The organism is Pelatocladus sp. BLCC-F211 (assembly GCF_041928655.1).
Classification (GTDB): Bacteria; Cyanobacteriota; Cyanobacteriia; order Cyanobacteriales; family Nostocaceae; genus Pelatocladus.
Genome location: NZ_JBHFLM010000078.1, coordinates 1 through 56780 on the forward strand (window position 1 = coordinate 1; position 56780 = coordinate 56780).

Genomic DNA, 56780 nt, shown 5'->3' on the forward strand with positions numbered 1-56780 from the left:
GCACGGGAGATTTGCTCGTTTCCTCCATCTCCCCTTCCCTCGCCTCCGGCATTGGTCAGGGAAGTGTCGTCAACTTGCACGCATTCTTCCCGACGCTCATGCAACGCAATTGAGCGCGGGGCTGCTGCTGCCAAAGCTCAACGCGATCGATTCAGTTATCATTACCACCTTAGTGGCTCGCTTCATTCAACTACCATACCCATTTCATAAAGCACAAGATGCGATTAAATTTATTGCTTTGCTCCTCCCCTTTACACCCTTTACCGCCTTGGTGGGGACAACAACTCAGTGTGTTGTTGGAATTTCCACCTGGGACAACTTTCAAACGATTTGGCTGGGGTGGTATATCAGCACTGTTGTCAGTATGTTAATTATTGCACCTGCATTATTAGCATTGTTTCACCATTTACGCACCCGTCAGCGTGGGAAACGAAAGTTGCTGGCAGAATTTTTTCTCGTCTTAGCACTGTTAATCGGCATTGGGTGTGCAGCCTTTGGCAGTGACAACCCAGTAGAATATATGATGGTGCTGCCGTTGCTGTGGGCTGCTTTTCGGTTAGAACAGTGGCAAACCACACTTTTAATTATTGTCATGGCAATAATTGCCATTGTTGGTACATCTAAAGGATTTGGGTCTTTTGCCAAAGACTCAGTTGGCACTTCCTTGATGCTCCTGCAATCCTTTATGAGCGCATTGACTATTGTCACATTAATTTTATCGGCGGCGAGGCTGGAAAATCGCACTTCCTCCATGCAACTAGAGCAAGCCAACAATGAGCTAGAACTTCGCGTTGAGCAGCGAACTTCTGAACTGATACAGACTCTACAAGATCTGAAAACTGCACAGGCGCAGCTGGTTCAGAAAGAAAAAATGTCAAGTTTGGGACAATTGGTGGCTGGTATAGCGCACGAAATTAATAATCCAGTCAATTTCATTCACGGCAACCTGACTCATGTACAGGAATATACTCAAGATTTATTGTCCTTTGTGGAGTTACAGCAGGAGTATAATTCTGATCCTGCTCCAGAAATTTTAACAGCTGCCGAGAAGTTAGATTTGGAGTTTTTGCAGTCAGACTTACCGAAAATGTTGTCTTCGATGAAAGTAGGTACTGAGCGCATTCGGCAAATTGTGTTGTCGCTACGCAACTTCTCGCGCATGGACGAAGCTGAATATAAAGCCGTTGATATTCACGCAGGGATCGACAGCACTCTGATGATTTTGCAACACCGCCTCAAAGCCACATCAGAACGACCAGAAATAGAGGTGATTAAAGACTATGCTACTCTGCCTTTAGTAGAGTGTTATGCTGGACAACTTAACCAGGTATTTATGAATATTCTGGTAAACGCAATTGATGCATTGGAAGAATGCAATGCCAAGCGTAGTGATCAGGAAATTCCAGATGATTCAAATCAAATTACGATTCGCACAGATATTGTTAATACTACCTGGATAGAAATAGCGATCGCTGATAACGGCATTGGTATTCCTAGCAACATTCAGCAACGCATATTTGATCCCTTCTTCACCACCAAACCAGTTGGTAAAGGAACCGGGATGGGGATGTCCATCAGTTATCAAATTGTTACGGAAAACCATAACGGTAAACTAGAGTGTCACTCAACTCCTAATGAAGGAACAGAGTTCATCATTCAGATTCCTCTCCAGCAAAAAGTTCATAGTACGGTTTAATTTGATTAACCACGCACCTGATCATAAGAATGCGATCGCTCTGTCACCAAAAAATTATTCTGTAGGGTGCGTCAGCGTTAATTTATGTTCATGATGAAATAGTAACCCAATCTGACACACCCCACATTGGTTTAGTAGTAGCGTGTATCTGTTGCAGTCAAAATTTTTGCACTTAAATATTAATAAACCGAACAATGTCCAATTATCGCCGAGCGATCGCTTCTGGAGGTACTTTCTTTTTTACTCAGGTAACTTATCAAAGAATTCCTTGGCTATGCAGCGATATTGGTCGAGAACATCTCCGCAAATCTATTAGGCGAGTTCAGCAAATTTATCCTTTCTCTATTGATGCGATCGCTCTTTTACCAGAACATATTCATTGTATCTGGACTTTACCGGACAATGATAGTAATTATGCAATCCGTTGGCGATTAATTAAAAGTTTTGTTACCTATAGCTGTGCAAAGCAATTAGGTATAACAGCAGAAATTAGTGAATCTCGCCAAAAACGCCAAGAAAGTAATTTGTGGCAAAGGCGATATTGGGAACATTTAATTAGAGATGAAAAAGATTTTGCCAACCATTGTGATTATATTCATTATAATCCCGTCAAACATGGTTTATGCCAATCTCCCAAGGAATGGCAATATTCAAGTTTTCACCGTTTTGTTAAACAAGGATTTTATTCAAAAGATTGGGGAACAGTTCAAACACCAAATATACCAGAAAATACTGGTCGAGAATAACCGATATATTGTAGGGTGCGTCAGCATAGATTTATTTGCGTGATGAAATACTATACCCAAGCTGACGCACCCTACTTGCTATACTACGGAATGATACAATCATAGTTTATTGTATCATTTAAAGTAGACGGTGTATTAATGAATTTTATTAATTCTTGAATTTGTTTCAAAGCTGTTGAATTTTGTCCAATAAGATTGTTGGTTATTGTCTGCTGTTCCAAAAGCTGTTCTTTGGTAGATTCTAGTTCCTGTTGGAGCTTGAGTAAATGTAATTCAAAAACTTGATATTTAGAAATACTATAATTTGCTTCCACATTCAAATCTGGAATAGAAGTCAAGTTCTGGTTTATTTTCCTCCACTGTTGTTTGATTTTATTGATTTCAATGCTTCGGTCAATCCCAAATTTTAATTCTATAAACTTATGAGCAGCAATAGCTTCAATAAATCCTTTACGTAATTCTTCTAAAGAATCTTCTTGCATAGTTTATCATTTTATTGAAATTCATTTAAGTTTAAAATTAAGCTAGCTTTCTGGCATCAGTAATTATATCAAAACTCGTTAAATACGAGTAGACATGATAGCTTCAGATTCCCCAGGAGCGAGCAAATTTGCGATCGCATCCGCAGTCTAACGGAGTGAATTGTTTGCCAGTTGGGTGGCTCTGCATGACATTATTTCTTTATTACATTTAACTTCGCTTATAAACTAACTCCATCTTCAACTTCTCAATCTCCAACTTCAACCTTTCATTCTCCATCTTCAAATTCGCATTCTCTTCCCTAATCAACTCAATCTCATTCCTCTTAGTCAACGCCTGATTAATCGCCAACTTCCGCATATCAAGTGAAAACCAACGCTGATAGGTTTGCGTGTGAACTTGTACACTATGACCCAAATTATCTGCTGCTGCTTTGATTGGTATGCCTAAAATGTGCGCTCGAATTGCCCAAGCATGACGTAAATCATAGGGCTTAAAATCCAATCCAATTTTACGAAACCACCAACTAACGCGCTGTGTTAAAGCAGTTATCTCCGCATGATTATTTTTATCTTTTTTACTAATTGCCGTTGCCAACATTTCTAAGTATTTAGGATTTCTTAAATCAAACTCTTCAATCCATTCTTTATGTAACGGTAATGCTTGTCTTTCCCCTGTTTTACAATCTTTATTTACCTTCCATGTTAAGTCTGTATTTTCTTTACTTAACCACCAATCTATATCAGGATTAATAAAAATTTCCCTTGGACGTAAACCAAACACTGCTAACATTCCATACGTCCAGCGCCAAAGTTGCCAGCTATCTTTTACATCTTGATTGACTTGATTACCTCTGGTATTTAGATAGTCTTCAAATTTATTAATTCCTGTTTTGATTTCTGCATCAGTTGGTATGTTCCGGGAATTGCGATCGGGCATTTTGGAATATTTAGACAAATCAATTTCTATATTGAATGTCTGGCAAAATGCAGATATAGCTCTGGCTGCATTATATCTAGCCCATTCTTTATCGATTTGTTCAATGGAACTGATCAAATTTTCCGCAGTTGCTAAATCCTGAGAATTAGTGTATCGCTGGGTGCGGGAAAAATAATAGAAAAAAGTATGTTCACTTTTAGTCGTACGTTTATGGGTTTTAAAATATTCTTCTGCAAATGTTTCCAGTAAATCACCTATTGTTTTAAAATCTTTCTTAATTGCTTCCTTCGCTAAATATTTATCGTTCCATTCAAAGGTTTTACGAGCAATTAACTTACCTAATTCGTAAGCTTCCTCCTCAGCTGTCTTGAGTCCATCTAGATTAGCAGGAATATTCAAACTGAGATTGTATTGCTTTTTCCCAGTCCCTCTTGTGTCCTTATCCCCCGGTTTAATTGGTAACGTCGCACGTAATTGCAGACTTCCATTCGATTCCCTAATTGTTACTTTTGTTTTTGCAGACTTCAAACGCAGATTTACCTTCTCTAATTCTTCTAGTACTTTTGCTCTCATATGCTCCCTTTGTTGCTTTGCTTGCAGACTTGAGCCAATAAAACTGCCGTCAGTAGATGACAGTAGCTCTAAGTCTGCAAAGGCTTGCTGATACTTGTCTTTATCCTGATTTTGCATCGCTGTGGTATTAGCCTATATTTAGCCTAAAAATTTATTTGTGATTAGCAAACAATGTTTATGATTAACACTGCTTACTACAAACATTAAGCTGTTAAAAGCCATTAAACCACAAAAAGGATTACTCCGGGCCTTATCACGGTTACGACGGCTTCGCCATCTTCGCTCGCGACATGGACATAGCACTCAATAGCCCAACTTGGGGATTAGTTAATACTCCTTGGAACAAGAAAGAAGCTAAAACCAAAGTTGCCTAAAAAAAAGTCTGAACTGAGGACTAGGGATTAGGGAGTGGGGATTAGGAATTAGGTTAGAATTCTTCCCCAATTCCCATTCCCCGATTCCCAATTACCAATCCCTGGTCTGCGTGTAAACACCATTACCCACCCCAGCAAGCAAAAGAGATACAAAAATGCCACAGAATCCTGACAAAATCGTAGACCATGTAGACCTATTTAAACAGCCAGAATACACCGAACTCTTCAAGAACAAGCACGAACAATTTGAAGGCGCACATTCTGACGCAGAAGTAGAACGGGTTTCTGAGTGGACAAAAGGTTGGGACTACCGTGAAAAGAACTTTGCCCGCGAAGCATTAACAGTTAACCCAGCTAAAGGTTGCCAACCAGTAGGTGCAATGTTTGCAGCCCTCGGCTTTGAAGGAACTCTTCCCTTTGTCCAAGGTTCTCAAGGTTGCGTTGCATACTTCCGTACTCACCTTAGCCGTCACTACAAAGAACCATGCTCTGCTGTTTCTTCTTCTATGACAGAAGATGCAGCCGTATTCGGTGGTTTAAATAACTTGATTGAAGGTATGAGTGTTGCTTATACACTCTACAAGCCCAAGATGATTGCTGTTTGCACCACCTGTATGGCTGAAGTTATCGGTGATGACTTGGGTGCATTTATCACCAACGCTAAGAATGCTGGTTCTATTCCCCAAGATTTTCCTGTACCTTTTGCTCACACCCCTAGCTTTGTTGGTTCCCACATCACTGGTTACGACAACATGATGAAGGGAATTCTATCTAACCTGAGTGAAGGTAAGAAGAAAGACAAAACTAACGGCAAAATCAACTTCATCCCTGGTTTTGATACCTACGTTGGTAACAACCGCGAACTCAAGCGGATGCTAGGTTTGATGGATATAGACTACACAATTCTTTCTGATACCAGCGATTACTTTGATTCACCTAATAATGGTGAATACGAAATGTACCCAGGTGGTACTAAGTTAGAAGATGCTGCCGAAGCTTGCAACGCTGAAGCTACTGTTGCTCTGCAAGCTTACACCACTCCCAAGACCCGTGAATATATTGAAAGCAAGTGGAAGCAAAAAACTAAGGTTTTGCGTCCCTTTGGTGTCAAGGGTACAGATGAATTTCTGATGACACTCTCAGAAATGACTGGTAAGCCCATTCCTCAAGAGTTAGAAATCGAACGCGGTCGCTTAGTTGACGCCATGACCGATTCCTACGCTTGGATTCATGGTAAGAAGTTTGCAATCTATGGCGAGCCAGACCTAATTATCAGTGTTGTTAGCTTCTTGTTGGAATTGGGTGCTGAACCAGTACATATTCTTTGCCACAACGGTGACGAAGTATTCAAGAAAGAACTGCAAGCTATTCTTGATGATAGTCCCTTCGGTAAGCAAGCAACTATCTGGCTTGGTAAAGACTTGTGGCATTTCCGTAGACTAATGTGTTTGCTATCAAGATAAATTGCCTGCACCCTTTCGTTTAAAATTATCCACAAACCCGATAAAGGCTATGTCAGGATCATAACAACATAGAACTAGTTGTAAAGAAATTATGAAAGAAATTATGATGGATGTTTTCTCATCTATTCCTCAATCAATCCACAGAGAAACAAACTGGAAATCTTTGCCACTAAACAATCCGCGATCGCTCAATTTTAAATCGGGAATTACCAGCAGCGCCATGAAGGAAAGCGTCATAAATGGTGCTAATAGTTGAGAACCCAGATGTTTTGCCCAAGCATCCATTTGAGCATACTGTTTTGCAACTATGTAGCCATCTGCATCACTCATCAGTCCAGCTACAGGTAAAGGAAGCACTTGGACAGTACTGTTTTCTACTACAGTAATACCTCCTTTAGCCTCAATCACCGCATTCACCGCCGCGCAGAGTTCCTCGTCAGTTGTACCAACAGCCACGATATTGTGGGAATCATGAGCCACACTAGAGGCGATCGCTCCCTGTTTGAGTCCAAAATTCTGAATTAATCCTACGGCTGGTGGAGTATTTTTGTAACGGTTGACAACGGTAATTTTGAGAACATCATGTTCTATATCTGCGATCACTTCGCCATTTTGAATATAGGCAGGTAGATGCTTTTCAGTTGTGATTAACTGTCCGTCAACTGCTGTAATCACGCGCACAGTTGAGCCGTTTTCGGGAATGCGAAAATCTGCCACTTGTTTCTCAGTTGCGAAAAATTGATTTATCGGTGTGACTGGCACAGATGCAAGTATAGCTTGTCCCGCTTTCGCTGCTAAAATCCCTTTGCAGTAGGTAGACAGTACGGTAAAGTCTTGTAAATTTTTCACCACGATGAAATCCGCAGGATCGCCAACTTGCAGTAATCCTACATTCATTTTGTAGTGCCAGACAGGATTAACACAGGCAATTTGCAACACATTCATGACATCATGACCTAATGCCACAGCACGCCGCACCAGTTCGTTGATATGCCCTTTGACTAAATCATCAGGATGCTTGTCATCACTACAAAACATGCATCGATCTGGGTAGGAATCAATCAAGTTGTGTAATGTATCAAAATTTTTGGCTGCCGAACCCTCACGAATGATAATTTTCATTCCAAATGCAAGTTTATCCAGAGCTTCCGCCAAGGTGCAGCATTCGTGGTCGGTAGTAATTTTAGCATTAGCATAGTTGCGTGCTGCCTCACCACACAATCCTGGTGCATGTCCATCAACTGGATGTCCTAATTTTTGGGCAAGCCGGATTTTTTCCATCACCTCCGTTGTGCGATTTAAAACGCCGGGAAAGTTCATCACTTCGCTGAGGTAAGAGATACCATCTTGCTCAAACAGTTCGCGAATTTCTTTGGCTGTCAATTCTGCACCTGCTGTTTCAAACTCAGTTGCAGGAACACAGGAGGGCGCACCAAACACTATTGTGAACGGTGTTTGGGCAGCATTGGCAAGCATAAAACGAATACCAGCTAACCCCAGGACATTGGCTATTTCGTGGGGATCGGAAACTGCTGCTACCGTACCATGTACCGTTGCCAGACGGGCGAATTCAGTTGGTACGAGCAGAGAACTTTCGATATGAACGTGAGCATCAATAAAACCGGGAAGAATATATTGGTCGTAGTCTTGCCCATTTTCATGTGCGATCGCTTGAATGTGTCCGTTGTTGATCAAGACTGTTCCCGGAAATATGGTTTTGTGGAGAACGTCTACGATGTTTCCAGAAATGCTAAAGCTTGCCATAACCCACCTTCCGGTACAACAACGAGTGATGAAGAGATTCTCGTCTAGCTTAAGTATAAAATGACTTTTTCATTCTCTTCCCCAACCATGTTCAAGCTCATTCAATGCGAGAACTTTTGAAAGCTGCTCTTTGATTAGAACATTGTGATTCTCGCCATCCATAATTAGCTGTCAGTTCTGCTACCGCCCCTAATTTCTCACTCACTCCGAGGAATTTTTCAATTTGTCATGTTCTTCCTGAGTAACCCGGTAGACTTCTTTGTCCATCATATGGATTTCATACACTGCTTCTTTTCCAGGAAAAAATAAAAATCCAGGTTGTTCTTCTTCGATTTCTACTATTTCCGAAACTGCATTAGGATTGATCTCAACATGAATGCCTTCTGTCGTTTTCAATTCTACAGGTTTCATGCCACCCTCCTTGCTCCCTAGCAAGCTTGATTACTAATGGTTGCTTAATTTAATGCTAGTACAGTCACAACTTACTTACTAAAATCAGCAAAAATAGTTAATCATAAATACGCTACAAGTTCAGATTTAGCCAGTAGGGAGGAAACTGGGTAAGAAATAAACAGATAAGGGGCGGGCTTTTGAGTGTTCTTTAAATAAGAAAGATTAGGCACACAATTCGCGCAGTGTAAATACTGGAATCTTCCCAGAACCCAATCTCTTTTATTTACCTGACTTTATTGTTTAATCAAACATCAACATTTATCTGTTCTATCTGTCTAGCAGCTTTCTCCCAAAGCTTTGCTGAAGTTTCATCTTGCCAATGAGTTCTCATATTTTCCGCTTTTTTGTGACATATTCGCTCTAACATTTCTAAGATTGCTGATAATGTCAATTGATCAACTAATCCTTCTAAAATCTCCATATATTCTTTTTGCATGATCTTTACCTCCTTAATGTCATCTGAATATTTTCTAATAAAACCCATGTAAATGACTTTTGTGTTCACAAATAATAGATTAAGATTTGTTGCTGATTGCTACCAATATTCTGCTAGCTTATACACGCAGTTTAGCCTATTTAGAATACTCAATTTTGAGAATTTATTTTTAATAGATGAAAAACCAAAAAATAGCACTTGCAACTATCAAAATATGTTAATATATAAGTGAGATCGCAGAGAACCTCTAACACAGATAAAATAAAGTGGCAACACCCTTACCAGAAAGCGGAGGTAAGAGTAAAGCCAAACCAGGATCTCGGAAGATGCGACTTGTGGGAGGTTCGAGTGAGGAGTCTGCGAGACGTATAAACCTAAGTTGGTTGTGGAGGAAACCTTGTATCAAATAAACTGGGATAGCTGATGGGTCTAGTTGTAAACAACTAGACCCGTCAGTTTATTTGTAGATAGGCATTCAGTGATCGCACTAAAAACCTTGAGCGATCGCATTAGATTGAAATAATCTAGATTTCCGTTACTCAGTGCATTGGTTTAGTTGACTTTTTTGATGAGGGACGTTCCTAGGGATCTCCAAAAAATAAAATGCCCAGCCGTATTAAATATATTTTGGCCAAACCCAAGGTAGAGCGCGCTTTCGCTTTGAGGGCGAAAGCGACGGCTGGGCATTTTATTTCGAGGATTGGCCCTACTACTGCAATGAGCGAATGGGTGATGGACATAAAGCCTAAAAACATTATTAGGTGCCTGAGTCCTCTGTGTTTCTAGTTTCACTCCTAGAGAACCTTCTTGTAACGAAAAATAATTTCGTGACACCAAAAACTACTAGGATAAAACCAGCAATTCCTAAAACTATCCAGAACCAGATGAGTTCTTTTCTTTTCGGAAAGTCCAAGCTTAGATCGTAATGTATTTGAGTTTGCTCTGTTACATCACCAAAGTACGATATCCCAACCGTCCACTCTTTACCTCGGCTGATAAGTTCAGGTGTTGCTGTGAATTCTACCTGAGTAGATAATCCGTCCTGGCGATCAAACGGTCTGTCTTGAGTGGATAAACTACCTGGTACTGAAGGTCCGTTCAGAACTAATGCAACTGGTTCTTGGGCTTTTGCTCTTGCCACTATGCGCCCTGGCTGGTTAACTCTGAAGGTGTACGTGTAAGTCGTGAAATTACAACCAAGTACATCTTTATAATTGCCAATATCGGAATACGTTCTATCTTGCGAAAGAGCACTAAATCGAGTTTCTCGAAGGTATTTCACAATGCCTAAGTAGAGTGATTTGCCTTCCTCTGTCATGAGGTGAGCTGGACGGCTATATCCCCATAAAGCTAAGTTTCCCTGGATCGCAATTCGCCAGTACCTGCCTTGACATCTGGTGGTTTTCGGTTCACGTCCTACCCCCTGAGCACCGAGCGCCTGACTGGAGCACTTAGTTGCAATGATTGCGGCGCTGTTGAAAAGGAACCTCCCACAATTACAATTCCAGGCTTGTAATCTAACAGTTCATCTATCTGGTTAAAGTGTAAGTATTTAAGTTGAAAATCCTTCTGAGACAACAGGTCTAGGTAAGAATTTGCGGTCAACCGATCAGAAGCAACGAAAACAACTCTGTTGGAAGGGAAAGACGGAAATAGCCTGTCTCGCAATGGAACTATCACTGTTACACGCAGTTGAGAATAAGAAACAACAATTGCTGTAATACCAGTAAGTACTGCAACAATCCACTTTAGTCCATCCGGAAGCTTGGAAAGTGTCTCGGAAAGCTTGATCCCGATGTTCTTAAGGTTATTCATAAATACGGTTCATATTCCAAAATCTTGAATCTACAGGGGAGCAACGCAAAAAAGTTGGATCGAGGTGTAATTGAGAATTAAACAGCTAAATTCTCAATAAAATTTGATTTTTTGGTTGTGATAGCACATAAAAATAGCCAATTTACGCCCCAAATTTTACTACCCAACTTTTTCAGGTTGCTCCCATCTACAGAAACTACCTTGTTACTTTGGCGATCGCATTGCATATCTGCTGTCTTATTTAGACTGTTCAATGCCACAGCTTTAATTGGCTAAAGTTTACCTTAGCAACCAGAGCCAGCATATTTTTAGTGAATATCAACTGGTAGTATCGAGAATCAGTTGGCGATTGTGCAAGCGATCGCCTTTTGATCTCCACAATGTCCACAGCGCACCCAAGCCAACAAAGATAATCATCAAGCTGAGAATATCACCGAAAACTGGTATTGCGGTGAGGATAACAAATACTACCAAGCCAATAATGAGGGATGTAAAACGTCTATTTGATACGTTTAGTCGTATTTTGTGTAACAGCCATTGTCCACCCAGAAAACTGAGGATAATCTGAGGCACATAGCTGGCAAAAATCAGAAACCCAATTACCAAGCTAAGATTAGCCAGTATTCCCAAGCCTATGGTTGGCAGGATTAAGTTTGGCAGAGTTAACGCAAATAGGGTAATCAGAATGCTGGCTGCAATTGTAATGACAATCATGATTGCCCAAATACCCAAAAAGCTGACAATACCCCAACCGAAACTAGCTAATGGTCTAGCTTGCACTGTTGCTGCCAAACTTTGAGTCCAGGTAGGTATAAACCGCAGCATTAACCATCCTATGAGTATCAATGTTAACAATTTCTGGAACTGATGAATTACAATCCAAGCGGGATTTGGTCTACCTGCCAATTCTGGAGCCAATTCTTCTTGAACCACACCACCTTTTACCTGTGCGTTTTGACTAATATTTGCTGTGGTCAGCGATTTGTATGTAAGTTTACCACCAACTTGAGCAGAATCATCCAGGGTAAGACCAATTGGAACTTGTGGAATAGCCACAGGTGTTTGGGATGCGAAAGGTCCTCGCAAAACATTGGGATCGGCGATCGCGGTTACTGTCATGTTCCCGCCAACAGTACCTCGCAAATCCAGGGAATTCATCCCACCAACAACATTCCGGTCAACTTTGCCAGCCAATAAGGCCTGAGCGCCACCAAAATATAAATTTCCCCCAACTGTACTACCTGCCTGATTTTCTAGACTTGCGCCAGCTGCCATCAGATCATCTCCCAGCCGTGCTTTGCTACCCAATTGCAATACCTGACCGGCAATGCGAGCATCATCTTTGACTGTGCCATTGATCACTATCGCTTGACCAGCAGCCATCAAATCTCCTTCGACTGTGCCATTAATTGTTATTTTCCTTCCAGCCAGCACCGCATCACCTTTGATAGTACCGTCAACAGTCAAGTTTTCGCCAGCCAAATACACGTCATCGTTGATGACCTCATTTGCATTTATTACTATTTGCTCTCGGCCTTCAGTGATCGTTGACCAGGCTGGGAAAATAGTCAACAGGATTCCTAGTAAAGCTAAAACCAAGATTAATAGGATTCTTCTAATTGTTGAAGTTCGCAAGATATTGATTATATTCATTGCTTTACCTCGCTAATTGAGGATAAACAGCAGGATAGGGTGAACAAAGGCGCTAACAAGGGTAGGTGGACGGGGGTGAGGGGTGCGCTATTCTGAGGTTAGGAGAAAATATTGAGGAATTTGTGAGGAAAATACTGCCTTGGCTACACAGATCCCCGGCTTCTTAAAGAAGTCGGGGATCTCACAAAAAACTCAAAATTTTTTCCTATAACCATATTCATCTGAGTCTAAATTATAGTTATGAGCAAGCAGGTGGATCAAAATCCACAATTTCACCTCAATCTAACTACATCGCCGCAAGTTGTCTTCCATGTGGAAAATATCACTAAGGTGTATCGCATGGGTGAGGTGGAAGTTCATGCTTTACGAGGAGTTGACCTAGACTTATATGAAGGTGAATTCGTAGTACTGCTAGGAGCATCGGGAAGCGGTAAATCAACTTTGCTGAATATTCTGGGTGGACTCGATATACCTACTAGCGGTCGTGTGTATTTTCGGGGACGTGAAATCACCCACGCTAGCGATGCAGAATTAACTCGGTTTCGTCGTCACTGTGTCGGGTTTATTTTTCAGTTTTATAATTTGATTCCCAGCCTGACAGCAAAAGAGAATGTAGCATTAGTCACGGAAGTTGCTCGTAAACCGATGCGTCCGGAAGAGGCTTTAGATTTGGTGGGATTGAGCGATCGCATCAACCATTTTCCCGCGCAGATGTCTGGTGGCGAACAACAACGGGTAGCTATTGCGCGAGCGATAGCCAAACGTCCAGAGGTGCTGTTATGCGACGAACCTACCGGGGCGCTAGATTACCAAACAGGTAAGCTGGTATTGGAAGCACTGGAACAGGTAAATCGTGAGTTGGGGACAACAACTGCGGTGATTACGCACAATGCTGGTATTGCAGGGATGGCTGACAGGGTAATTACGATGCGAAGCGGTCAAATTACCAGTGTGCAGCAAAATGAGAGTAAGGTTGCGCCTGCACAGTTGGAGTGGTAGGTGTAGTTGGGTGCGATACTCCGCAGGAGTCGCTACGCGATCGCATGAAGTATAAAAATAAAGATTAAAACGCTTTCAGCAGTCCTGCTTGTTTCAAAACAGCGTTGGCTGTATGACGTGATTTAATAGAACCATCTACTACAAAGCGACGATCTGTGATTGGACTGTACCAAATTTCATGGTCTCCTTTCCCTTGTCGTTCAAAGTAGCAGCCAGCCTCAGAAAGAATCTTTTTCAACTCAGGAGTAAACGACGCACCCATCTATGAAGCCACCTCTATCAACTCTTGTCGATGGCTAGTTAACTCAAAGCTGATAGAACCAACATAATCAGGAGGCACAATTCTGTTGAGAAAAATGAGTTCCGGAATCATTTCTCGGAGCTTTTGCGTAAGAACCTCAATTGTAGAAGCTTCTGTGACCAATCCTGGCACATCTTCGCTAGTTGCAACCCAAACTTCTGCTTCAGCATCCCAAAATGCTTGAACTTTAAATGTCATTTGTTTCATTATCAAACTGTAACGACGTTATTTTTAGTTTAAACTAAACTTCACTCGTTAATATCGTCATTTGTCATTTGTCATCTGTCATTGGTAAGAGTTTCAGTGATTTTATATTTCTTAACATAGTTATGTTTAGAACCGTAGTTTTTTGTAATTAGGGTAAATGCCTGTGAAATTTTCTGCAAATTTCGTAGGGTGCGTTAGCGATAGCGTAACGCACCATCATAGTTTTGGGGTGCGTTAGGAACGTAACACACATTACATAACTTACCATCCGAACCAAAGCTTTTATCAACTCAAACTTCAACTTACTCTACATCTCACAACTTCCTCAAATTTATCCCCTAACCTCAAGATTAAGGTGAGCGATCGCATTGGTTATGCCAATTCTCAGCACATTCAAAACATAAGAAGTGAGACGCAAATCAAAAAGGCCACAATGACGTGGGAATCTGGTTAATTAAATCCGGAGGTCTCTATGTCTGATGAAGACAACAACATCCTCAAAACCGAGGACAACATCGAAATACAAAAGCTTCTGTTAGACCAGAAGCGCCTTGAGCAAGAGAGAGAACTGAAACTAAAAGAATTAGAAATCGAGAGAAAGCAGGCAGTAAGGGGTCAGTGGACTGCGCCTATTCTCGTCGCCCTTATAGGAGGGATTATTGGCCTCCTGAGCAACTTTTGGAGCAGCTACCAAAACCGGGCCCTTGAACGGGAAAAGCAAGAAGGAACCTTAATTTTAGAGGCAATCAAAACAGGACAAACCAAACAAGCCGCAGCAAACCTAATATTTCTGGACAATGCTAAGTTAATTCACTTAACTGAAGAACAACGTAAACCACTGGTAGATGAAGCTGGTAAGAATCCTTTGCCTTCTCTACCCAAGGCTGGCGGGATAGTCTTTCAACCGTCCGTTGCTTTAACACCCGAACTTCAAAACTCTCTCGAAGCCTCATTAAACTCATTTCAAAAATATTTGCAAAATTTAGGGTACAAGTCTTCAGACAGTCAAATCAGCGTAGAGGTGCAACCTGAAGTTAAAGGAGATGCCTATTACGATGGAGCGCATAATCATATGGTCTTATCTCAAGCTGCAACAAGCGATCTAGATATCGTTTTCCGTGAATATGCACACTACATTTTATTGTCCCTCATCAAGGAACCATTCCAAAATTGGGGGCAAGCTTACAGATCAATCGAATCTGGCTTGGCGGACTATTTGCCTTGTAGCTTTGGAGGGAATCCATTGGTTGCGGAAACATTTGCTAAACAAGCTTTCAATAAAGACTATATCCGTAACCTTCAGAACGAACGCAAGTTTAGCGATCTCCCTGCGAATGCTCCTGAACAACTGCTTGGCGAAATTTGGGGTGGTGCTTTTTGGGAGATGCGTCAACAATTTGGGCAGGCGATCGCGGACAAACTCCTCTTTTTGGCTTGGACTAATCTTCAGCCAACGGAGATTCGTAACAACTCTGCTACTAATTATGTTAACAAGCTGTTAGAAATGGATCGAGATATTGAAGATGGAAAACATATCAACGACATCAGGACAATCTTTGAACGTCGGGGGCTAAAGCTGTAAGTACCCGTCTCAACTCGTCACAATCAGATAACCCATGAAAGCACTCGACAAAAAACTCATCCGTGACCTTTCACGCTTGCGTGGTCAAATCATTGCGATCGCCTATACTAACTTGAACTCCACCTATTCGCTTAAAATTAGAGTAACCCATACCTCCAGCCACAAACCCTATGAGCATCGTGATTCCTGATGATATCCTCAGAGCCGCAAATATGAGCGAGGATGAGCTAAAGGTAGAGATTGCCATCATGCTGTATGAACAGTAAAAATTGTAGGTTGGGTGAAGCGTACCGCTGACGCGGAACCCGCAGGGTAGCGTAACCCAACATTTATACTTTTAATGTACCCAAAATATCATGTTGGGTTCCGACGCAAAATAAATTATTCGTCAAACATCGATACATTTCGTGCGTCTCTACCTAACCTACATATCAACTTAAGAGGTTTGTGTATGAAAGCGCTATGCCTTGGAAGAATAGTATAATGCAATCAACCTGCATAAAGTAAAATTTATGAATGTCAAACAAAAAATAATTGAAGAGATAGAAAACGTACCAGAAGAAATCGTATGCGAGGTTCTAGATTTTTTGTTATTTTTGAAAGCCAAAGAAGATAAAGAAGATTTGGAGGATGCACAAGCTGCATTAAAAGAAGCAAAAGAAGTTGGCACGACTTCCTTGGATGAACTCAAAAGAGAGTTAGGTTTGTGAGTTACGAAGTAGAAATTGCTCCAGCAGCAAAAAGAGAAATAAAAAAATTACCCCTTGATGTTCAACAGAAAGTTGTTGCTAAATTAGAAGAACTTGCTATCGAACCTCGTCCTGATGGTGTGACCAAATTAGAAGGTTCGGATAATTTATACAGAGTCCGATTGGGAAAATATAGAATTATTTACGAAATACAGGATGGTTTGTTATTAGTTACGGTTGTCAAAGTAAAGCATCGTAAAGATGTTTATAGGTCGTGAATAATGATGACATCCTCAGAACTGCAAAGATGAGCGAAGATGAGAAAAATAATGTAGAGACGTTGCATTGCAACGTCTCTACAAGTATTTTGGGTAGCTGAAGATGGCATTATGTATTTTTCGTAAACTGGTCTCACAAGTTCCTCAAAATTTTTGCCTAACCTCAAAATAAAGGTGACAAATCCTTGACGAGACGGCAATTATCATGAAAGCACTCGACAAAAAACTCATCCGTGACCTTTCACGCTTGCGTGGTCAAATCATTGCGATCGCACTCGTTGTCGCCTGTGGAATTGCCAGTTTTGTCTCGATGTTGAGTGCTTACGAATCCCTGAAACTCTCCCAGGCTACCTATTACCAGCAATACCATTTTGCTCAAGTCTTTGCCCAACTCAAACGCGCCCCCGAATCACTGTCAGCGCAAATAAGGGAAATTCCCGGAGTAGCGCAGGTACAGACACGGGTAATCGCAGATGTCAGCCTCGACATTCCCGGACGGAATGAACCTGCGACGGGGCGGTTAATATCGATACCAGAGCGCCAAACGCCGATGCTCAATGACCTCTATATAGGTAAAGGGCGCTACATTGAACCAGGACGCAGCGATGAGGTATTAATTAGTGAGAACTTTGCCCAGGCACATAACCTAAATTTGGGTGATTCTGTGGGTGCAGTGATCAACGGACGCTGGCAAAAGTTGCGAATTGTCGGGATAGCGCTGTCGCCAGAGTATGTCTACTCCATCCAGGGAACAGGCGACATTTTCCCTGATAATAAGCGGTTTGGCGTTTTTTGGATGGGACGGAAAGCGTTGGGAACTGCTTTTAATATGGATGGGGCGTTTAATGATCTGACGCTGACGTTGATGCGGGGTGCAGTTGAGGCGGATGTGATTTTCCACCTCGACAAGCTTTTGGAAAAATATGGCGGGTTTGGGGCTTACGGACGCAAAGACCAACTTTCTAACCGTTTTCTCTCAGAAGAAATTACCCAATTACAAGGGACTGCAACTATAGTACCGTCCATTTTTCTGGGTATCGCTGCATTTTTGTTGCACATCCTACTTTCTCGGATTATCGCCACCCAACGCGACCAAATCGCCGTCCTCAAGGCTTTTGGTTACAATAACTTAAGTATTGGTTTACATTACCTCAAGTTTGTCCTAGCGATCGCATTGACAGGTGCATTCCTGGGAACAGCTTTAGGGTTGTGGTTTGGTGCGGCTGTCACCAAAAATTACACGCGGTTTTTCTCCTTTCCCCTCCTGCGTTACGAAGCGGGGATAAGTGTGGTGGCTGGTGCTATTTTTATTAGTCTTGGTGCGGCTGTCATCGGTGCATTTATGGCTGTGCAGAAAGCAGTTTCTCTCCCTCCCGCCGAAGCCATGCGTCCCGAACCACCCGCCCATTTTCGCCGCACTATCATCGAACGCTTGGGTTTTCAGTCTCTGGTTTCGCCCGTCGGTCGAATGATCCTGCGGAATTTGGAACGCAAACCAATCCAGGCTTTGCTGTCGATTGTGGGTATTTCCCTGGCGGTAGCCATATTGATTGTTGGTCGTTACTCAACCGACGCGATGCAATACATGATTGATGTGCAGTACCGCCATGTCCAACGAGAGGATGTGACGATTGTGTTTAACGAACCCCGTCCGAACCGCGCGCGTTATGAAGTCACCCATTTACCAGGTGTCTTGCGTGCCGAACCATTCCGCACCGTACCCGCAAGGTTGCGTTTTGAACACCGCACCTATCGCATTGGTTTGACAGGATTGGAAGTAGGAGGCGAACTGCGTCGGTTGGTGAATCGCAATTTACATGCGGTAAATCTACCAGAAAATGGGGTCATGCTGACGACAAAGCTAGCGGAAATTCTCGGAGTCAAACCGGGTGATGTGCTGACAGTGGAAGTTTTGGAGGGAGAAAGACCAACCCGCACTGTTGCCGTTGCAGGGCTAGTTGATGAACTCATCGGTCTGGCTGCATACATGGATATCCGGGCATTGCATCGGTTAATGCAAGAGGGAGGAACCATATCTGGAGCATATTTGGCGGCTGACTCACTGCAAATTGAGCGACTCTATGCGCTGCTAAAACGGACACCAGCAGTGAGTGGGGTATCGATACGGGAGATGGCGATCGCTCGTTTTCAAGAAACCATCGCGGGCAGCCTCAGTATTTTCACTAGTGTAATGGTAATTTTTGCTTGTGTTATTGCCTTTGGGGTGGTTTACAACGCCGCCCGTATTGCTTTATCGGAACGCAGCCGAGAACTGGCAACGCTGCGGGTTATTGGTTTCACGCAAGCCGAAATTTCGGTAATTCTTTTGGGCGAACAAGCAGTACTGACGCTGGCGGCAATTCCCTTGGGTTTTGCGATCGGATTTGGTCTTTGTGCGTTAATGTCCCTTACCTACAACTCAGAACTTTATCGCATCCCCTTAGTTGTGACTAGGGCAACTTTTGCCTTTGCGTTTGTGGTGGTGACTATAGCCGCTATTGTTTCTGGGGCAATTGTGCGCCGTCAATTGGTGAATTTGGATTTAGTTGCTGTGTTGAAAACGAGAGAGTAATGGCAATACGGTTCGGTTAGAGGTTGTTTGTGAGAATTTCAGATTTATCCGCTTCACAAGTTCCTCAACTTTTTGGTTTAACCTCAATTCATAGCCAGATCAGGATTTCTTGATCGCGATCGCATGACGTGAACGTGGTTATGAAGCTATTACCCTTACCCGATCAACCAACTCACCGCAAACCCAGCCCGGAAACTGAAACTGTGTCCAAGCGTCTGCGGAAAATCTCACCCAAGCCGTTGATTTATGTTGCGATCGCAATCGCCACCTTCGTTTTCATTGTACAGGCATTCCGTCCTGCCCCCATTGCTGTTGATACTGGGCTTGTGAGTCGGGGTGAGTTACGAGTTACAGTTAATGCCGAAGGTAAAACAAGAGTACGCGATCGCTTTACCATTTCTGCTCCCGTTGATGGTCGTCTTGCCCGCATTGAACTAGATGAAGGCGATAAAATCAAGCAAGGAGATATCGTTGCCAGAATTGACCCGCTTCCTCTCACATCTTCAGTCAAAGAAGCTTTAGGAAGACTGGCAGAATGGCAAGCACAGCGCCAAGGTGTCGCAACGCAACGACCGAAGGAAGCAAATTTAGAACAAGCACGCCAAAGAATTCAAGCAGCAATAGCGAATCAGCGACAAGCTGAAGCAAGAGTTGTACAAGCACAAGCAGCACTTGAGCAAGCACGACGGGATACCCAACGCGCTCAACAATTGCAAGCATCTGGGGTAATTCCTCGCAAAGATTGGGAACTTGCAGAACTCAATCAAACCACCAAAGTCAAAGAATTGGAAACTGCAAACCTAGCTGCAAAAGCAAGTGCAAATGAAGTTGAGGTAGCACAAGCAGCCCTAAGTGTATTGCAACAGCAAAAAAGCGACCCCGATTATCTACTCAAAGTTTACGATGCTCGTATTGCTAGCGTCGAAGCCGAACTTGCTAATTTAAAAGATGAAGCAGCTCGTACAGACATCCATTCACCCGTGAGTGGACAAGTATTGCGAGTACAAAAAAAAAGCGCCCAATATGTGACATCTGGCACTCCACTTTTAGATATTGGCAATGTCTCCAACCTGGAATTAGTCATTGATGTGCTTTCCAGCGATGCCACCAAAATTAAACCAGATGCTCAAATTTTCATCGACCAAGGAGCCGAAACCAAAGCAATTCAGGCGAAAGTTAGATATATAGAGCCTTCTGCATTTACCAAAGTTTCTGCCCTTGGCGTTGAAGAACAGCGTGTCAATGTCATTGGTGATTTTACTGATAAATCTCTCTCATTTGGTGATGCTTATCGCGTTGACGTACAGATTGTTGTCTGGGATGGGAAAAACGTATTAAAAGTACCACTGAGTTCGCTGTTTCGCTGTGGTAAATCCTGGTGTACTTTTGTGGTTAACAATGGCAAAGCTGAACGACGGCAGATTGAAATTGGGCAGCGTAGCGATTTTGAAGCTGAAATTAAACGAGGACTTCAGCAAGGGGAAGTAGTAATTCTTCATCCCAGTGAGCAAATTGATGACGGAAAGCGCGTTAGTTATCGGTAATTACTTACTACCCTGATTCAACTTCTGCAAAATCTCTTCTAATTCTTGCTGATAACGTCCATACTCAGCCCAATTGCTTTGACGCAGTGCTTCCTGTGCTTTTTGATAAGTTGCCAACGCAGATTTAGCTAAATTTGATACTTCTCCAGTGATGGGACTAGGTACTGGCTTCTGTTCCTCAACACCACCGAAAATTGCTGCTAGAGATTTTTCTAAAGTGTCTTCCATTACCACAGCTGTGTTATAGGCAACAATTACCCGTTTGAGTTCAGGTAACTCGCCCTGTTCTGCTCGCAAATATACTGGCTCAACGTAAAGTAAAGATTGCTCAATCGGAATTACTAACAAATCTCCGCGAATCACTTTAGAGCCAGCCTGACTCCATAGAGTAAACTGTTGGGAAATTTGCGGTTCTTGGTCAATTCGCGCCTCAATTTGCCGAGGGCCAAAGATGAGTTTTTGTTTGGGAAATTCGTACAACAGCAACTTACCGTACTCTTTGCTATTGGAACGCGCCGCCATCCAGGCAATCATGTTGTCTTTGTTAGCAGGGGTGAAGGGTAAAATTTGGATAAATTCTTCCTTGGCTGCTCCTGGTAAGCGCATAATCATGTAGTAAGGCTGCATGATATGTTCGTTTCCTTGATAGGTTTCGATGGGCAAGCGCCACAAGTCTTCCCGGTTGTAAAACATTTCCGGGTCGTTCATGTGGTACACAAGATATATTTGCGCCTGAATTTTAAATAGGTCTTGCGGATAACGAAAATGCGCTTTTACCTGAGATGGAATTGCAGAGTTGGGTACAAATAGGTGAGGAAAAATCTTTTGGTAGGTACGCAGTACGGGGTCAGCTTCATCGACAACAAAAAACCGCATTGTCCCATCGTAAGCATCAAGTAATACCTTAACTGAGTTGCGGATATAGTTGATATTACTGTGTAAAATCTGTTCAAGATTTCCGCCCTGGAAATTTTCGGCAGCATTCTGAGTTTGTACCACTGGCTGAGAATAAGGATAGCGATCGCTCACTGTATAAGCATCCACAATCCACTGTAATCTACCATTAATTAGCACTAAGTAGGGGTCGCGATCCAAATGCAGAAACGGTGCAACATGACTTACCCTTTCCTGAAGTAAGCGGTAGTAATGGATACGCGATTGTTGATGAAAGTAATTGGAAATTAAAATCTGAAGGCTACCCAAATCGTAAGCATAAGCTAATCTGTGCCATATTGTGGGGATTGATACGCCGCCTTTACCGTTGTAGGTAGTATAAGCATTGCCATTACCAAGGGGATAGTCAAACTCTGGGGTTTTTGTACCAGTAAAAATATAGTTATCAGTTTTTTCCCCATAATAAATTGCTGGCTGGCTCACCTGTAGATCCACGCCAGAGACAGGCGGAATATCTTTGATATACAATTCCGGTAAACCATCGGATGTGACTTGGTTAACTGGACTCATCACCAAACCGTAGCCGTGGGTATACTTCAAACGCTGGTTAACCCAAGTTTTAGCCTCTGAGGGTAATTGAGAATAAGCTAGTTCCCTTCCCGATAGCATCACCTGTTGATAATTGCCATTGAGGGTGTAGCGATCTACATCTACACTATGAAATTGGTAATAAAGCCGAATCTCTTGAATTTGCCGATAGGTACTAAGAAGCGGGCGGTAGTCCCATAAGCGAATATTGCGGATAGTTGGCTGGTTTGATTGCAAAACTTGACGGTTTAATTGGGCTACGGCTGTATAATTTTGCCGTTGCACGTCATGCAAATGATAGGCATTCTGGGTAAATTTGATGTTATTGGCGATGTAGGGCTTTTCTTTAGTTAATTCGTTGGGTTCAACGATAAATTGTTGGACAAACCAAGGGTAAATACCGTTGAGTAAAACTAAAGCTATAAAGAATAATACAATCCCCGTCATGGGTAAGGCGTAACTTCTTCGCCTCATCGAGAGAACTAATAGGACTGCTACTGATAACGCAATAATGCTTGTCACCCAGTAGGCAAACAACCGTGCGTGAACATCAGTGTAACCAGCACCAAATACAATCCCATTAGTTGAGTAAAGTAGACTGTAACGTTTTAGCCAGAAATCAACAGCAATTAATCCGGCGATTCCTGCTAACAGCAAACTTAAATGGTTTTTGACCTTACCATTCAGGGGATTTCGTCCGTTACGCCGCCTGAGTGTAAAACTACCTTTGAGGAAATAAACCAGAAAAGATACTATTAGCCCCCAGACAACAGCGAATAACAACCAGTTCCAAATAGCTTGGTAAAGCGGTAGCTGGAAGACATAAAAGCCAATATCCTGTTGAAATATCGGATCGCGATCGCTAAAATTAGTAGGATGCAGATATTTAAGAATAGTTTCCCACATTGGGGTACTGGCACTTGCTGCACCAAACCCAATCAACAAAATCAACGCTAAAGCCAGAAAATTAGCAAATTTATCGGCATAGTCTTCTACCAACGTGCTGTCTTCAAACAAGCGAAAGGAACTATGTCGGGTTTGGTGCATAGCAATCTGATAGTTTCTCCAGAGAAACAGAGTGTAGAAAACAAAGGTTACGACCCAAGCGAGAATTTGCCAGGTTAACCTTGCCCAAAATACTTCCGAAAAACCTACTGTATCAAACCACCATGCCTCAGTCAGAATATGCACCAGTGTTTTAGATAAAGATAGACCAATAATTGCAATCAGGATGATTATTAAAATGCCTCTGTGTTTCAGGTTCATATTTTTGCCTTCCCTTTAATCCATTCCTGATTGAAATGTGGTCTAAGTATTCTGTTCCTCATCCCCCGTTCCCCGTTCCCTATCTCAATAGCGAAATACCGCAGCTAATGCTGTATCATCTGGCATATCTGCCGACTCAACTGCATAGACGGTACCGCCATTTAAGATAGTCTGAGTTGCAGCGAAATCTAATAATTCCTCGTCGTTGGGTTCTGCATTCGGATGTACCTGAACCGTTTGGGTGTCTGGGTCAAAAGTACCCCACTGCTGCTGATTAAGAGCGACAATTAACTTGTCAACGCGCCCCTGACAAGCAGCCGGAATAGTTTCTGTAATTTTGCTGGAGGCTTTTCCAGTTCCCAACAGTTCTCGGTATTGATTCATCGCCTGTTGTTGCGCTTGCAAAAATAATGGTTCCACTATTTTCCAGGCTTGGGCGTGTAATTCTTCTGGTGTCAGTAGTTCTGCATTGCCTGTTATACTAGCATCTATGAGATCAGGATAAGTATTTGCCTCTCGGTAAATCGGCAAAAGATATTCCACTCCAGCCAGCACCAAGGGAGCGTGTTCCTCTTTGAGGAACTCCCGCAACGCCTCATTTACCCGATGAAAGTATAGGCTAAGGTTTTCCTTATGATCCTCATTACCAGCACCATGACCGTGAAATACCGTGACTCCACCAGGAGCGGCGTGTCGTCCACCTTTTGCCCCTGGAGTGCCTGTATGGGAAGGGGTTTGTCGTTCTGGTTCTTCAAACCGCAGTACCTCAGCTAAACTTGGCAGTATGCCAGTTAAATCAATCTCTTCAATGTGATAACGAGTGCTTTCTAATAGCCGAATCAGATTATGGCTGAGAGCTAGGACATAGAAATGCCCATCGCTATGAAATAGAGGAAATAGAGATTTAAGGTAAAAACGGTTACTTACAATTACTAATTCTGCAAAATCTATAGGTAGAGAGTAATACCGCAAAAAGTCCTGGGAGCAGAAGATTACTAAACCATTACTTTGATGTTGCCAAAATTCATACTCATCTAGCTCTGTAACTGGTTTTAGTAAGTTTTTCGCATCTTCAGAACGCCAACCATGCTCAATCAAACGTTCTTCAGCTTCTCGGATTAAATTCCTAAACCGGATTGGATTCTGTTGTGTGTTTGCTCCTGAATGGTAAGTTGGGATAAAAATTGATACACAAACTTCTCTATGTTGTTTTGCTAGTGTTTCGAGTTCCGCAATAGAGAGTAATTTCATTCGTTTGCCTCCTATGTATACAGAGAAGAATTAGAACTGAATATTGGCGTTTTTCCCAGTCTCTAATGTGACTTCTAATCCTGCTGATGTTTGTATAAAATTAGTATAAAAAGCTGCACAAAGAGATTGCATCCGATGACAAATAGCGGTTAATTCCTCGCCTTTAGCTAGATGAACCTGTGCGTAGTTTAAAATCACAGGTATCAAAAGCAACTTATACAAAACGCGATCGCTCACTTCCACTAGAAACACAAAAGACCAATCGTTACGTATAGAGAGATACTGGTAAAACCATAAGACCCTTTTGTAAACAGGTAAACTTCTCCCACTATCTTGAGGTTAAAAGGAAAATTTGAGGAACTTGTGAGGAAGTGGTTGATACTCCCTGAAATATGAGGAAAGTGTCTGCAATCAACAGTTTCAATCTTGTAGGTGATGCTTACCAATCACTCTGACAGTGCTAGCTTGAAGTCCCTTGTCACCTTCTTCTTCTGCAAAACGAACTTCGTCTCCCACTTGCAACTGCTCGAAATCACCAATGTATAGACTATTGCGATGAAAATAAACTTCGCGATCATCAGGTGTTTCGATAAATCCGTAGCCCTCATCTGGGAATAATGTGGCAATTCGTCCGTGAGGCTGCACTTGGTGAGTCTTGGTTTCCTGCCGTAGCATACTGAGATGCTCTTGCAGTTTGCGCTTGGCTGCATCAAAAGCATCACGAATTGCTACATAGATATCCTCGTGGCTTTGATGTTCAGGTGGGTCACGTTTGACAACTATTTCCCCATTTGGCACAGTGATGTCAATTCGCACCTGATAAAGCTTCCCATTACGCTGATGTCGATGTGGGGAATCAACTATGACTCGACAACTGGTAATTCGGTGATAAAAATGCTCTAACTTATCAACTAAGGAGCGAATTTTTGCTTCTACAGCTTCTGATGGTGGAATATTGTGAAAGGTGATTTGTAGTGGGATTCTCATGATTGCTCCTATTTCTCAAGTATTTCCTGTCTTGAAAATGAGTGTAGGGGTGTGGGGGTGTAGGAGGAGTTATATTTTTATGTTTGGTTGTGAAATTTTTTCATTGGGACTGACCGATGGATACTTCCGAGGAGGGTACAGCGGATAAATCCTGGGACTCAATCCAAAATCCAAAATTGTTTGACTTGATTTATAGGTTGATCAGACAAGGTGCTAAATTAAGATGCGTTTTCCCAATCACAAAGCAACTCATGCTCTTGCTTCAGTGTGAGTTGACGGAGGGGAACTTGAGGAGTACCAATATCTGTTGAATGTTCAGATAACTGTTCTTTCTTAATTTGCTTTTGTTCCTGCAATTTTGGTTTAGTGGTTGTGATGGTCATTGTACTCACATCCCATGCTAAATCTGAAAGGAAAAATCTTTACATCTGTTGATCTAAACGCCAGCAATTACAACTCAGTAGCTAAGATAATTTGAATGTTGAACTTCATTTATTAATACTCTACTTTCAATTTCTATTATTTCTCTAAAAGCTAACGTTAGCGAAGAAACGATAAAAAAATATATAAAAATAAAACTTCAGAATTCGACAGCCAGAAGTAAAAAAATAGGAAGTCATGATCAAACTTTTGACTACTTTCTCAAGATAGCCACTTAGGACTATAAAAAAGATGGAAAATGAAATAAATGAACTAATTTCGGGATGATCAAACTCTAAATCAGAAAAAAGCCTATTAGCTAATGTCTTTAATAAGTAACAGCAAATTGTTGTGCTAATAGTTCATGAATTGCGGTATCACTGATTTGGGCGAAGTTTTCATACCAGAGAGCGATCGCATACAAAGGTTCTGGTGTCATTAAACATACAACCTTATCTACCTCGCGGCGTAATTCTTGACAAGTTTTAGCAAGTCCCACAGGAACCGCAACAATAATTTGCTGAGGCTGTTGTTGCCGTACTATAGCAATGGCAGCACGCATGGTTGAGCCAGTGGCGATCCCGTCGTCTACAAGAATGATTGTGCGATCGCTAATTTTTGGTGTAGAAAGATGACCTCGATAAGCCCGCTCTCGTCGTTCTAATTCCCGTTGTTGTTTAGCAGCAACATCATCTATCGTTTTACCAGAAATCCCCAGCCAACTCACAACATCATAATTAAGTACCCTCACACCACCAGAAGCGATCGCACCCATTGCTAATTCTTTGTGTCCTGGTACAGTCAGTTTACTGACCAAACAGATATCCCACGGCAAATTCAGGACTTTGGCTACTTCAAAAGCAATAGATACACCGCCACGAACCAGCCCCAACACTAACACATCTGGACGATGAGCATAATCTGTCAGTTTGCTAGCTAATTGTTGTCCTGCTTCAGCGCGATTTCGGAATCTTGTAGCCATTTTTCATCACCTCAACTACAGGATTTGTAAGATGTTTTTCAGGCTCTTCTCTTCTGACTTGAAAATGGGTATGGGGATGTAAGGGTATAGGGATGTAGGAGGAGTCCTATATTTTCTTTCAGCTTAGGTAAAAAAGTTGAGGAAATTGTGAGGAAAGTAAAACTACTTCACAAGTTCTTCAACTTTTTCTTTTAGCATCAAGTGAGAGCCATAACAGTTGAGCTACATTGCAATTGGGCTGGAAGAATCAGAAAGGAGATGTGTTATGACTAACGTCTTGACATCCGATACAATCTTTCCTCGAATGGTGGAATTACGCAGAAATTTACACCGACATCCTGAACTAGCATTTGAGGAAAAAAAGACAGCAGCCATCGTTATAGATGAATAAAAGCGGGGATAATATTTATGAGAAGACTATTTCTACACCCTGAACGGATAGATGATGATAGTGAAAATTTTGACTATCATTTGACTAGTTGTGACAGAGTTAATACTACCTCTTCACATCCTACTGCGTGCATTTTGTTAATTGGTGGAGGAGAAGAAGATACACCTGGAGAAGAGGCCGCTACCCGATGGTTTCTTAACAATGCAGATAGGGGAGATTATTTAGTGCTTCGTTTTGGTGAAATTGGTTCACAAGCTGATTGGATCTGTAATAATTATCAAAAATTTGTCAGTTCATCTGCTGAACTTGCTATCAATCACCGAAAAGCAGCAAATAATCCCAGAGTTATCCAATATATCCGCGATGCCGAAGCCCTATTTATAGCTGGTGGCGATCAGAATAAATATGAAGATAATTGGGAAGGATCAGCCGTAGAAGAAGCAATAAATTACTTAGTTAATCACAAAAAAGTTCCCATTGGTGGAACTAGTGCCGGGATGGCGATTCTAGGAGATTATTATTATGTCCCTGCCCATGAAAGTGTGCTGAGTTCAGAAATTTTAAATAATCCTTTTCATCCTAATACAAAAGATATTTATTACAGTGATTTTATTAAAGTGCCAATTCTCAAAAATGTGATTACCGACACTCATTTAGACAGGATTGACCAAGATCATCCTGAACCCAGATATGGAAGACTTTTTGGTTTTTTAGCGAGAGTCGTGCATGAAAATAACAATCAATTTCCGTTTTTTGGTATTGGTTTAGAAGAAGGGGCGTTTGTTGCTGTTGATAACGGAGGAATTGCGAAAGTATTTGGCAATGGCAGAGGCACAGGAGAAGATGCCTATTTTCTCCAAACTAACGGTGCAGCACCAGAACAAATTCAACCTGATTTACCCTTAATTTGGAATCATAATGGACAAGCTGTGAAGGTCTATAAAATTTCTGGAGATCCAGAAGGAAGTGGACACTTTGACCTCAATAATTGGTCGAATGCTGCTGGTGGAACTTGGGAATATTGGTTTACTACTGGGGGAATGTCAGGCTTTACACGAAAACCAATTCGTTCTTAATCAGTGTGTAAGCAATCCACAGGCTGTTAGCGGTCGGTTGCTTACCCAATAATTTGTATTCAACTAATTTTTTATAATTCATTCTACCTTTGTTCGAGAATTTAATTAAATAATTCCTCACATTTTCCTCACATTTTATTTATAAGCTCAAAGTAGAGTCCATGTTCCAAACAGCAAGGTGGCAAGAGATGAGCCACTAGTGTTCATTGATCAAATTCCTCAGAGGTAAAAAATATTGGAGAGGAAGTATGCTCAACGTTGTGCGTCGCAGTCAAATTATCGGTTGGATAGCAATAGATAGCTCGACAGCTACTCGTTTTGCTGAATTGGAAGAAGTCTGGCTTGATGATTCTGGGCGTATTGCCTATTTTTCGGGCGGAGAAACTTATTTACCAGTAGAGGAAATTGCTGGGGTAGGTATGGGTGCGGTGTCAACTTATTATTTCCCAGCGCTTGATACTCCAAAAAATCTTCGTCGCTTGCATCAAACTACTGTTGAATCTACGCTAGGTGAAACTCTTGGCTGGGTGGAAGATTTTTTATTTGATTGGCAAACGGGAGAAATAGCAGCTTACATTGTAACTGGAGAAATTGCGGCTGCTTTTGGTGGACGCGCAGTGCTGTATCCCGAAGATGTCGAGAAAATTGCCACTGATAAAGTAATTATCCGCGAAGATGTTCAAGACCAACTTAAAGGTGAGTCAGAAGGACTCAAGGGTTTCTTGAGTGAGAAATCACAACAGGTACAACATCTTGTACACATGATAGACGATCGCCTACATCATCTGATTGCTCCTGAAGATAAACCAGAAGTTGTCCGTGTCAAAATCAAAGAAGTCAGCGATGAAGTAGCAGCTTCTACTAATCATCCACATCACGCCTTGCAAGAGGCTACGGAATTTTTGCAAGAGCAATGGCATAGTTTGCAACAAAGTATTTCCCGTGCGGGTAGTCGGGCAAAATCCTCTCTAGAGGCTGCCTGGAAGCAAATCACTAAATAAAGTCTTGATTATGGACAATTTCATCCTTTTTGCTGGCACAGCTAACCCTGATTTAGCTGCTGCAATTGCCCAGGAACTCAACATCCCCTTGGGTAAATCTGTGGTTGAACGGTTTCCAGATGGGGAGGTAAATGTCCGGCTTCTGGAATCGGTACGTCAAAAGGCTGTGTTTATCCTCCAATCCACAGCACCACCTGTTAACGATCACTTTGTAGAACTTTTAGCATTTGCAGATGCCTGTCGTCGGGCTGCTGCTACCCGGATTACAGCAATTATCCCTTACTTTGGCTACGCCCGTGCTGACAAACGCCACGGTAGGCGGGAGCCAATTACCGCCAGTATGGTGGCTGAGGTGTTACAGGCTGTCGGAGTTAATCATGTTGTCACACTCGATTTACACACCCCGCAAATTGAGGGTTTCTTTCGGATTCCTGTAGATAGTCTGACGGCTGTACCAATTTTTTGCGAGGCTATACACCATTACTTACCGCCTAATTTCGTTGTTGTATCACCAGACACAGGGCGCGTACAAATGGCAACTCAGTATGCCCAAAAGCTAGATAGTTCGGTAGTGGTGCTACACAAACACCGCACAAGTGGCACGGAAACTGAGGTAACTCGTGTTGTGGGGGATGTAAAGGGTTGTGCCTGCTTAATTATCGATGACATGATTTCCACTGGCGGTACTCTTGCTAAGAGCATTGAAGCACTACTCAAAGCTGAGGCACGTCCAGAAATAATTATTGCTGCTACTCACGGGTTGTTTGTCAAGGAAGCACGGGCTAAGTTAAGTCACCCCAGTATCAAGGCTATTTTTGTCACCGACACTGTAAAACCAAAAGAAACTGACTGGCAACAACTAAAAATTGTCTCAGTTGCGCCTTTAATTGCTAGTGCTATTCAACGATTTAAAGTTGATGGTTCAATGAGTGACTTGTTTTAGTAAAAAGGTATAAAAAATATGTTGCAAAGATTCCGTAATCGAACTGAAGCGGGGAAACTGTTAGCTGCTCAGTTAACAGAATATGCCAATCGTCCAGATGTTTTAGTATTAGGGCTTCCCCGTGGCGGTGTGCCTGTAGCATTTGAAGTAGCAAAGGCACTTAATGCACCATTAGATGTTTGCCTGGTACGTAAACTAGGTGTACCGGGACACAAGGAACTAGCGATGGGTGCTATTGCTACCGGAGGAATACGTGTAATTAATGAGAATGTCGTAGATTGGTTGCAGATTTCCCAACAAACTATTGATGAAGTCGCAGCAATCGAAATGCGAGAATTAGACCGTCGCAACCATATCTATCGGGGTAATCGTCCGCTACCAAAAGTCAAAAATCATACGATTATTCTTGTAGATGATGGGATTGCTACGGGTGCTACCATCCGAGCTGCGATCGCTACATTGAAACAACAACAGCCCCGTGAACTTGTGGTAGCAGTTCCAGTTTCAGGTGTATCTACCTGTAAAGAACTACAAGTAGAAGTAGATCAGGTTGTATGTGTGATCATGCCAGAGGATTTGTATGCGATCGGTATTTGGTATGAGGATTTTGAGCAAACAACCGATGCAGAAGTCTGCGAACTCTTGAAAAGGCAAAAATTATTGATAACTAATGACTGGTAAATAGAGGTTGAGTCAATGAATAGGACATTAACACAGAACCCCCAAGAACATTTGGTGTCAGTAACAGCAGGTGAAGTAAAACTAGAAGGCAATTTGGTGACTCCAGATGGTGCTAGGGGCATAGTGCTATTTGCTCATGGCAGTGGTAGCAGCCGTCACAGTCCCCGCAATCGCTATGTTGCTGAAGTTTTACAACAAGCGGGACTCGCAACTTTACTAATTGACTTGCTCACTCCTGACGAAGAAGAAATTGACTTGCGGACAAGACATTTACGCTTTGATATTGGTTTGTTGGCGTCACGGTTAGTTGGGGCTACAGATTGGCTGACACAGAATCCAGATACTCGTGACTTAAAAGTCGGTTACTTTGGCGCTAGTACAGGCGGTGGTGCAGCTCTGGTTGCAGCCGCAGAACGTCCAGAGGCGGTGCAGGCTGTCGTTTCTCGTGGTGGACGACCTGATTTAGCTGGTTCAGCGTTACCTCATGTCAAAGCAGCAACGCTACTGATTGTTGGTGGGTATGATATGCCAGTAATCGCGATGAATGAAGATGCATTAGAACAGTTGCGATCGCCAAAACGTTTAGAGATTATTCCCAAAGCAACCCATTTATTTGAAGAACCAGGCACACTTGAAGAAGTGGCGCGACTGGCGAGTGAATGGTTTACACACTATTTTGCACAAGATTAGTTGGTGTAACTGGTGAAGTCTCAATTCACTTAATAAACCCAGGGATTATACCAATAAATTATTGTTAAAATAAAATTAAAGGAAAGCTTGTGAATGACTATCACAAACAGGCTTCAATGATCGCTACAGACATAAGTTGGGAGGTTAAAGTTATGTTAGAAAATTTATCTAGAAATCCACCCCAAAAATCTAGTTCATCTGTAGAACCACTCATTCCCGATCCTTGGCAAACTCCAAATCTGAGAATTGAGACTAAATCTATTCCTGATTCTTGGCAAATACCAACAGAAACTCATCCTTTGGTTCTCCCTGGCGAAATTCCAGAAGAGAAAAAATTACCTCCAGCATTTAACCCCATCAAAGTATTGTTAGAAGATGAAGTGAAACTAAAAGTTGCTGGCGGTGGACTCAACACCCAAATGGAGCAAGCTCTAGGATTATTGTACTGGATGGAACATTAACAGCAGCAACTATCTAACCTACAAATGGCATAAGTTCAGGAGGTAGGTTGCGATCGCACTATTAGACATCTCCAGAAATTAAATATGCGTTATCCAGAAACCTTGTAGAGACGTAGCAGTGCTACGTCTCTACATTCATTTTCACCAGATGTCTATTGCATCCATTGATATGCAAGGATATTCAAAAAAATACCGTTGATCAACACAATCACCATCAATGTGATCTGATACCACTCAATCGGTCTAACAGTTAAATCCATAGCAGCATGGGTAAAATTCATCACTGTATACAACACTGTGATTCCAAAGTGGATGACTCTGTAGAGATGGAAATTGTAAAAAACTGTGGCGGTAATTACAATCATTGGTATCGCAAAAAAACCCAACATTAACCAAGGATGAGATACAGGCATTTTTCCTTTGTAGTCAGGCATAGCGACATTTTCACCATACAGAATCGGCATAAAACCTAACTGGCTATGAAAGACCATCCCAAAGAGAAAGACTGCCCAGAGGGCGATAATTTTACTCTGAATACTTAAATCCATATATCTACCTCGTAAATTTTATTTATTACCCGTTTTATACTTTTTTACGAGTATTGATTGTACTTTTATGTTTATTTTTATCAGAAATTACTTATCTAAAAACTACAAATACACATATTTTAATTTCTTCATATTTTATCAAAATTCCATCAGTAAATAAGCTGATTTTAGTATTAAAGATATCAAGCTTTATGGGGTATGATTTACCAAAATATGGCGTTTACTTATTGATGACTACTAACTAAATAATTAAGCAGTTGATTTGTGGTAAATATCTAGGACTTACGCAATAACTCTCCCAAACTCTTATTTCTACCTTTCAGGAAGCCACTGCGTGTCTACGTGTCCTTTGTGTCCTTTGTGGTACCCTTCGGGTAGACACGAAGTGGCTTCTGTTCCCTGAAAGGGTTCCCGAAGGGTAAGTAGCCGCTTGCGCGTCTACGTTTTTTCATGATTTTGCGTAAGTCCTAATATCTTCAAAAAATTCTATTGAGTTATTGGCTGTAGAGTTAAGGTTTTTTATAAAAAAAAACTTACTAATATCTAAGTAATGACTATCATTGTCTTAGAGACGATCGCTTGATTTCTTGGCAAGCAATATTCAATTTTTGTCTATACGTCCTAACTTGGCGGACTAATATAGTTATCGCAATCAAAAAGGGAGGGGCGACGCTTGATCAATCGCTTGTACGTCGTCATTGTCATGCTTTTGTTTGGGGTTATGCCCGTGGTTGGGTGCCGCCAAAACCCAACACCCACCTCTACCACCGACAAGAAGCTGCAAATTATGGTAAGCATCCCGCCACAGAAGTATTTTGTAGAGCGCATCGGTGACGGGTATGTAACAGTAAACGTGATGGTTCCCCCCGGAGCCGAACCACATACATTTGAACCGAAGCCAGAACAACTCAAATCTCTGAGCCGCGCTCAAGCCTATATGCGGATACGGATCGACTTTGAAGAAGCCTGGATGAGCAAAATCAAGGCGATAAACCCTAAAATGCTGATTGTGGACACAACACAGGGTATTCAACGGCTGCCAATGCCTTCTGACAACCAAAAACTAGGAGAAACAGTCCACGCTAACAAGGGTGAGAATCTCGATCCCCATATTTGGCTGTCGCCAAAGTTGGTGAAAATACAAGCGCAGACAATTTATAAAACGCTGGTGAAGTTGGATGTCCAACACCAGGCAGCATATCAGGCAAACCTGAATCGTTTTTTAGCAGATACTGATAGTCTGGATGCTGACATTCGTAATTCGCTCCGGGAAGTGAAGAATCGCAAGTTCATTGTCTTCCATCCTGGATGGGGATACTTTGCCCGCGATTATGGACTGGAGCAGATTCCCATAGAGGTTGGTGGACAGGAACCCAGTGCAGCCGAACTTTCAGCATTAATTACTAGGGCGAAGCAAGAGAAAATTAAGGTAGTGTTCGCTGAACCGCAGTTTAACAAGCAAGCGGCAGAGACAATCGCCAAAGAGATTGGCGGGCAAGTATTGTTGATCGACCCATTATCACCAGACTGGTTGAATAATTTGCGTCAAGTCTCCAATACTTTTGCAAAAATTCTGGCTCAGGGTGAGAGGTTCTATATGCTGGCGATCGCCATTGAAGCAGGCAATCGCGATGAAAAAATTTCACCCCCAAGCATGAAAATAGGACTTTTCCTACACCCCTATACCCTTACACCCCTACACCCACTTTCAAGCTACAAGGGAATATGCAAAACTTAGAAATACCAGAGGTGATTTCAATCCAGCATCTCTGGGCAGGTTACGACCATCAGCCAGTACTAGAGGATATTAACCTCTCTGTAAAGGAATTGGATTTCATCGGCCTCATTGGCCCCAATGGCAGTGGCAAAACAACTCTATTTAAAGTTTTGCTGGGATTGCTGCCACCCATGCACGGTGAGGTGCGAATCATGGGTATGAGCGTCAAAAAAGGGCGGCGTTATCTTGGTTATGTACCTCAGACAGTAGAATTTGATCAAGCTTTCCCCATTAGCGTCTGGGATGTAGTACTGCTGGGAAGGCTAGGAAAACGGGGACTGCTACAACGCTACACTACCAAAGACAAGGAGTATGTGGCAAAAGCGCTAACTAGTGTGGAGATGTTGCACCTGCGCGATCGCTCTTTGAGTGAGCTTTCTGGCGGACAACGCAAGCGGGTTTATATTGCCCGTGCTTTAGCAGCAGAACCGAAAATTCTGCTTTTGGATGAACCAATGGCAGGTATTGACCTCCATGTCGAAACCCATATCTACGATCTACTGAAACAACTAAATCAACAGATCACGATTCTGATGATTTCTCACGATATTGGTGCGATCGCATCCTGTGTCAAAACTGTAGGTTGCTTGAATCGGCGATTGTACTATCACGGTGAAAAACAGATAACATCGGAAATGCTACAGATAGTGTATCAGTGTCCTGTAGACTTGATTGCCCACGGTGTACCCCATCGGGTCTTCCCGCAGCATCTGATAGAGGAGATCAAGCGATGATAGAAGCGTTGCAATTCGACTTTATGCGTAATGCGCTTATAGCAGGGTTACTAGTCAGTATTGCCTGTGGCATTATTGGTACATTTGTGGTCATCAATCGTATCGTTTTTATCAGTGGCGGTATTGCTCATGCTGCCTATGGAGGAATTGGACTAGGGTATTTCTTTCGCTTTAACCCAGTTTTGGGGGCAGTTATTTTTAGCTTAATCTCAGCGTTGGGAATGGGTATTGTGCAGCGCCGAACCCGACAACGAGCCGACACGATTATTGGCGTCATCTGGGCGATTGGCATGGCGATCGGGATTATGCTTGTAGACTTAACTGAGGGCTACAAAGCAGACTTGATGAGCTATCTGTTTGGCAGTATTTTGGCTGTTTCTGCTAATGACCTAATTATCATGCTGATCCTGGACATCATTATAGTTGTGCTAGCGGCATTATTCTATAAAGAATTACTGGCGATTTCCTTCGACGAAACCTTTGCGACTGTAGCCAATGTGCCAGTAGATGCAATTTATCTCACCCTGATGTGCATGATTGCACTGACAGTGGTGATGATGATGCGGGTGGTGGGACTAATTATGGTCATTGCCTTGCTGACTATGCCAGCAGCCATTAGCGGGCAATTCGTCAAAAATATGAGAAGGATGATGATCCTAGCAAGCATCTTGGGGATGTTTTTTACTACTATTGGACTGTGGCTGTCCTATTCTCTCAACCTCTCCTCCGGTGCAACAATTATCTTGGTGGCTGGTGCTGTTTATCTCGTGAGTGGAGCTGTACGGTTATTGATGCGACGCATTCACCCTCAAGACACTAGACATATGCTACCAAAGCCATTGCCCAATCACCGATCTTTCTAGTGGTCTATGTCATTAGTTATGAGGTGTTCGTAGTGAGCGATTTATCGCTCAATTTTTCAGGACTAAAGTCCTTACTACGAACTTATACAACTCATCAAAATTAATGACACGAACCACTAGTGACAAAAGCCTCTGTTTTCTAGATATGGGGAGGAAACCGCATCAAAATTTCTTCTGAAAATCTGTTATTGAATTCCTGCGATAGATGAAGCTAAGGCAGAAAATGACAACCAGATTTGTGAAAGACTTACCAGATAGCCAATGCAAAAAGCTCGCAGCTAACAGAAGTTTTTTACCTTGCAGCTATCGTCAAAGAAGCGATAAAAATCAATTATGAAACGTGAAACCTTAGCAGAATTAGTTGCTCGAACTATAATGGAGTTTGAGAAACGTGAGGCACAGCTACAACAAGCCTTACAGGTGCAACAGCCAAAGGAGAACAAACCTAAACGCCGCAAATCTAGGGCTGCTTAATGCAAATGTAGCAATTCGACCGCAGTGACTGTGTTGCCATCTACCATGATTTTCTTCACGCATCCTTTAAGTAGAGCTTGTTGATCCTGTGGTTCTAGCCCTTGCCAATACCTATGGTTTGAAAATGCGACAACAATCCGCTCTTTGGCAATTAAATATTGTTTAGACGTATTGTTTGTCGTCGCGATCGCATCAGCAATCTGCATCCTAATATCTTCTTTAGCTTTCTCAATTGCTGGATTTGATGGTAGCGCTTCGAGAGTATTTAAAGATGCTCGAAGTGTTTTTACTTCTGGTGATTCTGTTGTTTTTTCCACCTCTTTCTCTACTAACCCAGCTAAACGTTCAGCCTCACGAACTAAATGATTAATCACTTGTGCTTCCAGTTCGTCAGAAGAAATCATTTTTCCGTTACTACAAGCCCCAGTACGATAAAAACTACATTGGTAGTGATGTCTGACAAAATTCTTTTTCTTAACCAATTTCTTACATTGGCGACTGTAAGCAGCACCACAATGGACACACTTGACTAAGTTTGCAAATGGATTGGTATATTTTTGCTCGGTCGCCCATCGGTTTTTACGGTTGTCCCTAATCATTGATTTGATGCGTTCGTGTTCCTCGCGAGTGATAATCGCTTCATCCTCGTGAGTTCCCCATGCAACTTCCCATTCATCGAATGGTTTCCTGTGTCCTTTGGAACGAACTACAGTGTTGTACAGCGTCCCCCCTGCGTAGACAGGATTTACAAGAATAGATCGCAAGCCAGAAACTGACCACTTTAACCCAGTGTGGGGATAACGCAGATTTAATGCACCGCTACGAGATTTGTTGATATTCTCTAGCACAATTTCCTCTTCCTGCTCCAGAAGGTTAATTTTAGCATCAGCACTTTTTGGCACAGCATTTGCTTGAATACCCAAAGTATCATGCAGTACTCTCGCTGTTTGGGACACCGTACCGACTGCGAAAAAAGTATCAAAGACAAATCGCATTAATTGCGATCGCGTTAACTCCCTCTTCCCTGCTATCAAACAAACACACGGACGATCATCTCGTTTGTACTTGTCATTCTCAACCACATACCCCAAAGGTGCATTCCAATGGGGTTTTTTATTGGCTTTGCGCGTATCTCGCTCTTTTTTGACTCGCATCCCCAGCATCTTCACTTCGTACTTACTAGCCGCCAATCGAACGTCAATTGTCAACTCGCCACCAATACTCGACATATCAAATGGCTCATCTAATGCACATGGTTGTATACCTTTCTTTTTCAACGCATCCATCAAACGATAAAAAGTCATTGATGAGGATGTTAAACGGTCAATCCGAATAAATAGCAGCTTGGACACTTTGCCTGGTGTAGATGCGTTGATATCCTCAATCAACTTCAGAAGCCCTTTACGCTTATCACTTGTACGACTTTCAACATCGTAATATATTTGTGTTGCTCCAGCACTACGCAACCGACGCATTTGTTTTATTAAAGCACCTTCGTCCTCATTCTGCTCATCCGTCGAAACCCTTGCGTAAGCCCAAACGTCCATACAGCATACCATAGAAGTCTTAGACTATGTTACCTGATAGAGAACGCATTAGTAGCTTGTTGTTCACTGAGCCTGTAGACTTCTTTGTTGGTAATTCCTACGGTAAGTACCTGTGGCGTGACACTAAGATCCCAATGGTACGGATTGGTTATCCAATCTTCGATCGCCACCACTTACACCGCTATTCAACCATCGGTTATCAAGGTGGTATCAACCTCCTCAACTGGGTTGTCAACACCATCCTTGATGAAATGGATCGCAACACCAACATCACCGGTGTAACCGATATTTCCTTTGACTTGATTCGTTAAGAATCTCATCAACTCGCGGCGTGCCAATGAAGTAAAAAGTTAAAAGTAAAAACTTTAAAGATGATTCTTTTAACTTTTTACTTTTTCCTTTTTACTTTTTTCTCAAAATAGAATTATGGAATCGATAAATCACACTCATGCCCATCCTAATTACCACCCGCCTAATGATCAAAAATCTGGCGGTTTTGATCTTCTACATCCATTACGTCGATTAGTAGATAGCATCCAAATCAAAAATTATCGTCTCGCTCATTTAATTTGCCAAATTATTCCTTGTTGTTGTCCTTTTCAGCGAGATATTCAGTTGTTCGGGCGTATTTTTCAGGTTCCCGCGCTATGCAAACTCAATCCTTTATATGACAATTTTGTAGGATTGCGTTTTCGGGCATTATCTTACCTCAGCGATGAATGTGGAGAAGATGTCTCGAAATATATTTGCTAGTCGTTACAAATTACTCATTATTAATACTCATTATCCATTACTAATTAGTTATCGGTCATTAGTCATTGGTAAATAACAAAAATAAATAGTAAATACAAATGACAAATGACAAATGACTAACTAACAAAATTCATCCAGCGCGAGGAAACAGATGATAATTACCCAAGGCAAAATCAACGAGCTGCTCTCTGAGCCAGGATGCGAACATAATCATCACAAAAATGGGGAAAAGAAAAATAAGTCTTGCACGCAACAAGCTCAACCGGGAGCCGCTCAAGGGGGTTGTGCCTTTGATGGTGCAATGATTGCCCTAGTACCCATCACTGATGCTGCTCATTTAGTTCACGGACCGATCGCCTGCGCTGGTAATTCCTGGGGTAGTCGTGGTAGCTTCTCTTCTGGCCCTCAACTTTACAAATTCGGCTTCACCACCGATTTGAGTGAGAATGATGTCATCTTCGGTGGTGAAAAAAAGCTCTATAAAGCCATCCTCGACATTCATAAACGCTACAACCCCGAAGCAGTTTTTGTTTACTCCACTTGTGTTACTGCTCTCATCGGTGAAGACATGGATGCAGTCTGCAAAGCCGCTACCAATAAAATCGGCATTCCGGTCATTCCCGTAAATTCACCTGGGTTTGTTGGTAGTAAAAATCTTGGCAACCGCATCGGTGGAGAAGCTTTACTAGAATACGTTGTTGGTACTGAAGAACCAGAATACACCACACCCTACGACATCAACCTCATCGGTGAATATAACATCGCTGGTGAAATGTGGAATGTATTACCGTTATTTAAAAAATTAGGTATTCGTGTTTTAGCAAAAATTACTGGTGATGCTCGCTACAAAGAAGTTTGCAGCGCCCACCGTGCCAAACTCAACGTAATGATTTGCTCCAAAGCTCTGATCAACATGGGGCGGAAAATGGAGGAACGTTACAGCATCCCCTACATCGAAGAATCTTTCTACGGTGTTGAGGACATAAACCGATGTTTACGAAATATTGCAGCGAAATTGGGCGACCCTGATTTACAAGCACGCACAGAAAAATTAATTGCCGAAGAAACCGCCGCCCTCAATGTCAAACTCGCTCCCTATCGCGATCGCCTCAAGGGCAAACGAGTTGTTCTTTATACCGGAGGTGTGAAAAGCTGGTCAATTATCTCCGCAGCTAAAGACTTGGGAATGGAAGTCGTTGCTACCAGTACCAAAAAAAGTACTGAGGAAGATAAAGCCCGCATCAAGCAATTACTTGGCAAAGACGGCATCACTCTAGAAAAAGGCAATCCCCAGGAAATTCTGCGGGTAATTAACGAAACCAACGCAGAGATGCTGATTGCTGGTGGTCGTAACCAATACACCGCCCTCAAAGCCCGAATTCCTTTCCTCGATATCAACCAAGAACGTCACCACGCCTACGCAGGTTATAGCGGCATGGTAGAAATGGCTAGGGAATTAGATGAAGCTCTCTACAGTCCTGTGTGGGAACAAGTTCGCAAACCAGCACCTTGGGAAAACGACTCAGAAACACGGGGACAAGGAGACACAGGAAAATTTTCATCCTCAACACGCCTCCCCATCTCTGTATCTTTTGAAGAGGAGGACTACTAAATGGCCAAGGTTGTCACTCCTAAAAAGCCAGTTATAGTTAATCCCCTCAAGCAAAGCCAAACTTTAGGTGCAGCCCTAGCCTTTTTGGGTTTGAAAGGGATGATACCTTTACTCCACGGTTCCCAAGGTTGTACTGCCTTTGCCAAAGTGATATTAGTGCGGCATTTCCGAGAAGCTATACCTCTTTCCACCACAGCGATGACGGAAGTCAGCACAATCTTGGGTGGTGAGGAGAATGTGGAACAAGCAATTTTGACTTTGGTGCAGAAGTCTCAGCCAGAAATTATTGGTTTGTGTACAACTGGACTAACGGAAACTAGAGGGGATGACATGGACGGGATTCTCAAGGATTTCCGCAAACGTCATCCAGAGTTGGATGAATTGCCCATTGTACTTGTCTCCTCACCGGATTTTAAAGGCGCACTGCAAGATGGATTTGCAGCAGCAGTAGAAAGTATTGTCAAAGAGGTTCCGCAACCAGGGGAACCAAAGGCGCAACAGGTGACAATTTTGATGAGTTCCGCTTTCACACCGGGGGATGTGCAACAAATCAAGGAAATTGTCAGTACTTTTGGGTTAATGCCAATTGTAGTTCCGGATCTTTCGGCTTCCTTGGATGGTCACTTGGATGATTCCTACAGTCCAATTACCGGGGGTGGCACAACTTTAGTACAATTACATAAGGTTGGTAGTTCAGTTTATACTCTAGCACTGGGTGAAAGTATGCGGGGTGCAGCCAAAATTTTAGAACAAAAATTTGGCACACCTTATGAAGTGTTTACCGAACTGACTGGATTAGAAGCGGTAGATAAATTTATGCAGTTTTTGGCGAATTTGAGTGGGACAGCAGTTCCAGAAAAATATCGCCGCCAACGTCGCCAACTGCAAGATGCGATGTTGGATACTCATTTTTACTTTGGTAGAAAAAAGGTATCTCTCGCGTTGGAACCAGATTTACTATGGTCAACGGTATACTTTTTGCAATCAATGGGTGCGGAAATTCAAGCTGCTGTCACGACAACGCGATCGCCACTTTTAGAAAAACTGGCGATCGACAGCGTCACCATCGGTGATTTTGAAGACTTTGAAAACTTAGCTGCTGGTTCGGACTTGCTGATTGGTAATTCTCACACGAATGCGATCGCCAAACGTTTAGGAATTCCCCTCTATCGCCAAGGTATCCCCATTTTTGATCGCTTAGGTAATGGTCAATTTACCAAAATAGGCTACCGAGGCACAATGGAACTCTTATTTGATCTCGGTAATCTCTTTTTACACGCAGAGGAAACGAAAGTCAGAGATAGAGATGTTCAGGGGGATTAGGAATTGTCAGTTATCAGTTATCAGTTATCAGTTATCAAAGGAAGTTGTTAACTGTTCACTGATTTCTAACCACTAACTAATAACCAACAAATGAAAATAGCCTTCACAACTAGTGACCAAGTTCATGTCAATGCTCATTTTGGTTGGGCAAAGATGATTGATGTTTATGAAGTTTCCCAAGATGGTTATCAATTTGTAGAAACTATCAAATTTAATGGAAACCTCAAAGAAGATGGTAACGAGGATAAGCTTGTTCCCAAACTTAATGCATTAAAAGAATGCACAATTGTGTATGTTGCGGCAATTGGTAGCAGTGCTGCGGCCAAATTACTGAAAACAGGTGTGACTCCAATTAAAGCACGTTCAGAGCAAGATGAAATAGCTGATACACTCAACAAATTAGTTGAAACTCTCAAAGGTAGTCCACCACCTTGGTTACGTAAAGCCTTACAGCAAACTAATCTGAATTTTGATGAATTAGAACTGGAAGAAGAAACAACTGTATGAGTGCAACAAATAGTGTTAATGGAACCGCCCCTAGTGAAGTTGTAAATTCACCTTTTTTGAAAGCGATCGTCCAACAAATTCGTGGTCAAGATAGTTACGGTGTTTTCCGCAATTGGTCAGATGAATTAATCCTCAAACCATTTGTAGTTAGCAAACAAAAGAAACGCGAAATATCTGTCGAAGGTGAGGTCGATCCAGTAACAATTGCCCGGATTATGGCATTTTATCGTGCTGTCGCTGCCCGCATTGAACAAGAAACTGGTTTATTATCTCAAGTTGTAGTTGATTTAAGCCACGAAGGTTTTGGCTGGGCGCTAGTTTTTTCTGGTCGTCTTTTGTTGGCAGTTAAAACCTTAAGAGATGCCCATCGTTTTGGTTTTGAATCGCTGGAAAAAGTAGCAGAAGAAGGCGAAAAGCTAGTTCAAAAAGGTATTGAATTGGCTCAGAAATTTCCTGAAGTTGGAAGATTGTAAATCGTCATTAGTCATTGGTAAAAGAAAATGACAAATAACAAATGACAAGTGACAAATGACAAAGGACAAATGACAAATAACAAATGACGAAGATCGAAGAACTACAAACTCAAATCAAGCGCCTCAATAGTAAAGCAGGTCAAATGAAAATGGATCTGCATGATTTGGCGGAAGGGTTGCCAACAGATTACCAAACACTTATGGATGTTGCGGCTGCGACTTATGAAATTTATCGTCAGCTGGATGAACTGAAGCAACAACTAAAAATCATGGAGCAAAGCAAATGAGTGAAGATTGGAATAAATTCCAAAAGCTTACACAAGCAGAGGAATATTTTGATTTTTTTGGTCTACCTTATGACCAAACAGTTGTCAGTGTAAATCGTCTACATATTTTGAAAAAATTCTCCCAATCTATTCAAGAAATTGATGAGAATTATACTGACCTGAGTTCAGAAGAGAGATTAAATAAATATTGTGAGGCTTTACAACAAGCTTATCAGGTTTTTCTGGAATCCACACCTCAAGAACAAAAGCTGTTCAAAGTATTTAAACAGAAGCCTAAAAATGTAGTCACGCTGACAGAAATCACTTCTGATTAGGAGGTAAAAAGTGATAGACCTAACGCCTACCGAATTAGAACGTTACAGTCGCCAAATGATGCTCCCGAATTTTGGCGAAGTAGCACAGAAGCGTCTCAAGTCAGCAACTGTTCTGGTGACAGGTGTGGGAGGATTAGGCGGTACAGCAGCGCTTTACTTAGCAGTAGCAGGCGTTGGGCGGCTGATCCTAGTCCGGGGTGGTGATCTGCGACTGGATGATATGAATCGTCAGATTTTGATGACGCACGATTGGGTTGGTCAACCAAGAGTTTTCAAAGCAAAAGAAACTCTCGAAGCCATCAATCCTGATATCCAGGTGGAAGCAGTTCATGAGTATATTACTCAGGACAATGTTGACTCCTTGGTGAAATCTGCTGATATGGCCCTAGACTGCGCCCATAATTTTACGGAGCGTGATTTGCTAAATGCTGCTTGTGTACGCTGGCGCAAACCAATGGTGGAAGCAGCAATGGACGGGATGGAGGCTTACCTGACTACAATTATTCCTGGTGTGACGCCTTGTTTATCTTGTCTATTTCCAGAGAAACCAGACTGGGATAGACGCGGGTTTTCAGTTTTAGGTGCTGTATCTGGAACTCTTGCTTGTTTGACAGCTTTGGAAGCAATCAAGCTGATCACTGGCTATAGTCAACCTTTGTTATCACAACTACTGACAATGGATTTAACCCGCATGGAATTTGCTAAACGTCGTTCTTATCGCGATCGCTGCTGTCCAGTATGCGGAAACAATGCACCTTGGAGATACTTGCAATCCAAATCCACAGTCATTAGTCATTAGACGCGATTAATCGCGTCTGTACAAGAAATTAGTCATTGGTCATTAGTCATTAGTGATTACAAAGGACAAATGACAAAGGACAAATTTTTAAAATTCAGGAGGTCTGATGACTGTTACTTTGACAGAGAAAGCAGAATTTCGTCTACGGACATTTTTAGCAGGTTCTGCTCCCGATGCCAATGGCGCCACAAAAGGTATCCGCATATCTGTTAAAGATGGTGGTTGCAGTGGTTATGAATATGCAATGGATGTCACCAGCCAGCCAAAATCAGACGATTTGGTCATCCAGCAAGGGAAGGTTACTCTTTACGTTGACCCTGAAAGTGCGCCATTACTAGAAGGAATTGTCATCGATTTTATTGATGGTGTAATGGAAGGCGGCTTTAAGTTTATCAACCCCAACGCAACAGAAACTTGTGGTTGTGGCAAATCATTTAAAACTAGTGATTGTCAATCAGCAGGTGTACCTTGCAACTAATAAATGAATGTTGCTGGTTCTTTGTTATTTGTTGTTGAGAAGCAACAAGTAACAAACAACTATCAACAAACAAATATCAACAAATTTATTTTTGAGGAGAACACAACAATGGCTACCTACCAAGTAAGATTAATCAACAAAAAAGAAGACCTCGACGCCACAATTGAAGTTGACGAAGAAACTACTATCTTAGAAGCAGCAGAAGAAAATGGTATTGAGTTACCTTTTTCTTGCCACTCTGGTTCTTGCTCTAGCTGCGTTGGTAAGGTAGTTGAAGGTGAAGTTGATCAATCTGAGCAAATCTTCTTAGATGATGAGCAGATGTCCAAAGGATTCGCATTACTTTGCGTTACCTATCCTCGCTCTAACTGCACAATCAAAACCCATCAAGAACCTTATCTTGTCTAAATCTTTCATTTTTTTCTCCCCTGTATTTTTCTTTCCTTAGCTATTCTCGAAGTCATAGCTATGACACAGCTATGACTTCTTTATTAAGAAGGAAAAATTTATACTTAATGAAGTGAACAGTTCATAACAATCATTTTTTCAAATATTTTTCTTAATTATAAGATAACGTATTTTTATAGTTATTTTCTTATTCTTTAGATTGATTTTATAAATAAATATCTATTCTTTAATTTTCTTAATTATAGATAATTGCAATTTTTATACGTACTAATTCCTCTACACTCTACCCACTAACAACCAACCACTAAGTATTAAATGTTTAACAGTTTTAGTGTCACTGGTTCTTCATTAGAATTACTAAAAATTGGAGAGCAAGGAATTATTCTGTTCTGTAACACTCAGGACGAAAAGATTCTGAATCAAGTGATATCTTTGGGTCTAGATCCGGGAATATGCTTTACGTTAGAACAAAATTTTCCTAACGTCGTTATTAAATTCAATTCAAAAAGATTAGTTATCAATAAGGAAATAGCTAGTCAAATATACGTTCGGATATTGAATCAATAATTACATGCTTGAAACTAATTAAATTATTTATTTTATTCTTAGTGTCTTTGTGTTTAAAAAATGATCTTTTTCACCACTAAGACACAAAGACACTAAGAAAATTTGATTCGGTAGGATACACCAAGATATGTACCTTTTCTCCTCAAATTAAAAATATGATTGAGAATACCGTCACACGCTACTATCACAACTTTTTACAAGTTGTTCGGAGTTACTATCAACTTACAAAACCGCGAATTATTCCTCTGCTATTGATTACTACAGCTGCTAGTATGTCGATCGCATCTGAAGGAAAATTAAATCCGATATTAATGTTAGTAACTCTGGCTGGTGGTACTTTTGCTGCTGCTAGCGCTCAAACTTTTAATTGCGTCTATGATCGCGATATCGACTATGAAATGGAGCGGACGCGCCATCGTCCTTTACCTTCTGGGCGTGTCCAGCCTACTCATGCTTTAATATTTGCGATCGCTTTAGCTTGTATTTCTTTCACTTTGCTGACAGTGTTTGTGAATTTACTCAGCGCTTTGTTAGCAATGTCTGGGATTTTATTTTATGTGGGCGTCTACACCCATTTACTCAAGCGCCACACTTCACTTAACATCGTCATTGGTGGTGCTGCTGGCGCGATTCCGATGTTGGTAGGTTGGGCTGCGGTAACAGGTACACTGAGTTGGACAGCATGGTTATTGTTTGCGATTGTCTTTTTGTGGACACCTCCTCATTTTTGGGCGTTAGCTTTGATGATTAGTGAAGATTATGCCAAGGTAGGTGTACCGATGCTGCCTGTAGTTACTGATAATATCACCGCCGCTCGGCAGATTTGGGTATATACTTTAATGCTTGTCCCTGCGACATTTTTATTGATAGATCCTCTGCAAAGAATGGGTGTGATTTATGGCTGTATAGCTTTTATTATGGGAGCTATCTTGATTAAAAAAGCCTGGACGCTTTTGCAAGATTCAGAGAATAAACAATCTGCGCGATCGCTCTTTCTTTACTCTATTCTCTATATGATGCTACTATGCGCTGCTATGGTAGTTGATAGTTTACCAATTACTCATGATTTCACTCAGATAATGATGAGATTGGTGAAGTGAATTGTGTCCTTTGTTGTTTGTTGGTAGTTGTTTGTTATTACAACCACCAACCAATAACTAACTATTTTTTAATCAACAGCAACCATGACATCTGTTGCTTTTACCACAGCATAAGCTTCTTTACCTTCAGCAAGTTGAAGACTATCTGCTGAAGATTTTGTAATGATTGCAGTTACTTCTACACCAGGTGCTAATTCTAATATAACTTCGGTGTTGACAGAGCCTGGTACAACTTTTTTTACAGTAGCTTTCAAAGTATTACGAGCGCTTATTTTCATTTTTTTGTATCTTGAATTATTTGACTCAATAATATTACTCATTTAATAAGAATATACATGTATTTCTTTAGGTTGTTTTTATGTTTAGTAATTTGTAAAATGTACAAGATAAAATATATGAATATATTCAGTTTTTTGACTAGACTCTAAATATATAAAGCCTAATTTATTGTCGGTTATTGCAACTGTAAACTGTTTACAATCTATAGTCAGAATGATCTATTACTCAGATCCCCTATTTATTAGTGAAGTCGGGGAGCTTGTCTATAAAAAAATAATTTTTAATTAATTTAGTTACCTAAGATACAGACAAAATAAGTAGAACAGCGTAGATAATTAAAGGTTTGTAGTGAGGACTTCAGTCCTTACTACGAACTAGATTCCAATAATTTTACATTACTTCACATAGTTTGTTTTTTCAAATCGTTCTACTTAATTATTTTTATAATGGTGCTACCAAGCATCGTATCAACAAAAATAATTCTAAACAAACTAGAAATTATCTACAATCATTCTTTATTAGTGAAGAGACAGGATTTTTGTAAAATCGCGCAGGCGTAATCTATCTGTACCTGCTAAATTAAAATAATTGACAAGTCCAACGCCCTCAAGTCTCGTTTCCGTAGTAAACATAGTCACTGATATTAAAGTGATCAATATTTTCAGATTTCAATAATGAGAATATTTTTAGAATTGATTATTGAGATTTAATTGCATATATCTCAGAATCTTTTTTATAGAAAAAGTGGTAAGTTACTATAAAAATAACAATTGTCATTAAAAATTTAGTTTTTTTTAATCGTTTTATTAATGAATATTACTGCAAAGTTTTATAACTGAATCCTTGCCTAATTTGCTGAGAGATATAAGATGGAAATGTAGGATAAATTGTTGCCTTAAAGCCCAATACAAGCAGTAAAAAGTGATTATCGACTTCTCTAATTAATGATTTTCTAAATTTTGGCTAAATTCTCAATTTCAGACTATTAAAGATGTATTTCAGTTATTGATGATGGGTAAATGCGTAAATCTTATTCTAAAAAATAGCCAAGTTTATTTAGAAATTAGAGAAAATAAATTGGCTAAAATTCATCCATAATCGCTTTTGACAGCAGTGACTTTCAGGAATTGCAATTGAGCCTAATTATTTAGATTTAGAACAGGCGTGTATCTTCAACACTCACGCAGCTAGGAAAGAATCACAGAATCAATTTCCTTACATCAAGGAAAAGGAGCAGAAATTATGAGAGCCAAGCATATTATGACTCAAGATGTAGCCACTATTCGCGGTTCGGCTACTGTGGCAGAAGCAGTCAAACTCATGAGGCTCAAAGAATTACGGGCGTTGATTGTAGAACCTCGTAACGATGCAGATGCATACGGGATTGTTACCGAGACTGATATTGTATCTAAGGTGGTCGCCTATGGAAAAGACCCCAAACAGGTACATGTTTATGAAATTATGAGTAAGCCTTGCATCGTTGTCAATCCCGACCTTGATGTGGAATATGTTGCACGGTTATTTGCTAATACGGGTGTTTGGCGTGCGCCTGTGATTCAAGGTGAATTACTTGGCATAATTTCTGTTACTGATATTATTACCAAGGGCGACTTCCTAGAAAAACCCAAATTAGCTTTCTTGCAAAAAGAACTCCAAAAAGCCGTATCAAATGCTCGCTCAATTTCTAGTAACTACGGTGGGGATTCTAAAAAAGCTCTAGAAGCTTGGGATTTTGTAGACGAACTCGAAGCAGAAGCATGTTTTTATGGCGCACCAAAACCAGAAAAAACAGCTAGACAACTATTCTCTAATGGACGTAATCCAGTGAATGTAGGTTAATAAGGTAAGTATGAAATTATGTAGGGTGCGTTACACTTAGTTAACGCACCCTACATATTTGAAATTTACTTGATCAATGAGCTTTCAATATAATTATATTTGAGAACTTTTATCAAAATATTTTTTATAAATTAATAGTCAAATTTTATAAATAAAATGCCCTTTTATATTTTATACGGCTGTTTAGGCGTAGATTATAGCAATAGACGAGCTAGCAGTTCGCATATAGAAGTTAGAAATTGAGAATTATTTTCTCACATTCTTGATAAATTGATTTGATATTAACTTAAAGATTGATATTTTACAAAATAATAGTATCAAAGGATTCTTTTTTTTAATAATTTCTGTTTATCATAAATCTAGCTGGAATTATACGGGAACACCAAAAAATAATTTATCCAAATTTTTCTGAATTATAGGGTGCGTCAGCACGGCGAATTCTAGATATTCAAAGGTTTTTGCACTCCTAACGCATCCTACGAATTGGATATTTTATTGTTTGGAAATCCCTAAAAGCTTGAAGTATTGCTATTTAGATAGGAAAAAACATCATCTAAGTATATTTACTACCTCAGCTTCCATCTAGATATAAACCTAAAATTAATTTTTAATTTTAACGTCAGTCAAACAAATCTCTCACTTCTATCTGATTCTGCAAAAGTCTGAGAAAGATTAATGATTAATGTGAGAAATAGGTTTGTTCAGAGGTAAATTACTATCCGTCTAACTCACGTTAATCTTAATAATTTAATTCTTAGTTATATAGTAATTACGGGAGGTTGCTATGTAACCAATATTTGTAATTTTCAAACTACAAAAATATCTATATTTTTGGTAATTTCGAGTGTAAAATCTATAAATTAATTGAGAGATAAGGAGATGAACAAGGAATTTTTCCCAAAGGATAATTTACATCCTCTTCAGTTAACTTCAGCAGATATTATATTACGTCAGCAACTAGAAAACTCTATTAGTTGTTATTTTTATAATGCTTGCGATCGCATTATTCAAAAATTATTATCTAGTTGTCGCTGGTACATTCTCAGTCACGCCAACGCTTTGACTTTAGTTGTTGAATGTCCAGACCAAATTACTAACTGGCGTGTTCTCCAACAAATTGTACCAATGGCAGCAATTTTAGGCGACATTATCAGCAGTGCCAAAATTCGCGTTTGTCCGCCTAAAAAGCAGGGATTACCTTTTGAAATGAGAGTAGATGAGTTAGCAGTTTATCGAGATAGGGCGTAATATGATTTTAGATTTTAGATTTTGGATTTTGGATTAAATCTAAAATCTCACTCTAGTCATTTTTGGGCTTGATAATAGTTAGAATTTCTGCAAAAACCAAGTCAGCAGATTTTTGAACAACAGGACTCAATTCCCAACCAAAATCAAGATTTGCCGCTTCAATTAAATAAACGATCACCTCTTGGGGAAAATCATTCTGAAAGATTTTTCTACCTGCGGCTAAAGCATTATCCCAACGAAAATCATGCAAATTATAACTGGGTTCCGGCAGGGCTTCTAGTTCTTTTCCAGGAACTTTAAACACAGCACCTGATTCGGAACCTGTTGTACTTGCATCAATAATGATTAACTGTTTACAGCCTCTTGCTTGAAACATCACTTCCATCCCAGCAGTACCACAATCGTAAACTTGCACATGAGGATGGGGATGTTCAGCAAGATATTGTTGTAGATGTTGAGCGACAATCACACCCACTCCATCATCACTACGGTTAAGATTACCGCAACCAATAATGGTTATTTGTCGTACCCTGCTGGAAGCCGCTAGCGCGTCTATGTCATTTGTCATTTGTATTTGTTGTTTTTAAAATCAGTCGGGTGCTTTAACCTAAACATAGAACAGGCAGAGCAGAAAAAATGCAAATGACAAACATCGAAATTAATACTACCCACGTCAAAGTACCTAACAACGACTTACAAATCGATGCTTACTTAGCCCAACCAGCAGTCTCTGGAACCTTTGGCGCTGTTATAGTTTTTCAAGAAATCTTTGGAGTCAACAGTAACATTAGGGATATTACCGAGCTTATAGCTAAACAAGGCTATGTAGTGCTAGCTCCTGCGATGTATCAACGCATTGCTCCCGGTTTTGAATTTGGGTTTAGCCCGGAAGATATTGGGTATAGTCCAGAAGCTTATCGACTTGGTTTAGAATACTACCAACAAGTTAAGTATCAAGAAATATTAAGCGATATTCAAGCTGCGATCGCCTATCTCAAAACTTTACCGAATGTAAAAGCTGATTGCATCGGCGCTATTGGTTTCTGTTTTGGTGGTCATGTTGCTTACATGGCTGCAACGTTAAGCGATATCAAAGCAACAGCTTCGTTCTATGGTGCTGGAATTACTACTTCTAGTTATGGTGAAGAAACTCCAACCATTAATCGCACCTCTGAAATAAAAGGTACTATTTATGCATTTTTTGGTACAAGAGATTCATTCATTTCCCAGGAAGAAAACGAGCAAATCGAGGCAGAATTCAATAAACATAAAATAAATCACCGTGTATTCCGATACGACGCAGGACACGGATTCTTCGCCGGATTCTTCAAAGACCAGTACCCATTCTTAGAACAGCACCCAAGTTACAATCCAGAAGCTGCTGCTGATGCTTGGAAACATGTTCTAGAACTTTTCCAAAACAACTTGTGATTCAAGTCAAAAAGGAGTGTGCTGATGAGTTTAACCCATGAATTTTGAGTGGGATGAACGAAAAAACGAACTTAACATTGACAAGCACGGTTTCGATTTTGCTGATGCTTATCGAGTCTTTGACTTGCCGATGGCAGTTGACCTTGATGAGCGCAACGACTATGGTGAAGATCGATGGATCGGAATTGGACTACTGGATGGACGTGTGGTGATAGTTGTTTACACTGAGCCTGATGAAGCAACAATTCGTATAATTTCTTTAAGAAAAGCACTCTCACATGAAAGGAAGCGTTATGAGCAATACCTCAAAAACCGATTGGTCTAGAATTGACGAAATGACTGACGATGAAATTGACACCTCGGATATTCCCCCTCTTACAGACGAATTCTTTTCAAAGGCAAAGTTACGAATGCCTGCATCGCCATTGGCTACAGTTGCTATTCGTGTTGATTCTGAAACTTTGGCATGGTTCCAATCAAAGGGTGAAGAAGCTGAACAGCATATGGCTGCTGCACTACGAATCTATGCAGAAGCACAAAAGAAAGCTGCTACCATGCGTCAATCAGCATAACAACTCTATATATATAGTTTTAATTCACATCAGGTGAAAATCAAGATAAAGAGAAATATTCCCTGATGTTTTTTATTTACAAACAAAATCTAGTTTATATTGTACCATTATTTTTAATAAAAATTAAATGAAAAATACTTTTATTAATCAGCAAAAAGTTTATCTTAATACATTATTAATAATAGTTCACTATTGACATTTAGTAATTATAGTTCTGATTAAAAAATACATTTTTTAGTTTTGTTTAAGAATATTATCGTTGTATGTTAATTGTTAAGTTTTGAGTCTAAAAGTTAAACTAAATTCATCCTATCCTACAACCAAGCTAATTCTTAATTAACCAGATTTCGCCGCACAGAGATTATAACCAAATCGGTTAGGTATGAATGCTGGTAATGATATTTTGAGATGCCAATATTGGAAATTGAGCTTATATGCAGTAGACATACCCAGGAGAATTTCATGCTTGAGTATCTAACGCGTTTGAACGACCATAATTTACCCTATCCAGATACAATTCATCCTATCGTTGTTCACTTTGTCATTGCAATGATTTTGTTTGCCTTCTGTTGTGATGCGATAGGTTATTTTACTCGCAACTCCCGGCTATTCGAGGTCAGCTGGTGGAATATGTGTCTTGCTACCGTCGCTATTTTTGTGGCGATCATTTTTGGTCAATTTGAAGCAGGTTTGGCAACACCTTACCATTTAGCAAAATCAGTGTTAAATATACATACTCTGATTGGCTGGTCACTTTCAGGAATTATTGCTGCAATTACAGCTTGGCGTTATGTAATTCGTACACGCAACCCCCAGAAATTACCCATTGGATATTTAGGAGTAGGACTTGTACTAGTCCTCATAGTTGGAACACAAGTATATCTAGGAGATCAACTTGTTTGGGTGTATGGACTACACACAGTACCAGTAGTTGAAGCAGTAAAGGATGGTATTTTGCGATGAACTCAGAACTAATTGACCAATTGGGAGCGCAACTAGGCGCAAACGGACTTCCTTACACCATTCCTATTCATCCCAACTTAGTCCATCTCACCTTGGGTTTGTTCATCATTGGGATTCTCTTTGATATTGTCGGTGTATTTTTCCCCCTACATCAATTCGTCTACAAATATTTAGCATTACCAGTCGAACGCGCTAACTTCTTCGATGTTGGCTGGTATAACATGCTCGCCTCAGCCTTGATTACCTTTTTGACAGTAGCAGCAGGCTTTTACGAAATCATGCTTGCAGAAGCACCCGTGGATGTCAAGAGTGCTTGGGGTATGCAAGCCATGGAAACTATGCTTTGGCATGGTGTGGGTGGTGTTGTACTCCTAGCGCTGATTGTGGGGATGACTGTATGGCGAGGATTCCAGCGCTTTATTTGGCGCAAGGACGAAGATAGACAAGTGTATCTGAGTTACCTAGCTGTCGGGATGGTCATCATGTTCGTGATGTATGTTCATGGCACATTGGGAGCGCAAATGGCTGCGGAATTCGGCATCCACAACACCGCCGATCAATTGCTCAGAATTGGTCAAGACCTCAACGCCATGATTAAGTAAGTCCTTTGGACAAAGTCAATAGTCCAGAGTTCAAAGTTAAAAGTTAAAAGTCCAATTTTAATAACTATTGACCATTGACCATTGACTACTGACCATTGACCCTTGACTTTTTACCATGAAAATCCAGAAATTACTAAAAATTCTAACCTTTGCAACGAGTGCGATCGCACTGACTACTACCAGTCTCTGGATTGGGAAACAGGCTTATTCCTGGCTTCCTCCCCAAGCAGCTGCGGAATCATTACTCGTTGATGACTTGATTAGCTTCTTGGTAACACTCGGAGCATTTATCTTCCTGGGTGTTACCGGAACCCTGATGTATTCGATAATTTTCCATCGGGCGAAAAAAGGTGAAATCATCGACGGGCCACCTATCGAAGGAAATATCACCCTCGAAGTCGTCTGGACAGCTATCCCAATTATGCTGGTGTTGTGGATTGCTGGTTACAGCTACCAAATCTACGAGCAAATGGGAATTCAAGGCCCAAATGAACACGTCCACTTCCGTATGCCGATGGGGATAGAATCAGCTTATGCAGCACCAAAGGAGGACACGGGGACACGGGGACACGGGGACACGGAGAATTTATCAAAAACACTCTCCGCGTCTAACCTAGAACCTGTAGAAAAAATCGACGTTCTTGCTAAACAATGGGCTTGGGTCTTCCACTATCCAGAAAAGAATGTCACCAGTAGCGAACTGCACTTACCTGCTAACAAAAGAGTGCGTTTAGCACTGCAATCTGAAGACGTTCTACATGGCTTATACGTACCAGCCTTTCGCCTCAAACAAGACATAGTTCCCAACCAAACTATAGACTTTGAATTCAACCCCATTCGGCTTGGTAAATATCAACTCACTGATTCCCAATACAGTGGTACATACTTTGCAACTATGCAAGCCGATGTTGTAGTTGAATCACCAGAAGATTATCACCAGTGGCTGACCAAAGCTGCAACCCGCAAGCTTTCCCCAGCCAAAAATCAAGCAGCTTCTGAATATGCTCAAGCAGATGGCTGGACAACTGTCGCCCCTGCTGAACCTCCTCTGGTTAATTATCCTGGTTAATAGGAAAACAAAGCGATGACGAACATTACCATCGAAAGTATCGATATCGCAGGTGAACAACCTCATCACCCCAGTCCCGATAATTGGAAGCGATACTTCAGCTTTAGCACTGATCACAAGGTCATTGGAATTCAGTACCTTGTTACCTCATTTATCTTCTTCCTGGTTGGCGGTATCTTTGCAATGATACTGCGGGGAGAACTTATCACCCCTGAATCAGATTTAATTGACCGTACCATGTACAACGGCATGTTTACCATGCATGGTACTGTCATGCTGTTCCTGTGGACATTCCCATCCTTAGTTGGTATAGCTAACTACCTTGTACCCCTGATGATTGGGGCGCGGGACATGGCATTTCCTCGCCTGAATGCTGCCGCTTTTTGGATGGTTCCAGTCGTCGGCATCCTGTTGATGGCTAGCTTTTTTGTTCCTGGTGGTCCAGCCCAAGCTGGCTGGTGGTCTTACCCGCCAGTCAGTCTCCAGAATCCCACAGGTAACTTGATTAACGGACAAGTCCTCTGGTTATTAGCAGTAGCCATCTCTGGTGTATCTTCAATTATGGGCGCAGTCAACTTTGTTACCACCATTGTCAAGATGCGCGCACCAGGGATGACCTTCTTTAGAATGCCCCTGTTTGTTTGGGCAGTATTCAGCGCTCAAATTATCCAACTTTTCGGACTCCCAGCACTGACAGCAGGCGCAGTCATGCTGTTACTTGACCTCACCGTTGGTACTGGCTTTTTTAACCCAGCGAACGGTGGTAATCCAGTCATGTTCCAGCACTACTTCTGGTTCTACTCCCACCCTGCTGTTTATGTGATTATTTTGCCCATCTTTGGGATTTTCTCAGAGATATTCCCGGTTTATGCTCGTAAGCCTTTATTTGGTTATAAAGTAGTTGCCGTTTCCTCAATCTTAATTGCCGTAGTAAGTGCGATCGTCTGGGTACACCACATGTATGTCAGTGGTACTCCTGGTTGGATGCGGATGATTTTCATGTTGACAACTATGTTTGTCTCCGTACCCACTGGGATTAAAGTATTTGCCTGGGTAGCGACGATTTGGGGTGGTAAATTACGCCTAACTACACCCATGTTGTTTGCCTTGGGTGGATTGGTGTTGTTTGTCTTCGCCGGAATTACAGGTATCATGCTGTCTTCTGTGCCTGTGGATGTTCATGTCAATAATACTTACTTTGTTGTTGGTCACTTCCACTATGTCCTTTACGGGACGGTAACTATGGGGATGTATGCAGCCATCTACCACTGGTTCCCCAAGATGACAGGCAAAATGTACTACGAAGGCTTGGGTAAGCTGCATTTTTGGTTAGCGTTTATTGGTACTAATCTTAACTTCTTCCCTATGCATCCATTGGGTTTACAAGGGATGTTGCGTAGAGTTGCTTCCTACGCTCCAGAGTATGAGTTATGGAATATTGTTGCTAGTGTTGGTGCGTTTATGTTAGGTATGTCTACTCTACCTTTTATTCTAAATATGATTAGTGCTTGGGTAGGTGGCGAACAAGCATCGGCTAATCCTTGGCAAGCTATTGGTTTAGAATGGGAAGTTTCTTCACCTCCACCTGTAGAAAATTTTGAAGAGATTCCTGTGGTGATTAGTGAGCCTTATGGATATGGAAAATCAGAACCTTTAGTAGCTCACAAACATTAATCATACTTTGTGTCTACCCTTACGGGAAGCCGCTATCGCGTCTATGTGCCTTTGTGGTGAAAAAGCAAAATTTGAACCACCAAGACACTAAGACACGAAGGTAAAAGTTTTAAAGGAGAATTCAAGTAATGGACGGTTATATGATTTCAGAGGAGTTGCATCTGCATCAAGCAGAGCATTCTCACGATGAAGAAGGCAATAAAATGTTTGGCTTCGTTGTGTTTTTGTTGTCTGAAAGTGTTATTTTTCTGAGTTTTTTTGCTGGATATATTATTTATAAACTCACAACTCCTAATTGGTTGCCGCCTGGTGTTGATGGGTTAGAAGTGGTTGCGCCTGCTATT

Annotated in this window: 64 protein-coding genes and 1 pseudogene (1 of these 65 running past the window's edge); 45 read left to right on the plus strand and 20 right to left on the minus strand. The window is 41.3% G+C overall.

Features of this window, described 5'->3' with window-relative positions; all coding sequences use genetic code 11:
- Nucleotides 1-1696: ATP-binding protein (locus tag ACE1AT_RS09150; RefSeq protein WP_374867480.1), on the plus strand; the 1696-nt coding region annotated here is incomplete at its 5' end.
- 194 nt (nt 1697-1890) lie between these two features.
- Nucleotides 1891-2442, plus strand: a complete 552-nt coding sequence (locus ACE1AT_RS09155) for a transposase (protein ID WP_374867482.1) — start codon at nt 1891-1893, stop codon at nt 2440-2442.
- Nucleotides 2443-2525: 83 nt separating this feature from the next.
- Here ACE1AT_RS09155 and ACE1AT_RS09160 read toward each other — a convergent pair whose 3' ends face one another.
- Both ACE1AT_RS09160 and ACE1AT_RS09165 read right to left on the minus strand, forming a co-directional pair.
- A complete protein-coding gene (locus ACE1AT_RS09160; protein WP_374867484.1) occupies nt 2526-2924 on the minus strand; it encodes a hypothetical protein in 399 nt (132 codons plus the stop codon).
- A 208-nt stretch (nt 2925-3132) separates the two neighbouring features.
- Nucleotides 3133-4551, minus strand: coding sequence for a site-specific integrase (locus ACE1AT_RS09165; RefSeq protein WP_374867486.1), 1419 nt, complete (start codon nt 4549-4551; stop codon nt 3133-3135).
- 110 nt (nt 4552-4661) lie between these two features.
- On the opposite strand from ACE1AT_RS09165, the pseudogene ACE1AT_RS09170 reads away from it, so the two are divergent.
- Nucleotides 4662-4808: pseudogene (locus ACE1AT_RS09170) on the plus strand (nitrogenase molybdenum-iron protein subunit alpha); the annotation flags it as partial.
- Between the two features lie 155 nt (nt 4809-4963).
- Entirely contained in the window at nt 4964-6271 is a 1308-nt protein-coding gene (gene nifK, locus ACE1AT_RS09175) for a nitrogenase molybdenum-iron protein subunit beta (protein WP_374867488.1), read from the plus strand.
- Nucleotides 6272-6400: 129 nt separating this feature from the next.
- On the opposite strand, the gene ade is transcribed toward nifK, so the two are convergent.
- The 6 genes from ade to ACE1AT_RS09205 all read right to left on the minus strand — a co-directional run bounded on the left by ade (nt 6401) and on the right by ACE1AT_RS09205 (nt 12392).
- Nucleotides 6401-8035 (minus strand): adenine deaminase, encoded by a 1635-nt coding sequence (gene ade / locus ACE1AT_RS09180; protein ID WP_374867490.1) that lies wholly within the window; start codon nt 8033-8035, stop codon nt 6401-6403.
- A gap of 201 nt (nt 8036-8236) precedes the next feature.
- Complete coding sequence (locus ACE1AT_RS09185) at nt 8237-8446, minus strand: hypothetical protein (protein WP_374867492.1); 210 nt, start codon at nt 8444-8446, stop codon at nt 8237-8239.
- Between the two features lie 286 nt (nt 8447-8732).
- Complete coding sequence (locus ACE1AT_RS09190) at nt 8733-8924, minus strand: hypothetical protein (RefSeq protein ID WP_374867494.1); 192 nt, start codon at nt 8922-8924, stop codon at nt 8733-8735.
- A gap of 757 nt (nt 8925-9681) precedes the next feature.
- Nucleotides 9682-10242 (minus strand): hypothetical protein, encoded by a 561-nt coding sequence (locus ACE1AT_RS09195; RefSeq protein WP_374867496.1) that lies wholly within the window; start codon nt 10240-10242, stop codon nt 9682-9684.
- Nucleotides 10243-10816: 574 nt separating this feature from the next.
- On the minus strand, nt 10817-10999 hold the full coding sequence (locus ACE1AT_RS09200) for a hypothetical protein (RefSeq protein WP_374867498.1): 183 nt from the start codon (nt 10997-10999) through the stop codon (nt 10817-10819).
- A 58-nt stretch (nt 11000-11057) separates the two neighbouring features.
- Nucleotides 11058-12392: a hypothetical protein gene (locus ACE1AT_RS09205; RefSeq protein ID WP_374867500.1), complete on the minus strand. Its 1335-nt coding sequence runs from the start codon at nt 12390-12392 to the stop codon at nt 11058-11060.
- 339 nt (nt 12393-12731) lie between these two features.
- On the opposite strand from ACE1AT_RS09205, the gene ACE1AT_RS09210 reads away from it, so the two are divergent.
- Nucleotides 12732-13391, plus strand: coding sequence for an ABC transporter ATP-binding protein (locus tag ACE1AT_RS09210; protein ID WP_374867680.1), 660 nt, complete (start codon nt 12732-12734; stop codon nt 13389-13391).
- A 64-nt stretch (nt 13392-13455) separates the two neighbouring features.
- Here ACE1AT_RS09210 and ACE1AT_RS09215 read toward each other — a convergent pair whose 3' ends face one another.
- Both ACE1AT_RS09215 and ACE1AT_RS09220 read right to left on the minus strand, forming a co-directional pair.
- Complete coding sequence (locus tag ACE1AT_RS09215; RefSeq protein WP_374867502.1) at nt 13456-13653, minus strand: type II toxin-antitoxin system HicA family toxin; 198 nt, start codon at nt 13651-13653, stop codon at nt 13456-13458.
- Nucleotides 13654-13899 (minus strand): DUF1902 domain-containing protein, encoded by a 246-nt coding sequence (locus ACE1AT_RS09220; protein WP_374867504.1) that lies wholly within the window; start codon nt 13897-13899, stop codon nt 13654-13656.
- 472 nt (nt 13900-14371) lie between these two features.
- Here ACE1AT_RS09220 and ACE1AT_RS09225 point away from each other — a divergent pair, with 472 nt between their 5' ends.
- From ACE1AT_RS09225 to ACE1AT_RS09250, 6 genes are all read left to right on the plus strand, one after another.
- Nucleotides 14372-15481 (plus strand): hypothetical protein, encoded by a 1110-nt coding sequence (locus ACE1AT_RS09225; protein ID WP_374867506.1) that lies wholly within the window; start codon nt 14372-14374, stop codon nt 15479-15481.
- Between the two features lie 34 nt (nt 15482-15515).
- Entirely contained in the window at nt 15516-15671 is a 156-nt protein-coding gene (locus ACE1AT_RS09230) for a hypothetical protein (RefSeq protein WP_374867508.1), read from the plus strand.
- A 322-nt stretch (nt 15672-15993) separates the two neighbouring features.
- Nucleotides 15994-16191, plus strand: a complete 198-nt coding sequence (locus tag ACE1AT_RS09235) for a DUF2281 domain-containing protein (RefSeq protein WP_374867510.1) — start codon at nt 15994-15996, stop codon at nt 16189-16191.
- Complete coding sequence (locus tag ACE1AT_RS09240; RefSeq protein WP_374867512.1) at nt 16188-16448, plus strand: type II toxin-antitoxin system RelE/ParE family toxin; 261 nt, start codon at nt 16188-16190, stop codon at nt 16446-16448. Before ACE1AT_RS09235 ends, ACE1AT_RS09240 begins: the two co-directional genes overlap by 4 nt.
- Nucleotides 16449-16653: 205 nt before the next feature.
- The gene (locus ACE1AT_RS09245; RefSeq protein WP_374867514.1) at nt 16654-19020 is read left to right on the plus strand and encodes an ABC transporter permease; all 2367 of its coding nucleotides are present in this window, start codon (nt 16654-16656) and stop codon (nt 19018-19020) included.
- Nucleotides 19021-19160: 140 nt separating this feature from the next.
- Complete coding sequence (locus ACE1AT_RS09250; RefSeq protein WP_374867516.1) at nt 19161-20564, plus strand: efflux RND transporter periplasmic adaptor subunit; 1404 nt, start codon at nt 19161-19163, stop codon at nt 20562-20564.
- Here the strand turns inward: ACE1AT_RS09250 and ACE1AT_RS09255 are convergent, their stop codons facing one another.
- From ACE1AT_RS09255 to ACE1AT_RS09280, 6 genes are all read right to left on the minus strand, one after another.
- Nucleotides 20565-23312, minus strand: a complete 2748-nt coding sequence (locus ACE1AT_RS09255) for a UPF0182 family protein (protein ID WP_374867517.1) — start codon at nt 23310-23312, stop codon at nt 20565-20567. It abuts the gene before it with no gap.
- Between the two features lie 84 nt (nt 23313-23396).
- Complete coding sequence (locus ACE1AT_RS09260) at nt 23397-24563, minus strand: hypothetical protein (RefSeq protein ID WP_374867519.1); 1167 nt, start codon at nt 24561-24563, stop codon at nt 23397-23399.
- 30 nt (nt 24564-24593) lie between these two features.
- Nucleotides 24594-24815 carry a hypothetical protein gene (locus ACE1AT_RS09265; protein WP_374867521.1) on the minus strand — a complete coding sequence of 74 codons (222 nt, stop codon included), beginning with the start codon at nt 24813-24815 and terminating at the stop codon, nt 24594-24596.
- Nucleotides 24816-24983: 168 nt separating this feature from the next.
- Nucleotides 24984-25550 carry an HPF/RaiA family ribosome-associated protein gene (locus ACE1AT_RS09270; RefSeq protein WP_374867523.1) on the minus strand — a complete coding sequence of 189 codons (567 nt, stop codon included), beginning with the start codon at nt 25548-25550 and terminating at the stop codon, nt 24984-24986.
- 218 nt (nt 25551-25768) lie between these two features.
- On the minus strand, nt 25769-25933 hold the full coding sequence (locus ACE1AT_RS09275; RefSeq protein WP_374867525.1) for a hypothetical protein: 165 nt from the start codon (nt 25931-25933) through the stop codon (nt 25769-25771).
- 365 nt (nt 25934-26298) lie between these two features.
- On the minus strand, nt 26299-26952 hold the full coding sequence (locus ACE1AT_RS09280; protein WP_374867527.1) for a phosphoribosyltransferase: 654 nt from the start codon (nt 26950-26952) through the stop codon (nt 26299-26301).
- A 265-nt stretch (nt 26953-27217) separates the two neighbouring features.
- Between ACE1AT_RS09280 and ACE1AT_RS09285 the strand changes: the two genes are divergently transcribed.
- From ACE1AT_RS09285 to ACE1AT_RS09315, 7 genes are all read left to right on the plus strand, one after another.
- Complete coding sequence (locus ACE1AT_RS09285; RefSeq protein ID WP_374867529.1) at nt 27218-27343, plus strand: hypothetical protein; 126 nt, start codon at nt 27218-27220, stop codon at nt 27341-27343.
- A 17-nt stretch (nt 27344-27360) separates the two neighbouring features.
- Nucleotides 27361-28419, plus strand: coding sequence for a cyanophycinase (locus tag ACE1AT_RS09290; RefSeq protein ID WP_374867531.1), 1059 nt, complete (start codon nt 27361-27363; stop codon nt 28417-28419).
- Between the two features lie 248 nt (nt 28420-28667).
- The gene (locus ACE1AT_RS09295) at nt 28668-29420 is read left to right on the plus strand and encodes a PRC-barrel domain-containing protein (RefSeq protein ID WP_374867533.1); all 753 of its coding nucleotides are present in this window, start codon (nt 28668-28670) and stop codon (nt 29418-29420) included.
- A 10-nt stretch (nt 29421-29430) separates the two neighbouring features.
- Nucleotides 29431-30363 (plus strand): ribose-phosphate diphosphokinase, encoded by a 933-nt coding sequence (locus tag ACE1AT_RS09300; protein ID WP_374867535.1) that lies wholly within the window; start codon nt 29431-29433, stop codon nt 30361-30363.
- 18 nt (nt 30364-30381) lie between these two features.
- Nucleotides 30382-31044: a phosphoribosyltransferase gene (locus ACE1AT_RS09305; RefSeq protein WP_374867537.1), complete on the plus strand. Its 663-nt coding sequence runs from the start codon at nt 30382-30384 to the stop codon at nt 31042-31044.
- A 15-nt stretch (nt 31045-31059) separates the two neighbouring features.
- Nucleotides 31060-31734 carry a dienelactone hydrolase family protein gene (locus ACE1AT_RS09310; protein WP_374867539.1) on the plus strand — a complete coding sequence of 225 codons (675 nt, stop codon included), beginning with the start codon at nt 31060-31062 and terminating at the stop codon, nt 31732-31734.
- Nucleotides 31735-31886: 152 nt separating this feature from the next.
- Nucleotides 31887-32195, plus strand: a complete 309-nt coding sequence (locus ACE1AT_RS09315) for a hypothetical protein (RefSeq protein WP_374867540.1) — start codon at nt 31887-31889, stop codon at nt 32193-32195.
- Nucleotides 32196-32347: 152 nt separating this feature from the next.
- On the opposite strand, the gene ACE1AT_RS09320 is transcribed toward ACE1AT_RS09315, so the two are convergent.
- The gene (locus ACE1AT_RS09320; RefSeq protein ID WP_374867542.1) at nt 32348-32743 is read right to left on the minus strand and encodes a hypothetical protein; all 396 of its coding nucleotides are present in this window, start codon (nt 32741-32743) and stop codon (nt 32348-32350) included.
- Between the two features lie 673 nt (nt 32744-33416).
- On the opposite strand from ACE1AT_RS09320, the gene ACE1AT_RS09325 reads away from it, so the two are divergent.
- The 4 genes from ACE1AT_RS09325 to ACE1AT_RS09340 all read left to right on the plus strand — a co-directional run bounded on the left by ACE1AT_RS09325 (nt 33417) and on the right by ACE1AT_RS09340 (nt 36591).
- Entirely contained in the window at nt 33417-34481 is a 1065-nt protein-coding gene (locus ACE1AT_RS09325; protein ID WP_374867544.1) for a metal ABC transporter solute-binding protein, Zn/Mn family, read from the plus strand.
- The gene (locus ACE1AT_RS09330; RefSeq protein WP_374867546.1) at nt 34469-35254 is read left to right on the plus strand and encodes a metal ABC transporter ATP-binding protein; all 786 of its coding nucleotides are present in this window, start codon (nt 34469-34471) and stop codon (nt 35252-35254) included. The genes ACE1AT_RS09325 and ACE1AT_RS09330 overlap by 13 nt, the downstream gene beginning before the upstream one ends.
- A gap of 23 nt (nt 35255-35277) precedes the next feature.
- The gene (locus ACE1AT_RS09335; RefSeq protein WP_374867548.1) at nt 35278-36117 is read left to right on the plus strand and encodes a metal ABC transporter permease; all 840 of its coding nucleotides are present in this window, start codon (nt 35278-35280) and stop codon (nt 36115-36117) included.
- Nucleotides 36118-36450: 333 nt separating this feature from the next.
- Complete coding sequence (locus ACE1AT_RS09340) at nt 36451-36591, plus strand: hypothetical protein (protein ID WP_017312638.1); 141 nt, start codon at nt 36451-36453, stop codon at nt 36589-36591.
- Here ACE1AT_RS09340 and xisF read toward each other — a convergent pair.
- A complete protein-coding gene (xisF, locus tag ACE1AT_RS09345) occupies nt 36588-38138 on the minus strand; it encodes a fdxN element excision recombinase XisF (protein WP_374867551.1) in 1551 nt (516 codons plus the stop codon). The genes ACE1AT_RS09340 and xisF overlap by 4 nt on opposite strands.
- Before the next feature lie 47 nt (nt 38139-38185).
- Between xisF and ACE1AT_RS09350 the strand changes: the two genes are divergently transcribed.
- The 13 genes from ACE1AT_RS09350 to ACE1AT_RS09410 all read left to right on the plus strand — a co-directional run bounded on the left by ACE1AT_RS09350 (nt 38186) and on the right by ACE1AT_RS09410 (nt 46759).
- Complete coding sequence (locus ACE1AT_RS09350; protein WP_374867682.1) at nt 38186-38449, plus strand: nitrogenase component 1; 264 nt, start codon at nt 38186-38188, stop codon at nt 38447-38449.
- 115 nt (nt 38450-38564) lie between these two features.
- Nucleotides 38565-38891 carry a Mo-dependent nitrogenase C-terminal domain-containing protein gene (locus ACE1AT_RS09355; RefSeq protein WP_374867553.1) on the plus strand — a complete coding sequence of 109 codons (327 nt, stop codon included), beginning with the start codon at nt 38565-38567 and terminating at the stop codon, nt 38889-38891.
- Nucleotides 38892-39042: 151 nt separating this feature from the next.
- On the plus strand, nt 39043-40503 hold the full coding sequence (gene nifE / locus ACE1AT_RS09360) for a nitrogenase iron-molybdenum cofactor biosynthesis protein NifE (protein ID WP_374867555.1): 1461 nt from the start codon (nt 39043-39045) through the stop codon (nt 40501-40503).
- Nucleotides 40504-41826, plus strand: a complete 1323-nt coding sequence (nifN, locus tag ACE1AT_RS09365; protein ID WP_374867557.1) for a nitrogenase iron-molybdenum cofactor biosynthesis protein NifN — start codon at nt 40504-40506, stop codon at nt 41824-41826.
- 90 nt (nt 41827-41916) lie between these two features.
- Nucleotides 41917-42333 (plus strand): nitrogen fixation protein NifX, encoded by a 417-nt coding sequence (gene nifX / locus ACE1AT_RS09370; RefSeq protein WP_374867559.1) that lies wholly within the window; start codon nt 41917-41919, stop codon nt 42331-42333.
- Nucleotides 42330-42806 carry a NifX-associated nitrogen fixation protein gene (locus ACE1AT_RS09375; RefSeq protein ID WP_374867561.1) on the plus strand — a complete coding sequence of 159 codons (477 nt, stop codon included), beginning with the start codon at nt 42330-42332 and terminating at the stop codon, nt 42804-42806. The genes nifX and ACE1AT_RS09375 overlap by 4 nt, the downstream gene beginning before the upstream one ends.
- An 83-nt stretch (nt 42807-42889) precedes the next feature.
- The gene (locus ACE1AT_RS09380) at nt 42890-43093 is read left to right on the plus strand and encodes a CCE_0567 family metalloprotein (RefSeq protein WP_374867563.1); all 204 of its coding nucleotides are present in this window, start codon (nt 42890-42892) and stop codon (nt 43091-43093) included.
- The gene (gene nifW, locus ACE1AT_RS09385) at nt 43090-43407 is read left to right on the plus strand and encodes a nitrogenase-stabilizing/protective protein NifW (protein WP_374867565.1); all 318 of its coding nucleotides are present in this window, start codon (nt 43090-43092) and stop codon (nt 43405-43407) included. The genes ACE1AT_RS09380 and nifW overlap by 4 nt, the downstream gene beginning before the upstream one ends.
- A gap of 10 nt (nt 43408-43417) precedes the next feature.
- On the plus strand, nt 43418-44206 hold the full coding sequence (locus ACE1AT_RS09390) for a ThiF family adenylyltransferase (RefSeq protein WP_374867567.1): 789 nt from the start codon (nt 43418-43420) through the stop codon (nt 44204-44206).
- Between the two features lie 106 nt (nt 44207-44312).
- Entirely contained in the window at nt 44313-44684 is a 372-nt protein-coding gene (locus tag ACE1AT_RS09395; RefSeq protein ID WP_374867569.1) for a HesB/IscA family protein, read from the plus strand.
- A gap of 108 nt (nt 44685-44792) precedes the next feature.
- Nucleotides 44793-45092 carry a 2Fe-2S iron-sulfur cluster-binding protein gene (locus ACE1AT_RS09400; RefSeq protein ID WP_374867684.1) on the plus strand — a complete coding sequence of 100 codons (300 nt, stop codon included), beginning with the start codon at nt 44793-44795 and terminating at the stop codon, nt 45090-45092.
- A 315-nt stretch (nt 45093-45407) separates the two neighbouring features.
- Entirely contained in the window at nt 45408-45659 is a 252-nt protein-coding gene (locus ACE1AT_RS09405; protein ID WP_374867571.1) for a FeoA family protein, read from the plus strand.
- 155 nt (nt 45660-45814) lie between these two features.
- On the plus strand, nt 45815-46759 hold the full coding sequence (locus ACE1AT_RS09410) for a heme o synthase (protein ID WP_374867573.1): 945 nt from the start codon (nt 45815-45817) through the stop codon (nt 46757-46759).
- Between the two features lie 68 nt (nt 46760-46827).
- Here the strand turns inward: ACE1AT_RS09410 and ACE1AT_RS09415 are convergent, their stop codons facing one another.
- Complete coding sequence (locus tag ACE1AT_RS09415; protein WP_016862633.1) at nt 46828-47037, minus strand: molybdopterin-binding protein; 210 nt, start codon at nt 47035-47037, stop codon at nt 46828-46830.
- 1243 nt (nt 47038-48280) lie between these two features.
- Here ACE1AT_RS09415 and ACE1AT_RS09420 point away from each other — a divergent pair.
- Nucleotides 48281-48877, plus strand: coding sequence for a CBS domain-containing protein (locus tag ACE1AT_RS09420; protein ID WP_374867576.1), 597 nt, complete (start codon nt 48281-48283; stop codon nt 48875-48877).
- 879 nt (nt 48878-49756) lie between these two features.
- A complete protein-coding gene (locus ACE1AT_RS09425; RefSeq protein ID WP_374867578.1) occupies nt 49757-50125 on the plus strand; it encodes a hypothetical protein in 369 nt (122 codons plus the stop codon).
- 52 nt (nt 50126-50177) lie between these two features.
- On the opposite strand, the gene ACE1AT_RS09430 is transcribed toward ACE1AT_RS09425, so the two are convergent.
- Complete coding sequence (locus tag ACE1AT_RS09430; RefSeq protein ID WP_374867580.1) at nt 50178-50693, minus strand: hydrogenase maturation protease; 516 nt, start codon at nt 50691-50693, stop codon at nt 50178-50180.
- Nucleotides 50694-50767: 74 nt separating this feature from the next.
- Here ACE1AT_RS09430 and ACE1AT_RS09435 point away from each other — a divergent pair, with 74 nt between their 5' ends.
- From ACE1AT_RS09435 to ACE1AT_RS09470, 8 genes are all read left to right on the plus strand, one after another.
- The gene (locus tag ACE1AT_RS09435; RefSeq protein ID WP_374867582.1) at nt 50768-51556 is read left to right on the plus strand and encodes a dienelactone hydrolase family protein; all 789 of its coding nucleotides are present in this window, start codon (nt 50768-50770) and stop codon (nt 51554-51556) included.
- 37 nt (nt 51557-51593) lie between these two features.
- Complete coding sequence (locus ACE1AT_RS09440) at nt 51594-51881, plus strand: BrnT family toxin (protein ID WP_017312658.1); 288 nt, start codon at nt 51594-51596, stop codon at nt 51879-51881.
- Nucleotides 51882-51891: 10 nt separating this feature from the next.
- Nucleotides 51892-52128 carry a hypothetical protein gene (locus ACE1AT_RS09445; protein WP_374867584.1) on the plus strand — a complete coding sequence of 79 codons (237 nt, stop codon included), beginning with the start codon at nt 51892-51894 and terminating at the stop codon, nt 52126-52128.
- Nucleotides 52129-52590: 462 nt separating this feature from the next.
- Nucleotides 52591-53091 (plus strand): DUF2231 domain-containing protein, encoded by a 501-nt coding sequence (locus tag ACE1AT_RS09450; protein WP_374867586.1) that lies wholly within the window; start codon nt 52591-52593, stop codon nt 53089-53091.
- Nucleotides 53088-53693, plus strand: coding sequence for a DUF2231 domain-containing protein (locus ACE1AT_RS09455; protein WP_374867588.1), 606 nt, complete (start codon nt 53088-53090; stop codon nt 53691-53693). The genes ACE1AT_RS09450 and ACE1AT_RS09455 overlap by 4 nt, the downstream gene beginning before the upstream one ends.
- 115 nt (nt 53694-53808) lie before the next feature.
- Nucleotides 53809-54762 (plus strand): cytochrome c oxidase subunit II, encoded by a 954-nt coding sequence (locus tag ACE1AT_RS09460; protein WP_374867590.1) that lies wholly within the window; start codon nt 53809-53811, stop codon nt 54760-54762.
- Nucleotides 54763-54777: 15 nt separating this feature from the next.
- Nucleotides 54778-56436, plus strand: a complete 1659-nt coding sequence (ctaD, locus tag ACE1AT_RS09465) for a cytochrome c oxidase subunit I (protein ID WP_374867592.1) — start codon at nt 54778-54780, stop codon at nt 56434-56436.
- 128 nt (nt 56437-56564) lie between these two features.
- On the plus strand, nt 56565-56780 hold the start of the coding sequence (locus ACE1AT_RS09470; RefSeq protein WP_374867594.1) for a heme-copper oxidase subunit III. 387 nt of this gene lie beyond the right edge of the window; only the first 216 of its 603 coding nucleotides appear in the window; the start codon lies at nt 56565-56567; its stop codon lies beyond the right edge, outside the window.

Bases quoted from the DNA above. Each gene is read 5' to 3' on its own strand.
- ACE1AT_RS09410 (WP_374867573.1), top strand. From the start codon at position 45,815: ATGATTGAGAATACCGTCACACGCTACTATCACAACTTTTTACAAGTT.
- ACE1AT_RS09255 (WP_374867517.1), bottom strand. From the start codon at position 23,312: ATGAACCTGAAACACAGAGGCATTTTAATAATCATCCTGATTGCAATT.
- ACE1AT_RS09335 (WP_374867548.1), top strand. From the start codon at position 35,278: ATGCGTAATGCGCTTATAGCAGGGTTACTAGTCAGTATTGCCTGTGGC.
- ACE1AT_RS09460 (WP_374867590.1), top strand. From the start codon at position 53,809: ATGAAAATCCAGAAATTACTAAAAATTCTAACCTTTGCAACGAGTGCG.
- ACE1AT_RS09420 (WP_374867576.1), top strand. From the start codon at position 48,281: ATGAGAGCCAAGCATATTATGACTCAAGATGTAGCCACTATTCGCGGT.
- ACE1AT_RS09185 (WP_374867492.1), bottom strand. From the start codon at position 8,446: ATGAAACCTGTAGAATTGAAAACGACAGAAGGCATTCATGTTGAGATC.
- ACE1AT_RS09330 (WP_374867546.1), top strand. From the start codon at position 34,469: ATGCAAAACTTAGAAATACCAGAGGTGATTTCAATCCAGCATCTCTGG.
- ACE1AT_RS09455 (WP_374867588.1), top strand. From the start codon at position 53,088: ATGAACTCAGAACTAATTGACCAATTGGGAGCGCAACTAGGCGCAAAC.
- ACE1AT_RS09250 (WP_374867516.1), top strand. From the start codon at position 19,161: ATGAAGCTATTACCCTTACCCGATCAACCAACTCACCGCAAACCCAGC.
- ctaD (WP_374867592.1), top strand. From the start codon at position 54,778: ATGACGAACATTACCATCGAAAGTATCGATATCGCAGGTGAACAACCT.
- ACE1AT_RS09400 (WP_374867684.1), top strand. From the start codon at position 44,793: ATGGCTACCTACCAAGTAAGATTAATCAACAAAAAAGAAGACCTCGAC.
- ACE1AT_RS09205 (WP_374867500.1), bottom strand. From the start codon at position 12,392: ATGAATATAATCAATATCTTGCGAACTTCAACAATTAGAAGAATCCTA.
- ACE1AT_RS09375 (WP_374867561.1), top strand. From the start codon at position 42,330: ATGAGTGCAACAAATAGTGTTAATGGAACCGCCCCTAGTGAAGTTGTA.
- ACE1AT_RS09210 (WP_374867680.1), top strand. From the start codon at position 12,732: ATGGGTGAGGTGGAAGTTCATGCTTTACGAGGAGTTGACCTAGACTTA.
- ACE1AT_RS09165 (WP_374867486.1), bottom strand. From the start codon at position 4,551: ATGCAAAATCAGGATAAAGACAAGTATCAGCAAGCCTTTGCAGACTTA.
- nifE (WP_374867555.1), top strand. From the start codon at position 39,043: ATGATAATTACCCAAGGCAAAATCAACGAGCTGCTCTCTGAGCCAGGA.
- ACE1AT_RS09290 (WP_374867531.1), top strand. From the start codon at position 27,361: ATGAGAAGACTATTTCTACACCCTGAACGGATAGATGATGATAGTGAA.
- ACE1AT_RS09225 (WP_374867506.1), top strand. From the start codon at position 14,372: ATGTCTGATGAAGACAACAACATCCTCAAAACCGAGGACAACATCGAA.
- ACE1AT_RS09245 (WP_374867514.1), top strand. From the start codon at position 16,654: ATGAAAGCACTCGACAAAAAACTCATCCGTGACCTTTCACGCTTGCGT.
- ACE1AT_RS09215 (WP_374867502.1), bottom strand. From the start codon at position 13,653: ATGGGTGCGTCGTTTACTCCTGAGTTGAAAAAGATTCTTTCTGAGGCT.
- ACE1AT_RS09340 (WP_017312638.1), top strand. From the start codon at position 36,451: ATGAAACGTGAAACCTTAGCAGAATTAGTTGCTCGAACTATAATGGAG.
- ACE1AT_RS09155 (WP_374867482.1), top strand. From the start codon at position 1,891: ATGTCCAATTATCGCCGAGCGATCGCTTCTGGAGGTACTTTCTTTTTT.
- ACE1AT_RS09285 (WP_374867529.1), top strand. From the start codon at position 27,218: ATGACTAACGTCTTGACATCCGATACAATCTTTCCTCGAATGGTGGAA.
- ACE1AT_RS09355 (WP_374867553.1), top strand. From the start codon at position 38,565: ATGGAATCGATAAATCACACTCATGCCCATCCTAATTACCACCCGCCT.
- ACE1AT_RS09235 (WP_374867510.1), top strand. From the start codon at position 15,994: ATGAATGTCAAACAAAAAATAATTGAAGAGATAGAAAACGTACCAGAA.
- nifX (WP_374867559.1), top strand. From the start codon at position 41,917: ATGAAAATAGCCTTCACAACTAGTGACCAAGTTCATGTCAATGCTCAT.
- ACE1AT_RS09395 (WP_374867569.1), top strand. From the start codon at position 44,313: ATGACTGTTACTTTGACAGAGAAAGCAGAATTTCGTCTACGGACATTT.
- ACE1AT_RS09195 (WP_374867496.1), bottom strand. From the start codon at position 10,242: ATGACAGAGGAAGGCAAATCACTCTACTTAGGCATTGTGAAATACCTT.
- ACE1AT_RS09305 (WP_374867537.1), top strand. From the start codon at position 30,382: ATGTTGCAAAGATTCCGTAATCGAACTGAAGCGGGGAAACTGTTAGCT.
- ACE1AT_RS09270 (WP_374867523.1), bottom strand. From the start codon at position 25,550: ATGAGAATCCCACTACAAATCACCTTTCACAATATTCCACCATCAGAA.
- ACE1AT_RS09315 (WP_374867540.1), top strand. From the start codon at position 31,887: ATGTTAGAAAATTTATCTAGAAATCCACCCCAAAAATCTAGTTCATCT.
- ACE1AT_RS09430 (WP_374867580.1), bottom strand. From the start codon at position 50,693: ATGACAAATGACATAGACGCGCTAGCGGCTTCCAGCAGGGTACGACAA.
- ACE1AT_RS09405 (WP_374867571.1), top strand. From the start codon at position 45,408: ATGTTTAACAGTTTTAGTGTCACTGGTTCTTCATTAGAATTACTAAAA.
- nifN (WP_374867557.1), top strand. From the start codon at position 40,504: ATGGCCAAGGTTGTCACTCCTAAAAAGCCAGTTATAGTTAATCCCCTC.
- nifW (WP_374867565.1), top strand. From the start codon at position 43,090: ATGAGTGAAGATTGGAATAAATTCCAAAAGCTTACACAAGCAGAGGAA.
- ACE1AT_RS09320 (WP_374867542.1), bottom strand. From the start codon at position 32,743: ATGGATTTAAGTATTCAGAGTAAAATTATCGCCCTCTGGGCAGTCTTT.
- ACE1AT_RS09310 (WP_374867539.1), top strand. From the start codon at position 31,060: ATGAATAGGACATTAACACAGAACCCCCAAGAACATTTGGTGTCAGTA.
- ACE1AT_RS09275 (WP_374867525.1), bottom strand. From the start codon at position 25,933: ATGACCATCACAACCACTAAACCAAAATTGCAGGAACAAAAGCAAATT.
- ACE1AT_RS09415 (WP_016862633.1), bottom strand. From the start codon at position 47,037: ATGAAAATAAGCGCTCGTAATACTTTGAAAGCTACTGTAAAAAAAGTT.
- ACE1AT_RS09380 (WP_374867563.1), top strand. From the start codon at position 42,890: ATGACGAAGATCGAAGAACTACAAACTCAAATCAAGCGCCTCAATAGT.
- ACE1AT_RS09230 (WP_374867508.1), top strand. From the start codon at position 15,516: ATGAAAGCACTCGACAAAAAACTCATCCGTGACCTTTCACGCTTGCGT.
- ACE1AT_RS09440 (WP_017312658.1), top strand. From the start codon at position 51,594: ATGAATTTTGAGTGGGATGAACGAAAAAACGAACTTAACATTGACAAG.
- ACE1AT_RS09160 (WP_374867484.1), bottom strand. From the start codon at position 2,924: ATGCAAGAAGATTCTTTAGAAGAATTACGTAAAGGATTTATTGAAGCT.
- ACE1AT_RS09220 (WP_374867504.1), bottom strand. From the start codon at position 13,899: ATGAAACAAATGACATTTAAAGTTCAAGCATTTTGGGATGCTGAAGCA.
- nifK (WP_374867488.1), top strand. From the start codon at position 4,964: ATGCCACAGAATCCTGACAAAATCGTAGACCATGTAGACCTATTTAAA.
- ACE1AT_RS09435 (WP_374867582.1), top strand. From the start codon at position 50,768: ATGACAAACATCGAAATTAATACTACCCACGTCAAAGTACCTAACAAC.
- ACE1AT_RS09425 (WP_374867578.1), top strand. From the start codon at position 49,757: ATGAACAAGGAATTTTTCCCAAAGGATAATTTACATCCTCTTCAGTTA.
- ACE1AT_RS09260 (WP_374867519.1), bottom strand. From the start codon at position 24,563: ATGAAATTACTCTCTATTGCGGAACTCGAAACACTAGCAAAACAACAT.
- xisF (WP_374867551.1), bottom strand. From the start codon at position 38,138: ATGGACGTTTGGGCTTACGCAAGGGTTTCGACGGATGAGCAGAATGAG.
- ACE1AT_RS09450 (WP_374867586.1), top strand. From the start codon at position 52,591: ATGCTTGAGTATCTAACGCGTTTGAACGACCATAATTTACCCTATCCA.
- ACE1AT_RS09445 (WP_374867584.1), top strand. From the start codon at position 51,892: ATGACTGACGATGAAATTGACACCTCGGATATTCCCCCTCTTACAGAC.
- ACE1AT_RS09280 (WP_374867527.1), bottom strand. From the start codon at position 26,952: ATGGCTACAAGATTCCGAAATCGCGCTGAAGCAGGACAACAATTAGCT.
- ACE1AT_RS09300 (WP_374867535.1), top strand. From the start codon at position 29,431: ATGGACAATTTCATCCTTTTTGCTGGCACAGCTAACCCTGATTTAGCT.
- ACE1AT_RS09295 (WP_374867533.1), top strand. From the start codon at position 28,668: ATGCTCAACGTTGTGCGTCGCAGTCAAATTATCGGTTGGATAGCAATA.
- ACE1AT_RS09190 (WP_374867494.1), bottom strand. From the start codon at position 8,924: ATGCAAAAAGAATATATGGAGATTTTAGAAGGATTAGTTGATCAATTG.
- ade (WP_374867490.1), bottom strand. From the start codon at position 8,035: ATGGCAAGCTTTAGCATTTCTGGAAACATCGTAGACGTTCTCCACAAA.